At 35.3% G+C, this 42,029-nt stretch carries 38 protein-coding genes (1 of these 38 running past the window's edge); 18 read left to right on the top strand and 20 right to left on the bottom strand.

The window, feature by feature from the left end; translation table 11 throughout:
- The first annotated feature begins 380 nt into the window (after positions 1–380).
- Together BW983_RS17240 and BW983_RS17235 are read left to right on the top strand one after the other, a co-directional pair.
- Positions 381–1,499, top strand: coding sequence for a vWA domain-containing protein (locus BW983_RS17240; RefSeq protein ID WP_076553125.1), 1,119 nt, complete (start codon positions 381–383; stop codon positions 1,497–1,499).
- 59 nt (positions 1,500–1,558) lie between these two features.
- A complete protein-coding gene (locus tag BW983_RS17235) occupies positions 1,559–2,998 on the top strand; it encodes an AAA family ATPase (protein ID WP_076553124.1) in 1,440 nt (479 codons plus the stop codon).
- A gap of 82 nt (positions 2,999–3,080) precedes the next feature.
- Here BW983_RS17235 and BW983_RS17230 read toward each other — a convergent pair whose 3' ends face one another.
- Positions 3,081–4,709, bottom strand: coding sequence for an acyl-CoA carboxylase subunit beta (locus BW983_RS17230; RefSeq protein WP_065396699.1), 1,629 nt, complete (start codon positions 4,707–4,709; stop codon positions 3,081–3,083).
- A 273-nt stretch (positions 4,710–4,982) separates the two neighbouring features.
- A complete protein-coding gene (locus tag BW983_RS17225) occupies positions 4,983–5,504 on the bottom strand; it encodes a GNAT family N-acetyltransferase (RefSeq protein ID WP_076553123.1) in 522 nt (173 codons plus the stop codon).
- A gap of 193 nt (positions 5,505–5,697) precedes the next feature.
- On the opposite strand from BW983_RS17225, the gene BW983_RS17220 reads away from it, so the two are divergent.
- Genes BW983_RS17220 through BW983_RS17210 form a run of 3 tightly spaced genes read left to right on the top strand, consistent with a single transcriptional unit; the run spans position 5,698 to position 8,448 of the window.
- Positions 5,698–6,573, top strand: a complete 876-nt coding sequence (locus BW983_RS17220; RefSeq protein WP_076553122.1) for a DMT family transporter — start codon at positions 5,698–5,700, stop codon at positions 6,571–6,573.
- Positions 6,574–6,589: 16 nt separating this feature from the next.
- The gene (locus BW983_RS17215) at positions 6,590–7,672 is read left to right on the top strand and encodes a putative type IX sorting system protein PorV2 (protein ID WP_076553121.1); all 1,083 of its coding nucleotides are present in this window, start codon (positions 6,590–6,592) and stop codon (positions 7,670–7,672) included.
- 11 nt (positions 7,673–7,683) lie between these two features.
- Positions 7,684–8,448 carry a hypothetical protein gene (locus BW983_RS17210; RefSeq protein WP_076553120.1) on the top strand — a complete coding sequence of 255 codons (765 nt, stop codon included), beginning with the start codon at positions 7,684–7,686 and terminating at the stop codon, positions 8,446–8,448.
- Positions 8,449–8,872: 424 nt separating this feature from the next.
- Here the strand turns inward: BW983_RS17210 and uvrC are convergent, their stop codons facing one another.
- Together uvrC and BW983_RS17195 are read right to left on the bottom strand one after the other, a co-directional pair.
- Positions 8,873–10,669, bottom strand: a complete 1,797-nt coding sequence (gene uvrC / locus BW983_RS17200; protein WP_076553118.1) for an excinuclease ABC subunit UvrC — start codon at positions 10,667–10,669, stop codon at positions 8,873–8,875.
- 85 nt (positions 10,670–10,754) lie between these two features.
- A complete protein-coding gene (locus tag BW983_RS17195; protein WP_076553117.1) occupies positions 10,755–11,516 on the bottom strand; it encodes a hypothetical protein in 762 nt (253 codons plus the stop codon).
- 130 nt (positions 11,517–11,646) lie between these two features.
- Here BW983_RS17195 and hutH point away from each other — a divergent pair, with 130 nt between their 5' ends.
- The 3 genes from hutH to BW983_RS17180 all read left to right on the top strand — a co-directional run bounded on the left by hutH (position 11,647) and on the right by BW983_RS17180 (position 15,264).
- Positions 11,647–13,134: a histidine ammonia-lyase gene (hutH, locus tag BW983_RS17190; protein WP_076553116.1), complete on the top strand. Its 1,488-nt coding sequence runs from the start codon at positions 11,647–11,649 to the stop codon at positions 13,132–13,134.
- Between the two features lie 70 nt (positions 13,135–13,204).
- On the top strand, positions 13,205–13,654 hold the full coding sequence (locus tag BW983_RS17185; protein WP_076553115.1) for a GNAT family N-acetyltransferase: 450 nt from the start codon (positions 13,205–13,207) through the stop codon (positions 13,652–13,654).
- 134 nt (positions 13,655–13,788) lie between these two features.
- Positions 13,789–15,264 carry a S8 family peptidase gene (locus tag BW983_RS17180; protein WP_076553114.1) on the top strand — a complete coding sequence of 492 codons (1,476 nt, stop codon included), beginning with the start codon at positions 13,789–13,791 and terminating at the stop codon, positions 15,262–15,264.
- Positions 15,265–15,360: 96 nt separating this feature from the next.
- Here BW983_RS17180 and ygiD read toward each other — a convergent pair whose 3' ends face one another.
- Both ygiD and BW983_RS17170 read right to left on the bottom strand, forming a co-directional pair.
- Positions 15,361–16,188 carry a 4,5-DOPA-extradiol-dioxygenase gene (gene ygiD, locus BW983_RS17175; protein WP_076553113.1) on the bottom strand — a complete coding sequence of 276 codons (828 nt, stop codon included), beginning with the start codon at positions 16,186–16,188 and terminating at the stop codon, positions 15,361–15,363.
- Positions 16,189–16,267: 79 nt separating this feature from the next.
- Positions 16,268–16,780, bottom strand: coding sequence for a YceI family protein (locus tag BW983_RS17170; protein WP_076553112.1), 513 nt, complete (start codon positions 16,778–16,780; stop codon positions 16,268–16,270).
- A 298-nt stretch (positions 16,781–17,078) separates the two neighbouring features.
- On the opposite strand from BW983_RS17170, the gene BW983_RS17165 reads away from it, so the two are divergent.
- Positions 17,079–19,217 carry a S9 family peptidase gene (locus BW983_RS17165; RefSeq protein WP_076553111.1) on the top strand — a complete coding sequence of 713 codons (2,139 nt, stop codon included), beginning with the start codon at positions 17,079–17,081 and terminating at the stop codon, positions 19,215–19,217.
- 253 nt (positions 19,218–19,470) lie between these two features.
- A complete protein-coding gene (locus BW983_RS17160) occupies positions 19,471–20,496 on the top strand; it encodes an LLM class flavin-dependent oxidoreductase (protein WP_076553110.1) in 1,026 nt (341 codons plus the stop codon).
- A gap of 76 nt (positions 20,497–20,572) precedes the next feature.
- On the opposite strand, the gene BW983_RS17155 is transcribed toward BW983_RS17160, so the two are convergent.
- Genes BW983_RS17155 through BW983_RS24145 form a run of 3 tightly spaced genes read right to left on the bottom strand, consistent with a single transcriptional unit; the run spans position 20,573 to position 25,026 of the window.
- The gene (locus BW983_RS17155; protein WP_076553109.1) at positions 20,573–23,608 is read right to left on the bottom strand and encodes an AAA family ATPase; all 3,036 of its coding nucleotides are present in this window, start codon (positions 23,606–23,608) and stop codon (positions 20,573–20,575) included.
- Positions 23,609–23,611: 3 nt separating this feature from the next.
- Positions 23,612–24,817 carry a metallophosphoesterase family protein gene (locus tag BW983_RS17150; protein ID WP_076553108.1) on the bottom strand — a complete coding sequence of 402 codons (1,206 nt, stop codon included), beginning with the start codon at positions 24,815–24,817 and terminating at the stop codon, positions 23,612–23,614.
- Positions 24,818–24,867: 50 nt separating this feature from the next.
- The gene (locus BW983_RS24145; RefSeq protein WP_167370004.1) at positions 24,868–25,026 is read right to left on the bottom strand and encodes a hypothetical protein; all 159 of its coding nucleotides are present in this window, start codon (positions 25,024–25,026) and stop codon (positions 24,868–24,870) included.
- A gap of 118 nt (positions 25,027–25,144) precedes the next feature.
- On the opposite strand from BW983_RS24145, the gene BW983_RS17145 reads away from it, so the two are divergent.
- Positions 25,145–25,396 (top strand): VF530 family protein, encoded by a 252-nt coding sequence (locus BW983_RS17145; RefSeq protein ID WP_076553107.1) that lies wholly within the window; start codon positions 25,145–25,147, stop codon positions 25,394–25,396.
- A gap of 221 nt (positions 25,397–25,617) precedes the next feature.
- Entirely contained in the window at positions 25,618–26,118 is a 501-nt protein-coding gene (locus BW983_RS17140) for an FKBP-type peptidyl-prolyl cis-trans isomerase (RefSeq protein WP_076553106.1), read from the top strand.
- Between the two features lie 135 nt (positions 26,119–26,253).
- Here the strand turns inward: BW983_RS17140 and BW983_RS17135 are convergent, their stop codons facing one another.
- From BW983_RS17135 to BW983_RS17125, 3 genes are all read right to left on the bottom strand, one after another.
- The gene (locus BW983_RS17135) at positions 26,254–26,847 is read right to left on the bottom strand and encodes a hypothetical protein (protein WP_076553105.1); all 594 of its coding nucleotides are present in this window, start codon (positions 26,845–26,847) and stop codon (positions 26,254–26,256) included.
- Between the two features lie 12 nt (positions 26,848–26,859).
- Positions 26,860–27,237, bottom strand: coding sequence for a YchJ family protein (locus tag BW983_RS17130; RefSeq protein ID WP_076553104.1), 378 nt, complete (start codon positions 27,235–27,237; stop codon positions 26,860–26,862).
- 167 nt (positions 27,238–27,404) lie between these two features.
- Positions 27,405–29,546, bottom strand: a complete 2,142-nt coding sequence (locus tag BW983_RS17125) for a M3 family metallopeptidase (RefSeq protein ID WP_076553103.1) — start codon at positions 29,544–29,546, stop codon at positions 27,405–27,407.
- 231 nt (positions 29,547–29,777) lie between these two features.
- Here BW983_RS17125 and BW983_RS17120 point away from each other — a divergent pair, with 231 nt between their 5' ends.
- Positions 29,778–30,593 (top strand): GIN domain-containing protein, encoded by an 816-nt coding sequence (locus BW983_RS17120; protein WP_076553102.1) that lies wholly within the window; start codon positions 29,778–29,780, stop codon positions 30,591–30,593.
- 1 nt (position 30,594) lies between these two features.
- On the opposite strand, the gene BW983_RS17115 is transcribed toward BW983_RS17120, so the two are convergent.
- From BW983_RS17115 to BW983_RS17095, 5 genes are all read right to left on the bottom strand, one after another.
- The gene (locus tag BW983_RS17115; RefSeq protein WP_076553101.1) at positions 30,595–32,481 is read right to left on the bottom strand and encodes a monovalent cation:proton antiporter-2 (CPA2) family protein; all 1,887 of its coding nucleotides are present in this window, start codon (positions 32,479–32,481) and stop codon (positions 30,595–30,597) included.
- Positions 32,482–32,484: 3 nt separating this feature from the next.
- The gene (locus BW983_RS17110) at positions 32,485–33,006 is read right to left on the bottom strand and encodes an NAD(P)H-dependent oxidoreductase (protein WP_076553100.1); all 522 of its coding nucleotides are present in this window, start codon (positions 33,004–33,006) and stop codon (positions 32,485–32,487) included.
- Positions 33,007–33,204: 198 nt separating this feature from the next.
- Positions 33,205–34,026, bottom strand: coding sequence for a TPM domain-containing protein (locus BW983_RS17105; RefSeq protein ID WP_076553099.1), 822 nt, complete (start codon positions 34,024–34,026; stop codon positions 33,205–33,207).
- Positions 34,007–34,435 (bottom strand): TPM domain-containing protein, encoded by a 429-nt coding sequence (locus BW983_RS17100; protein WP_185114371.1) that lies wholly within the window; start codon positions 34,433–34,435, stop codon positions 34,007–34,009. Before BW983_RS17100 ends, BW983_RS17105 begins: the two co-directional genes overlap by 20 nt.
- A gap of 2 nt (positions 34,436–34,437) precedes the next feature.
- Positions 34,438–35,043: a LemA family protein gene (locus tag BW983_RS17095; RefSeq protein ID WP_065396676.1), complete on the bottom strand. Its 606-nt coding sequence runs from the start codon at positions 35,041–35,043 to the stop codon at positions 34,438–34,440.
- 74 nt (positions 35,044–35,117) lie between these two features.
- Here BW983_RS17095 and BW983_RS17090 point away from each other — a divergent pair, with 74 nt between their 5' ends.
- Positions 35,118–35,615, top strand: a complete 498-nt coding sequence (locus tag BW983_RS17090; RefSeq protein WP_076553098.1) for a dihydrofolate reductase — start codon at positions 35,118–35,120, stop codon at positions 35,613–35,615.
- Between the two features lie 149 nt (positions 35,616–35,764).
- Positions 35,765–36,334 (top strand): hypothetical protein, encoded by a 570-nt coding sequence (locus BW983_RS17085; protein WP_076553097.1) that lies wholly within the window; start codon positions 35,765–35,767, stop codon positions 36,332–36,334.
- Positions 36,335–36,401: 67 nt separating this feature from the next.
- Here BW983_RS17085 and BW983_RS17080 read toward each other — a convergent pair whose 3' ends face one another.
- From BW983_RS17080 to BW983_RS17070, 3 genes are all read right to left on the bottom strand, one after another.
- The gene (locus BW983_RS17080) at positions 36,402–37,034 is read right to left on the bottom strand and encodes a trimeric intracellular cation channel family protein (RefSeq protein ID WP_076553096.1); all 633 of its coding nucleotides are present in this window, start codon (positions 37,032–37,034) and stop codon (positions 36,402–36,404) included.
- Between the two features lie 153 nt (positions 37,035–37,187).
- Positions 37,188–37,652: a pantetheine-phosphate adenylyltransferase gene (coaD, locus tag BW983_RS17075; protein WP_047098871.1), complete on the bottom strand. Its 465-nt coding sequence runs from the start codon at positions 37,650–37,652 to the stop codon at positions 37,188–37,190.
- A 66-nt stretch (positions 37,653–37,718) separates the two neighbouring features.
- Positions 37,719–38,708: a D-alanine--D-alanine ligase gene (locus BW983_RS17070; protein ID WP_076553138.1), complete on the bottom strand. Its 990-nt coding sequence runs from the start codon at positions 38,706–38,708 to the stop codon at positions 37,719–37,721.
- 156 nt (positions 38,709–38,864) lie between these two features.
- Here BW983_RS17070 and BW983_RS17065 point away from each other — a divergent pair, with 156 nt between their 5' ends.
- The 3 genes from BW983_RS17065 to BW983_RS17055 form a co-directional block, all read left to right on the top strand.
- Positions 38,865–39,959, top strand: coding sequence for a PASTA domain-containing protein (locus BW983_RS17065; protein ID WP_076553095.1), 1,095 nt, complete (start codon positions 38,865–38,867; stop codon positions 39,957–39,959).
- Between the two features lie 72 nt (positions 39,960–40,031).
- Complete coding sequence (locus BW983_RS17060) at positions 40,032–41,105, top strand: RluA family pseudouridine synthase (RefSeq protein WP_185116873.1); 1,074 nt, start codon at positions 40,032–40,034, stop codon at positions 41,103–41,105.
- A gap of 51 nt (positions 41,106–41,156) precedes the next feature.
- A protein-coding gene (locus tag BW983_RS17055) for a PorP/SprF family type IX secretion system membrane protein (protein WP_076553094.1) crosses the window boundary here: on the top strand, positions 41,157–42,029 show its 5' portion. It continues 78 nt past the right edge of the window; the window shows 873 of its 951 coding nt (coding positions 1–873); it begins with the start codon at positions 41,157–41,159; its stop codon lies beyond the right edge, outside the window.

Genomic DNA, 42,029 nt, shown 5'->3' with positions numbered 1-42,029 from the left:
GCGCCGATGGTACTGCTAACGCGGGAGAGTAGGTCGCCGCCAGTTTTTATTTTATTTTTAAAAGTCTCATACAGTAATGTATGAGACTTTTTTTTTGCTCTATACCCAGAGCACTATATCCAAAACTATTCTTAAATACACAATTACCCAACAAAAACTCCCCCATACTCATTATTTTTTGGTTACTTCCTAGCCCTGTGCTCGTAACGGTTACCCCGCAGCATGCGCTGGAATGTTATGGCACGAGGAGTAGGAGTGGATAGCAGAAAATAGCTCCTGAAAATTATATTTTGAAATTAAAACAAGATTATTTCTATTTATAAAGACTGCAATAGATTAAATCTCTTAAAGCTTTTTTATTTATGTTGTAACTTTATTTTATGAAAGAGCATATTGTGAGAGGGTTCAGATTTGAAATTTACAAAGCACCGGAACTATCTGTATTTGATCGGTTGCTGGAGATTTTTACAGACTTGCTAACCCATACCTCAGGAGATTTTGATGAAGCGATTGATTGGCTTCGAATGCTGGATGAAGAATATCAGCTTACTACTCCGGAATACACTATTGACGACTTTATTGAGGATCTTAAAAAGAAAGGATATATCCGTGAAGAAATTGATCCTAATGGGGGAAATGGAATTCGCCTTAGCGCAAAAATGGAACAGAATATCCGTAAACAAGCACTTAATCAGATATTCGGAAAACTTGGAAAGAATGGTAACGGTAATCATAAAACCAATAAGAGCGGAACTGGAGATGATACGACAGGAGAATTTCGTAATTATAACTTTGGTGATCCGGTAGAAAAAATTTCTATTACGGAAAGTCTTAAAAATGCTCAAGTCAATAACGGAATTGGAGATTTTTATCTTACTGAAGATGATTTAATTGTAGAAGACAGCGTTCATCAATCACAAATGAGTACTGTTTTGATGATTGATATTAGCCATAGCATGATATTGTACGGTGAAGACCGCATCACTCCAGCTAAAAAAGTAGCAATGGCACTTGCAGAACTGATTACAACCCGTTATCCTAAAGATACTCTGGATATCATTGTTTTTGGAGATGATGCGTGGCCTGTTAAAATTCAGGAACTGCCTTATCTGCAGGTTGGACCTTATCATACCAATACGGTTGCCGGACTTCAATTGGCAATGGATATCTTACGAAGAAAGAGAAATACTAATAAACAGATTTTCATGATTACTGACGGAAAACCAAGTTGTGTTCGCCAGGCAGATGGGAGTTATTACATGAATTCTTACGGTTTAGATGAATATGTTGTTCAGAAATGTTATAATATGGCATCTCAGGCTAGGAGGCTGCATATTCCAATCACTACTTTTATGATTGCACAGGATCCTTATTTACAGCGTTTCGTAAGTGAATTTACAGAAGCTAATCAAGGCAAAGCTTTTTACACGGGGCTTAATGGATTAGGGCATATGATTTTTGAGGATTATGAGACCAATCGTAAAAAAAGAATCCGTTAAAGAATGATTATTCATTAAAAATATTTTTTCAAAAGTTGTAAAACCAGATTTTAAATAAAATGACTGAAAAGCCAAACATAAAAACACTGGGTTCATTAAGAACATCAGGATATACATCAAAAAATATAAAAGACGAGTTAAGAGATAATTTAAAAACTAAAATTCGTAATAAAGAATCTCTATTTAAAGGAATTTTCGGATACGAAAATACAGTGATTCCTCAATTAGAGCATGCTATTCTAAGCAGGCATAACATTAATTTATTAGGGCTGAGAGGTCAGGCAAAAACCAGGCTGGCAAGGATGATGACTTCTTTGCTGGATGAATGGATTCCTTTTATTGGAGGAAGCGAAATTAATGACGATCCATTTCATCCAATTTCGCGTTATGCTAAAGAGTTAATTGAAAAGGAAGGAGATAATACACCCATAGAATGGCTTCATCGTGATGAAAGATTTTTCGAAAAATTGGCTACTCCGGATGTAACTGTTGCTGACCTGATTGGCGATGTGGATCCTATTAAAGCAGCTAATCTTAAACTTTCTTATGCAGATGATCGTGTGATTCATTTTGGAATGATCCCTAGGGCAAACCGTTGTATTTTTGTAATAAATGAACTGCCCGATCTTCAGGCGAGAATTCAGGTTTCTTTATTTAATATTTTGCAGGAAGGAGATGTGCAGATTCGGGGATTTAAGGTGAGAATGCCTTTGGATATACAGTTTGTTTTCACTGCAAACCCTGAGGATTATACGAATAGAGGAAGTATTGTAACTCCACTGAAAGATCGTATAGGGTCACAGATTTTGACTCATTATCCTGAAAATATCAATGTTGCAAGAGAAATTACAAATTATGAATCAAGTTTAGATAGCCGCCAGAAAAATGGAGTATATGTTCCTTCTTTAGCAAAGGACCTTTTGGAACAGATTGGTTTTGAAGCTCGTGAAAGTGAATATGTAGATTCAAAAAGTGGCGTGAGTGCCCGTATGAGTATTACAGCTTTCGAAAACCTATTGAGTACAGCGGAGCGTAGATCTTTACTGACAGGTGACGAAGCAACTTCTGTAAGATTAAGCGATTTTGTAGGGGTGATTCCTGCAATCACGGGAAAAGTAGAACTTGTTTATGAAGGAGAACAGGAAGGAGCAGAGGCGGTTGCTCAGTTATTGATTGACAATGCAATCAGAACTTTATTCACCTCCTATTTCCCTAAAGTGGAAAAACTAGAAAAGAAGAGCATTGACGGACCGTTTAGCCAGATTACAGATTGGTTTTTGGAAGACGATGGATTTTTGGAAATTACAGACGAGTCCCCGGATGAATCATATGCGAAATCTCTTAATAAGATCTATCCTCTTGATCAAATTATTGAGAAATACCAACCAGATACTCAACCTGAAGATATTTTATTCTTAAAAGAGTTTATTCTTTGGGGATTGGCAGTGAATAAAAAGTTGAATAGAGAAAGATTCAGAACGGGAGTTTTCTTTTCTTAGATCTTTGAAACCTTCAAGTATATAAAACAAAAAGATGTGGAGAACAATTCCACATCTTTTTATATTTTTAATCAGACAATTATCAAACCTGAATAACCCCTAAATTAAATTTTTCAGTAATAGGAGAGTTATTTGCTGCTTCAATACCCATAGAGATCCATTTTCTGGTATCTGTAGGATTGATAATAGCATCTGTCCATAATCTAGCTGCTGCGTAAGTAGATTCTGTTTGCTTTTGGTATTTTTTAGAAATTGTATCAAGAATTTCGTTGTGTTCTTCTTCTGATATTTGTTTTCCTTGCTTTTTCAATGTTGATTCCTGAATCTGAGCTAGAACTTTTGCTGCTTGTGCTCCTCCCATCACGGCTAGATCTGCCCAAGGCCACGCAACAATAAGTCTTGGATCATAAGCTTTTCCACACATAGCATAGTTTCCTGCTCCATAAGAGTTTCCTGTAATAATTGTGAATTTAGGAACTACAGAATTAGAAACTGCATTTACCATTTTAGCACCATCTTTAATGATTCCTCCATGCTCTGATTTAGAACCTACCATAAATCCGGTAACGTCCTGTAAGAATATTAAAGGAATTTTTCTTTGGTTACAATTAGCAATGAATCTTGTCGCTTTATCTGCAGAATCAGAATAAATTACTCCTCCAAACTGCATTTCACCTTTACCGCTTTTAACCAATTTTCTTTGATTAGCAACGATTCCTACAGACCATCCATCCACTCTTGCTGTAGCACAAATGATGCTTTTACCGTAGTCTGGCTTATATTCTTCATATTCAGAGTTATCCACAATACATTTAATAATTTCGTAGGTATCGTATTGCTCAGCTCTTGAAACTGGCATAATTCCGAAAATATTATCAGGGTTTTCTTTTGGCGGGAAGCTTTCAATTCTGTCAAAGCCAGCTTTTTCTGTACTTCCAATAGATTTCATGATGTTTTTGATTCTATCAAGCGCATCTTTATCATCTTTTGCTTTATAATCCGTAACTCCTGAAATAGAGCAATGAGTAGTAGCTCCTCCTAAAGTTTCATTATCAATACTTTCTCCGATTGCTGCCTTTACCAGATAGCTTCCGGCAAGGAAAATAGAACCTGTTTTATCTACAATCATAGCTTCATCACTCATAATCGGAAGATAAGCACCACCAGCTACACAGCTTCCCATGACAGCCGAAATCTGAATAATTCCTGAAGCACTCATTTTAGCATTATTTCTGAATATTCTACCGAACATTTCTTTATCCGGGAAAATTTCATCCTGCATAGGTAAGTAAACCCCTGCAGAATCTACAAGATAAATGATTGGAAGTCTGTTTTCCATTGCAATCTCCTGAGCTCTCAGGTTTTTCTTTCCAGTGATAGGAAACCATGCTCCAGCCTTTACTGACGCATCATTTGCTACAACGATACATTGTCTTCCGGAAACATAGCCAATAACCACTACAACACCACCGCTAGGGCAGCCTCCATGTTCCTCGTACATTTCATAACCGGCGAAAGCACCTACTTCTATGGAATCTGAACCTTTATCAAGAAGATATTCTATTCTTTCTCTTGCAGTCATTTTTCCTTCGTCACGAAGCTTTTGAAGTCTCTTTTCGCCACCTCCTTTTTTGATCTCGGCAAGCAAGCGATTTATCTCTGATAATTTTAATCTGTTCTGATCTTCTCGTTTGTTGAATTCGATGTCCATAGAATTTTCAATTTTTTACGCTTAAAGATACTATTTTTATGAGGAATAAGAATCGGAAGTAAAACAGATGTTTAATTATTTGGTTATTAGTAAATTGTGAAATTTTTAACAAAAAAATATTTTTAAATAATTTATATTTTTTCTAACTTTACATCAGAGTAACAGAGGGTGAAATCCTCTGAAAAATACTCAATTCCTAGTTTATTTTTTTAATAGTTTATTATTTGAAGGCCCTGAAAGTTTAATCCATTTTCAGGGTTTTTTTATTATAGATTAATAATATTTTCTATACTCTACAATATTGAGATCATAAAGGCTATTTTTATTTTTTTTGTATCTTTTAGAAGGAACAAATCCTAGCTTTTCAGGAATTTTTCTGCTTGCTATATTTTCTTCATCTACAGGATATAAAATATATTTAAATGTAAAATGATCTTCCAGAAATCTGATAAGAGCTGCTACAATTTCAGTTCCTAATCCTTTTCCTTGTGAACTAATTTTTAGCCATAATCCTAGCTCAACTGATTCCTTTGTAATATTATGAATGCCACAACATCCTATAAATTCTTTATTTGAATCTAAAACGACCATCACCAGGTCTGTATTTTGTAATAAAGTTCTTTCTGAGTTTTCTACAAAGTCACTAATCTCTTTTTTATCACCTTCCGGATTAAAAGGCATATACCGTGTGACTTCCTTAGTAAAATGTTTTAAAATGTCATCTACATATGTAGAATCTACAGTTTTTAAGGTGAGATTTTCTGTTTTGATTATAATATCTGAATGTAATTCCATATTCTTAGAAGAAATAATTTTTTTTATTTACGTCAATATTTTTTAAAAGTGAATAAAACAGTTCCTATATTAGAAAGGGAAACGATTAAAACTTTATTTTTCATTTTTTTATTAATATAAATTTAGATTTTTTATAAGATTTATAAAAGCCTATTTGTAAATTTGCCTGTTAAAATTTCAAAGAGGTTAGGTTATGCATAAATTAGCGCTTTTCAGGTTGCATTTAATAGTATTTTTATGGGGATTCACTGCAATTTTAGGAAAACTGATTCATGCCAACGCGCAGATTCTGGTATTTTACAGGATGTTGTTTGCTGCTGTATTTCTTTTTGTGTTTATCAGAGTATATAAAAAGGAAAGTATAAAGGTTTCCAAAAAAATATTCTTTCAGCTTGCCGCAATTGGTTTTGCCATGGCGCTCCACTGGTACTGTTTCTTTTACTCTATTAAAGTTTCCAATGTTTCTATAGCATTAAGCTGTCTCTCGTTATCCACACTTTTCGCTTCAATTCTGGAACCTGTTATTTTTAAGAGAAAGATTGATGTTTCAGAAGTTGTGATGGGAGCGGTAATTGTTGCGTGTATTTTATTAATCTTTAAAACAGAATTTCAATATAAAGAGGGCATCATTTATGGAGTTCTCTGTGCTATTTTCGGAACTATATTTTCTGTTTTCAATGGTAAAATGTTTGGGAAAACAAGTTCTGGAAATATTATTTTTTATGAAATATTCTGTGGTTGGTTCATTTTAACGTTATTTTATTTGCTTTCAGGGCAAATTTTTCAAATGAATGAAATAAACTATAGAGATTTGGCGTTAATATGCTTGTTAGCCAGTGTTTTCACTGCTTTTCCGATGCTGGAATCTGTGAAATTAATGAAGTATATATCGCCTTTTACTCTAATTTTAACAGTTAATTTGGAACCTGTTTACGGAATTATACTAGCTTTTTTTATCTTTGGGGAATCAGAACATATGAGCCCTATATTTTATATTGCTTCAGCTGTTATGATACTGGCAATCATTGCAAATGGATTAATTAAAGCCAGGAAAACAAAAAAACTTTAACTAGCATCAATTTTATATGATGAAAAAATATTTTTTACTTGCATTTTCATTGCTTTTTGGGATATCTCAGTCTCAGATTATCAGGAAATATTCCAATGAATTCTTAAATATTGGAGCAGGTGCAAGAGGATTGGCAATGGGGGGAGCTGTCATTTCCAATCAGAATGATGTATATTCTCCTATGTGGAACCCGGCAGGATTAATGTCTATAGACAGAGACTGGCAGGGAGCTGCAATGCACGCAGAATATTTTGAGTCTATTGCTAAATATGATTATCTGGCATATGCAAAAGTAATGGAAGAAGGTGTTTTCGGAGTATCTGTAGTGAGACTAGGAGTAGATAATATTTTGAATACAACTCAGATGATCGATTCTGAAGGGAATATTGATTATGATAAGATCACAAAATTCTCTCAATCGGATTATGCTGCAATACTTTCCTATGCATTTCATCCAGGAGGAAATCCAAATCTGGATGTTGGGGTAAACGCGAAGATTGTTTACAGAAATGTAGGTAAATTTGCTAACGGTTATGGTTTTGGTTTTGATGTAGGAGCTATCTATAAAGGAGAAAACGGATGGAAATTCGGGGGAATGGTGAGAGATATTACGACTACGGTTAACTTTTGGAGCATCAATCAAAAAGAATTATCAACAGTAGTAAACGGGGAAGAATTTAACCCGGCACCGAAAGATAAAATGGAGCTTACTATGCCGAAATTAAATGTTGGAGCAAGTAAACTGTTTGAAATCAATAGCAGTGTTTATGTTTTACCAGAAGCTGGTATCAATGTAGATTTTGCCAAAACAGCATCATTGATCTCTACTGATTTTGCAAGTATCAGCCCATATGCAGGAGCAGAATTAGGCTACCAGAAAATGATTTTTGTGAGATTAGGGATCAATAGATTTCAGTCTATTACAGATATAGAGGATTTAAAAAGAAAAGTTTCTTTCCAGCCAAGTGCAGGTATTGGGATCAGATATAGAGGACTTACCCTGGATTATGCAATTACAAATTCCGGAATAGGAGGCTCTAATTTCTTCTCCAATTTCTTCTCGCTTAAATTGGATATGGGAGAATTCAGAAATGATTAAATTGAAAAAAAATGAAAAAGATATCAGTATTTACGTTGGCGATTTGTTCAGCGTTAGCCTTCGGACAAAAAGTTTCAGATTATAAATATATTTTAATCCCTGAGAAGTTTGAGACGTTCAAAAATAACAGCTATGGCTTGGGAGAATACCTGGAAAAAGGACTAAAGAGCAAAAGCTATGTGGTCTTACCAAAAAGTATAGATCAGTGGCCATCAGAAGCAAAAGACAATTCCTGTAATGTTCTTAATGCAAATATACTGAATGATAAAAGTTTGTTTACCAATAAAGTGATCTTGCAGTTCAAAGACTGTAATAATAAAGTTGTTTTAGAGTCTAAAGGACGTTCAGATATTAAAGAATTTGAAGAAGGTTTCCCTGATGCTTTAAAGCAGGCATTAATGAATGTAGGAGCTTCTAATCCAGTAGCAATGCTGCCTCCAGTTCAGACACAGGCTTCCAATGTAACAAAAAATTCTGCTCAGACTTCTGCTCCTGAAACAACGACTACATCTTCAGTTGTTCCAACAGCTGGAAATTATACCAATGGGAAAATTGCTGTTCAGAAAATACAGATTGACGAAAGTCAGTTTATTTTAGCACAAGCAGGAAGTTCAGTTCCATTTGCAGTTTTTAAAGCTACATCAAGAAAAGATGTATTTATGGTAAAATTAGCTGATGGTAATATGACAACCGGCTATTTTGAAAACGGAAATATTGTGATTGATATTCCACAGGCTGACGGTAAATTTACCAAAGATGTTTTTACAGGAAAATAGATTAATTTACCTTTAATGAAAATAAAAATAAGCTCTTGAAAAAGAGCTTATTCGTTTTTAATATGTTGATGTGTTTTTTCCTTTCGTTGAAGTGAACTTATAGCTTACTATTAAGTTTCTGGTTTTGAAAAAGAATAACACTAAATACCGATGGAAATAGTAATTCCGTAATATTATTTACAAAATGAGAGTTTTTTTCATGGTATTGTTGTTATTAATTAACAATACTAATTTATGAAAAAAATACAAATAATACTATTATTTGTAAAATATTTTAATAATATATTGTTTTTATTATTTAATAATTATGTTAAAGGTGGATTGTTGATATTTTTGTCTCTTATTGAGAAAATGGAATTAAGAATAAATATTCAACATAAAAGTTCATTTAATTGTGAAAAAATAAACGTGGTAGAGCTGCTAATTAGGCATTACCATTGAAATATTCCCAAATAACTTTCGCTTTACTTTTTCCTAAAATCTCTTCCAGCGTTTCCTGATTTGCCTCTTTGATTCGTTTAACAGATTTCAGTTTGGATAATAATAACTCGATAGTTTTTCCTCCGACACCCGGAATTTCTTCCAGCTCAGATTTTATTGTAGAATTTTTTCTTCTCGTTCTGTGATGTTTTACCCCAAAACGGTGAGCTTCATCACGTACTCTTTGAAGGATTTTTAACGTTTCAGATTTTTTATCAAGGTATAATGGAATAGGATCTTCAGGGAAGAAAATTTCTTCCAGTCTCTTTGCGATGCCTACAATAGTTATTTTGCCATAAAGCCCTAATAGTCTCAAACTTTTTACCGCAGAAGATAATTGACCTTTACCACCATCGATAAGAATCAATTGTGGAAGATTCTCTCCTTCATCCAGCATTCTTTTGTAACGGCGGTAGATCACTTCTTCCATCGTTGCAAAGTCATTGGGACCTTCTACTGTTTTAGGATGAAAAATTCTGTAGTCTGCTTTACTTGGCTTACCATCTTTAAAAACTACACATGCTGATACAGGATTGGTTCCCTGAATATTTGAGTTATCAAAACCTTCAATATGTCGTGGTTCCACAGGCATTCTGAGAAGCTTTTGCATTTCAGCCATGATTCGGTTGGTATTTCTTTCCGGATCAACAATCTGTACCTGTTTTAGTTTTTCCAGACGATATTCTCTCGCATTCTTTTCAGAAAGTTCTACAATTCTCTTTTTATCCCCGACTTTAGGAACGATAAGTTTTACATTCGGAATTTCGACAGTCAGATGAAAGGGCAGAAGAACCTCTTTTGAATCGGAGCTAAACTTCTGCCTGATTTCGATTAAAGCTTCCTCCATAATATCCTCATCCGTTTCTTCAAGAATCTTTTTGATTTCTGTAGTGAAACTCTGAATAATATTTCCATTTCTTATCTTAAAGAAGTTTACATAAGCAGCTGTTTCATCACTGATCATTCCAAATACATCTACATCATCGATATTTGGATTTACAACGGTGTTTTTAGCCTGATAATCTTCAAGAATATCCAGTCTTTCTTTGATGATCTGTGCTTCTTCAAACTTAAGATTCGAGGCAAATTTCATCATCTGATTTACCAGATAATCTTTAGCTTTCCGGAAATCTCCTTTAATGATCCCGCGGATAGCGTCTATTTTTTCATCATATTCTTCTTTGCTTTCAAGATCCTCACAAGGTCCTTCGCAATTTTTGATATGATATTCAAGACAGACTTTATATTTTCCTTCTGCAATTTTGCTGGGCGCAAGGTTCAGATTGCAGGTTCTTAGCTTATAAATATGCTTGATGGTGTCCAACAGAATTTTTGCCGGACGTACTTTTGCATACGGTCCATAATATTCGGAACCGTCTTTAATTTTATTTCTGGTGAGAAATATTCTTGGAAAATCTTCATTTTTAATACAGATCCAAGGATATGTTTTGTCATCTTTCAACATGACATTGTAGAACGGCTGATGTTCCTTGATCAGATTATTTTCCAGTAAAAGAGCATCATATTCACTATTTACAATGGTAGTTTCCAGACGCTGGATTTTACTCACCATGATCTTGATCCTGTATCCTGAAAGATTTTTATTGAAATAGGAGAGGACCCTTTTCTTTAAATTTTTAGCTTTTCCGACATATAATAACTGATCGCTCTTATCATAATAACGATAAACGCCGGGTTCTGATGGTAAAGTTTTAAGCTGTAATTCTAAAGAAGGATTCATATAACAAAATTAAGGAATCTTTCTATTTAAAAAGAAAAAACCTGCAGAATGCACTACAGGTTTTAAAATTTATGTTTGAATACTTTTATCCGTTACTCATTTCAGTATAAGCATTTACCAGAAAACTGAAATAATCCCACTCAACAGAATTTTTAGGATAGAGCTTCATGAATTCCTTATTATCTCCAAAAAGGAAGTCATAATTATCTTCAAAATCATCTTTATGAAGCCACATTACTTTATCTCCTTTCTTTACATAATAAGATTTGATAACCCCACCACCAAGCTGAGGACTTCCCATTACAGAAAAACCAGTTGTTTCTTTCGCTCTCGGATCATGATATACGGAAATAATATTGTCAAACTCAGGGTTGATAACCTGCATCAGGAATTCTTTATCATCCTTTTTATTTTTGAGAGAAACAGTTTGGTTCACAAAATATATTCTGTCATTATTGGTTCTTTTCGTCAGTTTTTTGGTACTATAGTTTCTGATGTTGCCCATATACCTTGAAACTTTCATTATTTTTTCCGCATTACTTGGGTAAACATACATTTCACTGATCTGATCAGCATTGAAACTTGCTGCTTTCTTCGTAATACTGTCTTTGATGGCTACTTCATAGATTTGTCCTTTCTTGGTTTCAATTTTGTTGCAGAATCCTTTGTGGGAAGTACCGTCTTTTAAAATAATAGTTGATGTTTTCTTGGGAGAAGGAGTATTAAAACCTTCATTAAAAAGGTAAGTCTCCATTTTTTTGATGTCTTCCTTTGAGTATTTTATTTTCTGTGCAAAGGAAGTTGTTCCTGCAACGCATAATGCAAGCAGTAGAGTTTTCAGTCTCATGTATTATAGTTTTTAATTTCGGAAGTAAAAATAACAAATTAATTCACTTCTTCATATAAAAAGATAGAACGGTGAAATTTAGTTTCTCCAATTATTGTTAAATGCGTAATTTTAAGAAAATTTTTTAGAAATGATATACGGAGTAGATGTTTTTACTTTCCATGATGTTCTGGAAATATGTAAAAAACCTAATAAAGCCAAGCTGAACAAAGCAGCAAAAGAACAAATTTTAAAATCTCAGAAAAACGTACAGCAAATTGTAGAATCCGATAGATGTGTATATGGAATCAATACAGGTTTCGGTCCGCTGTGTGATACTAAAATATCTGCTGATGAAACAGCACAGTTACAGTATAACCTTATTATCTCTCATGCGGTAGGAGTAGGAAAACCAATTGATAAGGAACTTTCCAAAATTATGATGATTGCGAAAGTTCATGCTTTATCAAAAGGGTTTTCAGGAGTTTCCCTGGAAGTTATTGAGAGAATGATTCTGATGCTTGAAAAAGACATTATTCCTGTAGTTCCTGAGCAGGGATCTGTAGGAGCATCGGGAGATTTAGCACCATTAGCTCACCTTGTATTACCTTTATTGGGATTAGGACAGGTTTGGGAAGGAGATCAGGTTTCTGAAACAATGGAAGTATTGGAGAAACACAATCTTGAGCCATTGGCATTAGGACCAAAAGAAGGATTGGGACTGATCAACGGAACACAGTTCATTTTAGCACATGCCATTAAAGGATTAGAAAAATTTGAATACCTTTTAGATCTTGCAGATATAACGGCTGCAATGAGTATTGAAGCGTACAGAGGCTCTGCAAGTCCGTTCAAAAAAGAACTTCATGAGATAAGACCATTTGAAGGAAGCAAAAAAGTAGCGGCAAGAATGCTTAAGTTCTTAAAAGGTTCTGAGAATATGCAGGCTCACGAAGATTGTGAAAGAGTACAGGACCCTTATTCTATGAGATGTGTACCACAAGTTCACGGTGCAAGCAGAAATGCTTTCGAACATCTTAAAAACATGGCAGAAACAGAATTGAACTCTGTTACCGATAACCCAATTGTATTAAGTGCTGAAGAATCTATTTCAGGAGGAAACTTCCACGGGCAATTAATGGCATTACCATTAGATTACGCAACATTAGCAGCTGCGGAATTAGGAAATATTTCAGACAGAAGAAGTTATTTATTACTGGAAGGAAAATATGGTCTTCCAAGATTATTAACGGAAAGCTCAGGGTTGAATTCAGGATTTATGATTCCTCAGTATACTTCTGCTGCATTGGTAACGGAAAACAAAACATTATGTTTCCCTGCATCAGCAGACTCTATTCCTACAAGTTTAGGACAGGAAGACCATGTTTCTATGGGAAGTATTTCAGGAAGAAAATTCAATCAGGTTCTTGGAAATTTGGTGAATATTTTATCTGTAGAACTCATGTTCGCTGCTCAGGGGCTAGAATTCAGAAGACCAGCCAAGTGTAATAAAGTGATTGAAGAAAACTTTACCATCCTTCGTTCTAAAGTAGCTAAGCTTGAAGATGACAGGCTGATCGGTAAAGACATGCTTGCTATTGCTGAGTTAATCAATGAAAGAAAGTTTGTTGTAAACTAATCAAAATAAAAATGAAAGGCTTCCGAAAGGGAGCTTTTTCTTTTATAAAATGATTTAATTCTTGTTAAAAATGAAAATAAAAAGACTTGATTCTACCCATATAGATTTTCAGACCCTTGTAAAACATCTCGATGCTACTCTTGCAGAACATAATGGAGATGCACATGATTTCTTTGATCAGTTCAATAAAATTGATTTAATTAAAAACTGTATCGTCGTTTACATCGATGAAATTCCGGCGGCATGTGGAGCATTCAAAGAATATTCAGAAGATACTGTTGAAATTAAAAGAATGTTTACCAACCCGGAATTCAGAAAAAGAGGATTGGGAACAACGATTGTCAGTGAATTAGAAAACTGGGCAGCTGAAACAGGTTATAAAAAAGCCATATTGGAAACGTCACGAGAACTGAAAAATGCTATTTCCGTATATGAAAAAAGTGGGTTTCACAGAATTCCTAATTATGGACAATATATTGACGTTGATGACAGCGTATGCTACGAAAAGATATTAAGATAAAGTATTGATCTGTTATAAGTAAAGGTTTGATTGCTAACAGGTAATTAATATTCATATAATGGTAAATTCATTTTTTTTACAATTATAATTCCCATTAAAGTGTTATATTGTGATTCCAATCAAAATTATAACATATGAAAAAAAGTGTACTTTTCCTGGCATTATTCCTTGCCCTGAATTCCTGTACCACAGAGGAACTTCAAAACGAAAATCCTAAACTTGAAATGGCTCAGACTGATCCGTTGACGGGAAAGCAGATTAACGAAAGAATCAATCAATCCATCAAAACAAACGGAACTTTCAACTGGAAAAATGAATCGGATCATTTTATCTGGAGTGCTGTTTTCCGTGGAAATAAAATGCTATCTATCGGATTTGGTTCCTCCAAAGATGATTTTGACAGAAGTAAATCTCCTGATAATAAAGAAATGGAGAATGAAATTTTATCTGTCATTAAAAAACATGAAGGTTTGGAGCCAGCAAGATTCCTGCTTACTTCAGATAAGTATCTTAATCAGATGGATGTTATTATCAATAATGAAGAGACACTTACAGCTCTTCGTCAAATGAAAACCATCAGATATGTAGAACCTGCAGATTATCATTATTTTGAAAATGAATCTCAGCTTAGTTCAAGATCTTCAAGTAGCGGATCTTCAGGATGTGGCTTTTCATCGGCAACATTAAGCGCAGTAGATTATACATCAACCACTCCAAGTGCAAAAATTCCCTGGGCATTTACAAAACATAATATTCCTGATGCATGGAGCTACAGTACAGGAGCCGGAGTAACCATCGGACTTATTGATACGGGAGTTTCATCTGAACAGACGTTACTTGGAAACAATTTTAATAACGGAGCTTCATCAGGAAGAACAATCACTAAGGTTGGAGCTTATAATTCTGACGGTGCCGCAGATCAATGCGGACACGGAACTAAAATGGCTTCAGTAATGGCGGCACCTAGAAATAATTCAGGATTTCCTGTAGGAGTTGCTTATAATGCAAATCTGATTGCTTACCGTGCAGCTACAAACGTTGTATTGGAAACATCAAGCGAACAAAACGGAGTAAAAACTGCATTTACAGAATTAGGTAATAATGCTAATGTAAAGATTATTTCAATGTCAATGGGACACATTTTCTCAGTAGGAAAAATTGAAGACGGAGTGAAATATGCTTATACAAGAGGAAAACTGATCTTCTGTGCAGGTGGAACTTCTACCAGTTTTACGAATTTTGTAGGAGTTATTTTCCCGGCATCAATGTCGGAAACGCAGGCTATTACAGGAGTTAAAGAAAATACTTCCAACCAGAAGTGTGATGTGTGCCACTCAGGAAGTCAGATAGATTTTACGTTTCAGATGGAAAGAGCGTCAGGAAGTACAGTTCCGGTATTGAGCTATTATAATAATCAGTCAGATTATGTAGGAGGCTCTTCAGTAGCTACAGCAGCTACAGCGGGAATTGCAGCTTTGGTATGGGCTAAAAATCCATCATGGACAAGAGAGCAGGTTCTTAATAAAATGAGACAATCAGCAACCTACTATCCAAATGTAAATTCAAACTATGGCTATGGAAATATCAATGTTTTAAAAGCTGTACAGTAAAATAGAATACAAAAAATAAGCAGGTTATCTCCGTTGAGGTGACCTGCTTTATTTGTTAATAACTATAAACTTTATTGTCAATCTTCTTTCATCATATTATCCGATTCTCACACTTGTCATACTCAAAGAACCACCAATAAGTTCATCATTGAATAAAGATAATTCTTCGGAATGGTCTTTCAGTCCCAAAGTATAAATAAGCGGAAGATAATGATCCGGAGTAGGAATCGCATATTGTAAAGATGTTCCCTGTTTCTGGTAATCAATAATATTCTGAAAATTACCATCCAAAAGCCAGTTATTGGTCTTTTCACGTGCTTCCACAGCCCAATCCCAGCCAGCTCCTACCGTATTAATATTTTTCCAGTCGATCATACGTAGATTATGAACAATATTTCCGCTGCCGATGATCAAAATTCCTTTTTCACGAAGTTTATTCAGTCTTTTAGCAAGATCATAATGATATTGTGGAGGTTTTGTATAATCAATGCTTAGCTGGATTACAGGAATATCAGCGTCAGGATACATATGCCTGATAACAGACCAGGCTCCGTGATCAAGTCCCCAGTTGTGATCTTCCTCTACATCAATTGGCAGTAAAAGTTCAGCGGTTTCTTTTGCCAGCTCAGGGCTTCCGGGAGCAGGATATTGTACATCAAACAGCTCTTTTGGGAAACCGTAAAAATCATGAATGGTTTTAGGCATTTCCATTGCCGTAACAAAAGTTCCCGGAGTATACCAATGTGCGGAAATACACAAAATGGCATTCGGTTTTGGTATTTCATTAGCTGCTTTACGGAATCCCTGTACAAATTGATTTTCTTCAATAGCGTTCATCGGAGAACCATGTCCAAGGAATAAAACCGGCATTCTTTGCGTATTGCCAAAACCTTCGCTTATGTTTTGCAGATCATTAAGATTCATAAGTATTGAATATTAATAAAAATAAAAGGTTCAAGGTTTTTAGTAAAATCCCTGAACCCTCTATAAAATATGTTATAAATTAAGCTTGTTTTACAAACTGTAATTCTCCAGCGATTTTTACATCATCACTTACCATTACACCTCCTGCTTCAAGAGCCGCATTCCAGTTAAGTCCGAAATCTTTTCTGCTGATTTTACCTTCAAAAGAGAATCCAGCCTTTGTATTTCCCCATGGGTCTACATTGATACCTCCGAAATCTACATCCAATGTTACAGGTTTAGTAATTCCGTTGATGGTAAGGTTTCCAACTACTTCATTATTTAATTTCTGAGATTCAAAAGTAATAGTTGGGTGTGCCTCAACATTGAAGAATTCAGCAGACTTCAGGTGGTTGTCTCTGTCTGTATTGTTTGTGAATACAGAATCCGTCTGGATAGTTGCTGTAGTTTTTGCATTTGCGAAGAATTCATCTTCAGATTCAATTTCAGCATTGAAAGTTCTGAAGCTTCCTTTTACGTTAGAAATCATCATGTGTTTTACTTTGAAAGTAATTTCACTATGCGTTGGGTCTAAGATCCATTTTGTTGCCATTGTATTTTGTATTTTTTGTTATTATTAATGATGCAAATTTAGATCAGGGAACATATGCAAGTCATTGATATAGGATAAGAAATTAATAAAGCCAACAATAATTGTTCTAAAATTTAATTTATTTGTCCTTATAAAAGAATTTTGTGTTCTTTTATTTCATTTTAGGTTAGAAAATTCTACCATTAAGTTAAGAAATAATTTCAATGTATTCATTAATTCCATTTTATGAATGTTTTATTTTAACGTTTCTTAACGGATGATTTTTATTTCTTATTTTTGAGGGATTCAATTTTATACAATGAAATTACATAAATTTTCTTTATTGATGCTTCTTGCGGGCAGTTCTGCTTTTGCCCAGACACAGAAGTTTACCATGGCGGAGGCTGTAAATGGAATGAGAACGAACCTTGCGGTGAAAAATATTTCACAATTTGCATGGTCTGCTGATGGAAAATCCTACATTCAGGCTGTAAAAGGCGGTTATTTGTCAACAGATTTAAAAACCAATAAACAAGATACTCTGATATCTCTGACACAACTAAACAGACAGTTTGCCAATGATAAACTGAAATCCGTACCACCTGTAAAGTTTACCGGAACATCCAATGGATATTTCAATACAGCAGGTAAAATGTTTTGGATCGAAAAATCTGGTAATGACTGGAAAGTAAAGAATTCCGTAGCTGTAGATCAGGATGCAGCGAATGTAAGAATGTTTGGAGACAGGCAGACTTTCGCATTTACGGCAAAGAATAATTTATTTGTAAATAAAAACGGAAAAACCATTGCGGTAACCAATGATGCTAATGAAAATATCATCAATGGACAGTCTGTTCACAGAAATGAGTTCGGAATTGATACCGGAATTTTCCCAGCTCCAAATTCTGAAAGTGTAGCTTTCTATAGAATGGATCAGACCATGGTAGCTGATTATCCTATTATTGATTGGTCAGTAACTCCAGCTGTTAATCATAACATCAAGTACCCAATGGCTGGGCAAGCTTCTCATCAGGTAACATTAGGAGTATTCAATATTAAAACTCAGGCAACTACTTTCCTGAAAATTGACGGTGAAAAAGATCAGTATCTGACAGCTGTTACATGGAGCCCGGATTCAAAATATATCTTTATAGCAGTATTGAACAGAGGACAGAATCATATGAAGATGAATCAGTATGATGCCGCGACGGGAACATTAGTGAAGACTTTATTTGAAGAAACAGACAGTAAATATGTAGAACCACAACATCCGCTTACTTTCTTCCCGAACTCTAATACTGATTTTATCTGGCAAAGTCAGAGAACAGGATATAATCACTTGTTTCATTATAATTTAGATAAAGGATTAGTTGCTCAGATTACAAAAGGAGATTGGCTGGTAACTGATATTCTTGGATTCAATGAGAAGAAAAAAGAAATTTTCTTTACTTCTACCAAAGAAACTCCTTTAGAAAAGCATTTATATAAAATCGATTGGACGAACTTTAAAATGCAGAGACTTGATACTGCTGAGGGAGTTCATACCGGAGTTTTGAGCAATGACGGAAACTATCTATACGATGTGTATAGTAATGCTAATTCGCCAAGAGTTGCCGACATCATCAATACATCTAATTTAAAATCCACAAACATTCTTACTTCTGAAAATACATTAAAGAATTATCAGAGACCGGAAATTAAAAATGTAGAATTAAAAGCTGATGACGGAACTCCATTATACGGGAAGATCATTCTGCCAACGAATTTTGATCCGAACAAAAAGTATCCGACTATTGTTTATTTATATAACGGACCGCACTTACAGTTGATCACAAATAGTTTCCCTGCTTCAGGAAACCTTTGGTACGAGTATATGACTCAGAATGGATATGTAATTTTCACTATGGATGGTAGAGGTTCTGCCAACCGTGGAATGAAGTTTGAGCAGGCTGTTTTCAGAAACCTTGGAACTACAGAAATGAATGACCAGATGAAAGGAGTAGAATATCTGAAATCTCTTCCCTATGTAGATGGAGAAAGAATGGGTATTCATGGATGGAGCTTTGGTGGATTCATGACGACAAGTTTCATGCTTCGTAAACCGGATGTATTCAAGGTTGGTGTAGCGGGAGGACCGGTAATCGACTGGAATATGTACGAAATCATGTATGGAGAAAGATATATGGATACACCACAGGAAAATCCACAAGGATATGCCGCAGCTAATCTTTTGGATAAAGTTCAGAATCTGAAAGGTAAGTTATTGATGATTCATGGTGCACAAGATGATGTAGTGGTATGGCAGCATTCCATTAAGTTCATCAAGTCAGCAGTTGACAACGGAGTTCAGTTGGATTACTTTGCTTATCCGGGACATCCGCATAATGTGATCGGAAAAGACAGAGTTCACCTGATGCAGAAAATCACAGATTACTTTGATTTATACTTGAAAAAATAATAACAAAATCCAGCCATTCCGGTTGGATTTTTTTGTTGGTGCATTGGTTGGAAATCGCAAGGACGTAAAGAAAATTTAATATGGTTTTGTTTTTAAGACGCAATTATTTTATCTCAGATAAGATCCTTACCGTCCTTACGATTTCCAACATCATTAAAAATTCAGCATTCGTTAAAGCAGATTTTCCTTCTTATCACACATCAATGCATCTGACATTTTATAGCTGTATTTTTGTATAACTAAAATCAACAATATGGAATTAGGAATAGGAATGTTCGGAGATTTGGCATTTGACCAATCAACCGGAAAATATAGAGATGCAGGAATCAAGATTCATGAAATATTGGAACAGGTAAAGTTCATGGATGAGGTTGGAATAGATGTTTTTGCAATGGGAGAACATCACCGTGCGGATTATGCTGTTTCTTCACCGGAAATGGTATTGGCAGCGGCAGCAAGCATTACAAAAAATATAAAACTGGCAAGTGGAGTTACGGTTTTAAGTTCATCAGAGCCAGTAAAAGTATATGAGGATTTCTCAACGTTGGATCTGATCTCGAATGGAAGAGCAGAAATATTCGTAGGACGTGGAAGTTTCATTGAATCATTTCCTTTGTATGGTTATTCTTTGAATGATTATGAGCAGCTTTTTGATGAAAAATTAGAATTACTATTAAAAATTAATTCTGAAGAAAACGTAAGCTGGTCAGGGAAACTTCGTGCACCGATGCAAAACCAAACCGTTTATCCGAGAGCTAAAAATGACGGAAAACTTTCGATCTGGAGAGCAGTAGGAGGAACACCACAATCGGTTTTAAGTGCGGCACAATTGGGAATGCCATTAGTAGTGGCAATTATCGGAGGAATGCCAATCCAGTTTAAAAACCTGATTGAATTCTACAAACAGGAATATCAGAAAGCTGGACATGATATGTCTAAAATGCAGATTGCTATTCACTCGCATACTTTTGTAAGTGATGATCAGAGTGTTGTAGACGGATATTTCCACAACTATAAATCTCAGATGGATAGGATAGGGTCATCCAGAGGTTGGGCTCCTTATACCCAAATGCAGTATGATGGAGGAAGAAGTAAAGATGGAGCTTTATTCATTGGAAGTCCTGCTGAAGTAGCAGATAAAATTGCTTATATGAAAGAAATCTTTGGAATTACCAGATTTATCGGACATATGGATATTGGTGATCCCGCTCATGATATCATGATGAAATCTATTGAATTATTTGGGAAAGAAGTAAAGCCATTGGTTCAAAACCTGTAATTACAGATAGTATTTAATCATAAAAGTCACAAAAATATTTAAATTTTTGTGACTTTTGTTGTTTACAAAAATATCATTAGATGATCTCAATCAAGCTTCCCCTTTCCTCATCCTTAATAATGTTAAGCGCTGTAGGAATTTTCTCTTTAAGTTCTTCCACGTGAGAAATAATTCCCACAATTCTATTCTCTTTCATCAAGTTGGTCAGTGTTTCGAATACAATATTAACAGACTCAGTGTCCTGTGTTCCGAAACCTTCATCAATAAAGAAAAAGTTTTTATCAGCCTGAGCATTTGCCTGAACACTTTCCGCTAATGCTAAAGCAAGACTTAAAGAAACCTGAAATGCCTGTCCTCCCGAAAGAGTCTTTACACTTCTGCTTCTGCCTTCGTTGAGGTAATCGATGATTTCAAAATCATTATTTTCATTGAGCTGTAGACTTAGCTGATTCCTTGTCATTCTATGAAATCGGGTATTGGCATGATCACAAAGCTGTCTCAGATAAATAGACGAAACATACTGTACAAAGCCGGCACCTTTGAAAAGATTCATCATCAGTTTCAGGTTTTCGGAACGCTTTTGAAGTTTTACCAGCTCTTTCAAAAGGTCTTCTTTTTTCTTATATTCCTTTTCTAATCGTTCTTTTTCAGCACTCATCGTAACTACAGAGTCATTGATTTGTTTCAATTCAGTCTGTGATTCAGCAAACTGTTTCTCAATGATAGAAAATTGATTGTCATCAAATGAAAGCCCTTTAAGCTTAATTTCAAGTCCCTCAATAACTTTTTTAAGCGTTTCAAAATCAATTGTAAACTGTTGGATCTTTGCCCTTGCTTCCTGAACATTTATTTCCTGAAGAAGAATATTTTCAACATCTTGAAAAACAGTAAAATTCTGTTCCTTTAAAGAAAAATTAATAGCTTCCAGATTCTCGGAAATTTCTTTTTCAATTACTAAAATCTGCTTTTCGGATTGAGAAACAATTGCCTTTTGTTCCGCTAATTTTGGTGCCAGATCTTTTTCCTGTTCAGATGCCTTTTGATATTGTTGCTCGGTTTCAGTATTAGATTGAGAAAGCTTTTGGTATAACTCTTCAATTTCAGTTACCGTTTTTTCTTTATAATCATCCCATTCAAGAATCTTCAGACTAGAACGACTGATATTGATCTGTTCCTGCTTCGTAGCTTCTTCCAGTTTAAAGGTCTCTAACGCATGTTTATATTTCTCAAGAACTTTATTTTCTTCTTCCAGAGTTTCGCGTTCCAGAGCAATATTTTTATCTGTTTCTTCAATTTTCTTTTCTACGGCAAAAGAATCCAAACGTTTCCTTTCAAAATCATCTTCGTGTTCGGGGTTGAATTGTTTCCAAGTGAATTGTTGAAGATGGTTTTCAATATCTTTTAGAATCTGATCTGAAACTTTCTGTTCGGCGACTAGTTGTTCACCAAATATTTTCTTTCGGTCAAGGATCTTTTCAATTTCAGTTTCCTGTTGTTGAAGCTTTTGAATTTCCTGTTCATTAGCCGTTATTTTCTCCTGAATTTCCTGTAATTCAACATTTACATCATGAAATTCTACAATATGTGGATGCTCCTGAGAACCACAAAGCGGGCAGGCTTCTCCATCATGAAGTTCGCTGGCAAAGCGGGAAAGTTCCTTTTGAATTTTTAAATGATCCAGTTTTTGAGAAAGTTCCTTTTTAGTGACTTCTAAACTTTCCTTTTTAGCCTTAAAGTCAGCCTTGAAATTTTCGTGGAGAGCAAAAGGTTTAAGTTCCTCGGAAATTAGCTCAATTTGCTTTTGATGTTTCTCAATTTTTTCAAGCTGATCCTTTTGTGATTTTTTGAAATTCTTCTGTTGAATAAACCAGTTGCCAACATTTGAAAGTAATGCTGCATCAAGTTTTTGTTCCTTTAAAACATCAATACTCTTCGAAAGTTCAGTGATCTTTTTTTGAATAGCTTCCTTTTGTATTTCTACTTCAGCAACTTTTTCAACCCCTTTTTGAGTCCTTTCGTTGAGAACTTTGATTTCGTCATAAAATGTAAGGATCTTTACAATAAGGTTCAGGTCGTTTTCCTGTATTCTGGATTGCTCCAATGCCTTGAATTTAGGTTCCAAAGTAACCAGTAGCTCTTTTACTTTACCGAAAGCAATTTCTGTTTCCTGTACAATTTTAATCTGATCATCCTTTTCCTTTCTTTTCTCAATAATACCTTTGGAAAGTTTGTTTTTTTCAGCGATCAGAGGATTAAAAATTCTGAAAGTACGTTCATACAATTCCGTTTGTGCTTCCAGAGCGTCCATTTTAGGCTTCTGTTCAGAAAGAAGACTAAAGTTTTCCCGGTTTTGTTTTAAACTTTCAAAATCAGTTTTTAGGTTTTTTAATTGTTGATAAGTCTGTGAAATCTGTTCAAACCTTTCATTCGATTGTATTAATTTTTTTTGTTCCTCAGCCAAAATATCTTTCTGAAGCTGAATTTTTTCTTCACTTACTTCTTCAAAACCTCTTAACTGCCCTTCAAGCTGATCAAGTTCAGACCTGTTCTTGGAATTAAGAGTTGAAACATTATTCTGAAGATCATACTGTTGAAGGTTGAAAATTTCCTTCATCATATTGGTTCTGTCAGCAGCTCCCAGTTCAAGAAACTCCTTAAACTGTCCCTGAGGAATAATGATGGTTCTCTTAAAATTGGAATAGCTTAAACCAATGATCATTTCTGCATTAGAATGATCAAGAGGAATCCATTTGCCCTCAATATTTTCATAGAATGTAACTGAATAAGGCTTTACATCTTCGAACTTTTTAGAATTCCTTCTGAAATCTCTGGTGGCACGGAAAAGTTTGTTTTCGTAGTTAATAAAATCAAACTCAATATAAGAGCTGTTTGATTTTAAGTTCATCATATTATATGCTCTTTTATCACGCATATTCAGACGTTCCGTTTCACCGTATAAAGCAAATGAAATCGCCTCAAGCACTGAGGATTTTCCAGAACCTACCGCACCAAAAATACCGAATAGTCCTGCATCCGTAAGATTTTTAAAATCAATGATCTGACGTTCCTGATAAGAATACAGACCTTCTATTGTCAATTGAACTGGAATCATGGCTTAGGGATTTAAAATTTCATTAAACAACTTCATCAACTCTTCATTGGCTTCCTGACCGCCATTTTTTGATTTAAAATAATCCTTGAACAAAGTTTCTATATTTTGATTTAAATTAATTTCATGACTCTGCTCTTCATTAAGCTCCCTGTTTTTTACTTTAGGAATCAGATGAACAATTCCAGTATGGGACTGATAGATCAGCCTTCGCTCATCAGCCGTTAAAAAGGTTTCGCTTTCTAATGTTAATTCAATAAAGGTATATGGATTTTCTTTTAACCACTGAACGGTTTCTTCAACGGATGAAAAAGTTTTTCTTACTAATGTTCTTCCACTTTTCAATGCTTTCTTTTCATAAGAAACTGCCTGTCCCGGTTCAGCATGGATGATAGAAACATATTTTGTCTGCCCGGCTTCACTAAAGCTATAGCATAAAGGAGAAGATGAATAAATTACAGGTTTTTCCTTTGTTCCGATATTCTGAAAACCATGTAGGTGACCTAAAGCAGTATACTGAATCTGTTCCGGAATGCTATCCGAGTAGATAAGATCAGCATTTCCGATTTTGATGGGTTTTTCACCTTCCGGTTCCTCCAAAATGGCACTTCCTTTTTTATTCATATACAAATGAGCTGTTAACAGGTTGATTCCTGCCTCATCACAGTATTGATCTGCAAGTTCTTTCCAGGTCTGAGAAAGTACTTTATTGATTTCTTCTTCCTTATTTTCTCCAAAATACTCCTTTAAACGTATCTCGTTCGCATAAGGTGTATGTAAAATTCTCACCGGAAAATCTACAGTATTAATTTTCATTTCTATGAAACCTTCTGCTGATTTTGAAATATTGAAATGCTCTGTACTGAAAGGAGTAATTTCAGCCTTTGGATGTCCTATTAAAATAATTCCGCACTCTCTTGCCAGCGGATCAGGCGCATTGATAAGGTTCGGAGAATCGTGATTTCCCGAAATAGCAATGATAGGTCGCTTGCCACTTTGTGATAAACGTTTCAATGTTTTATAAAAGAGTTCAACGGCTTCAACGGAAGGATTAAAATTATCAAAAAGGTCACCGGCAACGAGAACGAGATCTACCTGTTCTTCATCAGCGATGGCAATAATCTCCTCCATTACTGAGATTTGCTCTTCCAATCGGGAGAAGCGATCCAGTCTTTTTCCTAAATGCCAATCGGCGGTGTGTAGAATTTTCATAAAAAGTTTATCGATGTTATATAATTAAAGCGACCAGGCTTGATAATGAACTATTGTTCCGGGTTATTATCTGCTTCTTTTGCTTTGAAATCTTCTCGAATTTGTTTTAAACGTGCTTTTCTTTCTGCTTCTGCATTTTGCATTTTACGTTTTTTCTGATCAATTTTCTTTTTATTTTTTTTCCTGTTTTCGTCGTTATTCTTGCTCATGCTTTTTGTGACTAATAATTTTATGGGTAAAAAATAGCTTCTTCAAAAATACTAAAGATTAAGAGTTCAGACAATTTTAGTCGGTAAGTCTGATAAAATGTTTTAATTTTACTGCGTTATGGAAGAAAAATCAAAAGATCCTTTACACGGGAAAAGACTTGATGCTATTCTTGAAGAATTGGTAGAATACTACGAAGGATTTGAGAAATTGGGTGAGCAGATCAATATAAAATGCTTTACAGATAATCCAAGTATTAATTCGTCCTTGAAGTTTTTAAGAAAAACACCTTGGGCAAGAACGAAAGTGGAAAGTTTGTATCTCTTTGTACTAAGGCAGAAAAAACGCGATGAAACCAGAAATAAAAAATAAGAAGATTTGAAATTGGAAGAATGATGCTGAACGTTTTTTCTAGTTCACGAAATTAAAAGACATGAACCTGTTTTTGAATGAAAAAATAGGTGTAATTGTTTTTTATGCCTCTCATAGCTTCCTTCTTCGAGCTTCTGACTTTCCAACTTATCAAATAATTTCAAAAATAGTATATTTGTATTATTAATCGTGAATCAAACTCACGACAAAAAAAAGAAAATATGACAATTGAAAACAACCACGTTGTAGCTGTAAAGTATATACTTCATACAATCGAAGCAGATGGAAGTAAAGTTCTAGTAGAAGAAACAACAACAGAAAATCCACTTACATTTTTGTATGGTGTAGGAATGATGATTCCAAAATTTGAACAAAATATTCTTGGTTTAAAAGCAGGCGATAAAGCTGATTTTGTAATTCAACCAGAAGAAGCTTATGGTGAAAGACAACCAGATGCTATTGCTCAGTTACCGATTGAAATGTTCAAAGAATCAGGAACTCCTCCAGTTGGAGCTATTTTACCATTATCTGATAACCAAGGGAATAACTTCCAAGGTTTTGTTGTAGAAGTAACACCAGAAATTGTAATCGCTGATCTTAACCACCCAATGGCTGGTAAAGTTTTAGATTTCCAGGTTGAAGTTTTAAGTACACGTCCGGCAACAGAAGAAGAATTGTCTCACGGTCACGCTCACGGAATTGACGGAACTGAAGGACACTAAAAAATAATATAAATGCCCGAAATCTCGGACATTTTTGCAATTCTAATATTGTATAAAAAATAAACCACAGAACAACTCGTTTTCTGTGGTTTACTTTTTTATAAGTTATGGTAGTTTGAGTGTGTCATCGGGTAATTACTCAGCATCATACTCTGTCACGTCAATAAACGTTAAGAACCATTTTCCTTCAATCTTTGTCATCACAAATCTGAATCCGTTGATAGGTGCTTTTTCTTTACTATTTTCAGCAAGTGTTACAAAAACCACATTCTTTGGGCTCGAATTGATCTTAAAAATTTCCTGATCTTTTACGGAATACTGTGGTAAAAACTTATCAGCATAAGCATTCACTGCATTAGAATTAAACTGAACAGATAATCCTTCTTTTTTCCACTTTTGGTTTTTTGCATCATATTCAAAAGTAGTGTCAAACTGTATAGGAAATTGATTTCTGATATTCCATGTCTTTTCAATATAGCCTAAAGATCTATTTAAATCAACCTCTTCATTTAAAACAAACCCAAGATCACCACCACTTTTATAAAGGATACCAATGCCATAGGTTGGGTTCATATATTTATTCATGAGGTCTCCATTTTTGGTTTGGAAACCTTTTAAAATATCAGTTACAGCTATGGAAATCTCCTTTTTATCCTCAGCAGTCTGAGCATTGAAAACACTGAAACTGCAAAACAAAAATAACAGTGTATAAATAAAATTCTTCTTCATATTATTAATTTATTAATCTAAAAATTCGCCTGAAACATAATACCAACGCTCATGCATTTTCTGAAAAACGGAAAATTCATGGTGGATCTGGGGATGTCCGTCTTCATCAGTATAATAAGCTTTAAATTCTACATGATTTAAGGCTGGAGTCTGAATGATTTCAAGTTTTGTCCATTTATTAATCTCACCCCATTCCTGAAGGTCTTGTTTATTGTGATACTTTCGTTTTCCAGGAAGAGTAGTTTCCATCAGATATTCTCCATTCGGAATGGCAAACGCTGAAAATCTTGAGCGCATTAAAGCTTCAGCGGTAGGAGCGTGTTTTTCTCCAGTATGATAAGGCTTACAGCATTCTTCGTAGGATTTTCCTGAACAACAGGGACAATTCATGTTTTTTATTTAAAATTTTAAGCCACAAAAATAGAATAAATTTCAATAGAAATGGGCTTTGGAATATTCTAAAATAATATAATCAGGTCATTGGCTTTAACCAACATTTATTTCTCAGATTTCAATCAAAAAAAGAAGCATTCTTAAAAAAGAATGCTTCCATTATATTATTTTATAAATCCTCTGTTTCTCAATAAAGGTTTGATATCCGGATCGTGTCCTGTGAAATCTCTGAATGCCTGGTTTAGATCTACAGAATTTCCTACAGAAAGAATATATTTTCTGAAACGGTCACCATTTTCTCTGGTTAATCCACCATTGTTTTTAATCCATTCCCATGCATCGTTATCCAATGTTTCAGACCATAGATAAGCATAATATCCTGCTGAATATCCACCTCCCCAGATGTGAGCAAAATAAGGGGTATGATATCTAGGCGGAACAGTAGCCAAAGTGAATCCGTGGTTTGTTAAAGATTGTTTTTCGAAATCTAAAACAGGAATAAACTGTCCTTCTTTACCTACAGTATGCCAGTCCATATCTACAGCTGCTGCAGAAACCAATTCAGAGGTCATATAACCTTGGTTGAAAGTAGCCGCTTTTTTGATCTTTTCTACTAAAGTTTGTGGAATAGGCTGTTTTGTTTCATAATGAACAGCATAGTTTTTCAAAACTACAGGATCTAATGCCCAGTGCTCATTGATCTGTGAAGGGAATTCTACAAAGTCTCTAGGTACGTTAGTTCCTGATAAAGAAGGATATTTCTGGCTTGCAAACATTCCGTGGATAGAGTGCCCAAATTCATGGAAGATTGTTGAAACATCATCAAAACTGATTAACGAAGGTTTTCCAGGAGCTGGTTTCTGATAATTGTAGCAGTTGACAATCACAGGTTTTGTTCCCATTAAATAAGATTGTTCCACAAAGTTGCTCATCCAAGCTCCTCCATTTTTAGAATCTCTTGTATAGAAATCTAGGTAATAGATCGCGATAGATTTTCCGTCATGATCAAAAACTTCATACGTAACTACATCAGGATGATAAACAGGAAGGTCAGTTCTCTTTTTGAATGTTAAACCATAGAATTTTTCAGCAGCGAAGAATACCCCTTTTTCTAAAACAGTTGTAATCTCAAAATAAGGCTTTATTTCACTCTCATCAAGATCATACTTAGCTTTTCTTACCTGCTCAGCATAGAAATTCCAGTCCCAAGGCTCTACCTTGAAACCTCCTTTTTGCTGATCAATAAGATCCTGAATGTCTTTAGCTTCACGTTTTGCTGTTTCCACTGCTGGAGTAGCAATCTGATTCATTAGTTTAATAGCTGCTTCAGGAGTTTTTGCCATTTGATCCTGAAGTTTCCATTCTGCAAAATTCTTTTTACCTAAAGTCTGAGCTTTTTTCAGTCTAAGCTTAGCCAGTTTCTCTATAGTTTCTCTAGTATCATTAGCATCACCTTTTTCAGCTCTTGTCCATGAAGCTTTGAATAGTTTCTCTCTGGTTGCTCTGTTTTTAAGGTTTTGTAAAAGAGGTTGTTGTGTTGTGTTTTGTAGGGCAAGAAGATATTTTCCTGGTTGTCCTGCCGTTTTTGCATCAGCTGCAGCCGCTGCTATTTCATCAGCAGAAAGTCCGTCTAGTTCCTTTGCATCAGAAAAGAATACACCACCTTGCTTTCTAGCTTCCAATAGTTTGTTGGCATATTGAGTAGAAAGAGAAGCAAGCTCCTGATTGATCTGCTTTAATTTTTCTTTGTCTGCTGCAGAAAGATTAGCTCCAGCGATTTCAAAGTTTTGTTTATAATATTGTACCAGTCTTTTGCTTTCAGAATCTAACCCGTCTTCTTTGATTGATTTGATTCTTTTATAAAGATTTTCATTCAGGAATATCTTATCAGAATGTGCTGCAAAAATAGGAGCATACTCTTCATCTAAAGCCTGTAAAGTAGGGTTTGTATTTGCACTTGTAAGATTAGAAAAAACAATTTGTGTTCTTCTCAGAACTTCACCGCTTTTTTCCAATGCAACAATCGTATTCTCAAAAGTAGGACTTGCCGGATTATTGGCAATTTTCTCAACTTCAGCGGCATGCTGCTTTAAACCAAATTCAAAAGCAGGTTTGAAATGTTCGTTTTTAATTTTATCAAACTCCGGCGCTTCATATTGAAGTTTACTCTTCTTCATGAAAGGATTTGATGATAAAGATGGATCAGGAGCCGGAAGTTCCTGTTGAGTATCGGTCTGTTTCATTGTAGTACAAGATTGATTGAACGCCAAGGCAGAAATTAATAATACCGATGAAATATTCTTCATAAATATAATTGTTATTAAAGTATAAAGATATTAAAAACTTACTTCACTAGAGATATTTCACTGTATGTATTTAAAAAGTAGTGGAAAGAATGTCCAGATAAAAGACTTAAACCTTGCGTTTTCATTAGATTACATAGAAATAGGGTATTTTCTGATACTAATGTAATATTTTTCATAATTTAGTTGTTATTAAATTATATATCCAAAAAATAATCTATAAAAGAAATAAACATGAAAAAAAGAACTCTTTTTATTTTTTCAGCCTTAGTGTTATTAGCCTCATGTAATGAAAAGCATGAGAAAAATAACAAAGAAAAAAATGGCTGGGTAGAGAAGGTCATCAATAAGGAAGCAGGACCGATTCAGCAGAAAGAATTTAATGGTGATTTTGATGAAATCCAGGTTTCCCAGGCTATTGAGGCTGAAATTATCAAATCTGACGTTGAAAAAGTTGTAATCTCTGCCCCTCAAAATATTATTGATGAAATACTTGTGGAAAATAGTGGCGGAAAACTTCATATTCATTATAAATCAGGTATCAGAGTAATGAATATTAATAAGGTGACAGCAAAAATCTATACAAAAGACTTTACAAAACTAGTTGCTGAATCTGCGGCAAGCATTAAAGTAAAAGATAAATTTACTCAGGAAAAGACAAGCATTGAAGTATCAAGCGCCGGAAGTATTTCGGGAGATCTGGAAGCAAATGATTTTAATATCAACGCAGACAGCAGTAGTAACTTTAGTGGAAAAATCTGGGCAGTAAATCTTGATATTGATTCTTCATCGGGCTCAAGCATTGATATCTCCGGAAAAGCAAAGCATGCAGACATCAGCTCTTCTTCCGGCAGTAGTATTTCAGCGAAAGAAGTTATCGTAGACAATGTAGAAGCAGAAGCATCCAGTGGAGCAAGCATTCAGATCAGTGCAGTAACTTCCGTTAAAGCAGAAGCCTCTTCAGGGGGAAGTGTAGATGTTTCCAAAAAAGGAGATCTTAAAAACATCACTAAGGATGAAAGCAGTGGTGGAAGTATAAATATCCAATAAATCAATCCTGGGATTCTTCTTCATCTTCACTGTCTGTAGCGGAAGAAGTATCCCAATTTTTATTATCAAAATTCAGATTGTCATAAGCCAATAATTCCTCTTCCCGCTGGAGGATTTCTTTTGTGCTGAATAAAGCAATATCTTGATCTTCCGTCATCTTTGCAAGCTTTCTGACAGAGGCTTTATCAATAGCCATAAATCTTTGCCCGAGACGTCTTGCTGCATATTTTCTCATGCCAGTTTCGTGAAGTACATCCACAGCCATATCTACAGCAGTTCCTAATGTTTCCCGATAAATGTGATTAATCCCGTTGTTCAGGTATTCATAAGCGTCAATTCTGTTTTTTGCCCTTACAAATATTTTTACTTTAGGATAGTGTTCACGCACAAGTTCAGCGATAAACATATTGTCATCAGAATCATCAAGGCATAGCACTAAAATTTCAGCCTCTTCAATTCCGGCAGCTCTTAGAATAGGAATTCTTGTAGCATCACCATAATATACTTTAAAGCCATAGCTTCTCAAAAGCTTTACACGGTCAGAATCTCTGTCCAGAACCGTTGCTGAGATTTTATTTGCCTTTAAAAGACGCCCAACTGTACTTCCAAAATGTCCAAAACCTACAATGATGATTTTCTTCTGGCTCACATCACTGTCCAGAATATTGAAATCATGTTCTTCTTCAGGGATTTCTTTGATAAATTTAGGGGTAATAAATTTATCATTTACAATAAGAAGAATAGGAGTGATGCACATGGTAATTGCTGTAACAGCCATCAACTGAGCATTGAGTTCGGGACCTAGAAGATAAAGATCCGAGGCATAATTAATTAATACAAAAGCAAATTCCCCCACCTGAGATAAGGCAAAAGCATAGAAAAGACTTTGCGGAGTATCTATTCTGAAAAACTTCCCAATAGAATATAAAACAATAAATTTTACAAGCAGTACGGCAAGCACGGTACTGAATATAAATAGTGGGTCTTTCTGAATAATATTAAAATTGATCGTAGAACCTACGCTCACGAAGAAAACAGCAAGCAAAAGTCCTTTAAAAGGATTGATTTGTGCTTCAAGTTCGTGCCTGAATTCACTGTTGGCAAGCATTACACCAGCTAAGAAAGCTCCCAATGCAGGAGACAGTCCAATGACCACCATCAGTTCGGATACACCGATAACCAGAAATAGGGAAGAGGCCGTCAGTAGTTCTGCCATCCCAGATTTTGAAACATACCTTAAAAAAGGAACAAATACATATCTTCCCAATAATATCAATAATGCTACTCCGAAAATTACCGTTCCTGCCTGAAGCCATTCCGGAAGTTTCTGAATCAGAATCTGAATTTCATTATCATGATGTTTCGCTTTGTAATTAGCAACTATGGGAAGTATTGCCAAAATAGGAATCACTGAAATATCCTGAAATAGCAATGTGGAAAATGAAGCTTCTCCAGCTGTTGTTTTAAAATTATTCTTTTCCTGTAAAGTTTGTAATACGATAGCCGTAGAAGAAAGTGCAAAACACATTGCCACTGCAATCGCTTTATCTACTCTCCAGCCTACACCAATAAATACCAGAAAAAGAAGTAAAATGGTAAGCAGCATTTGTGTAAGCCCCAAACCCATTATTTTCTTCCGCATTTCCCAGAACTTTCTAGGCTCCAGCTCCAGACCTACAATGAATAAAAGCATAATCACTCCAAATTCACTGGCGTGCATAATGTCATTCACATTATTCCCGGTAAGCCTGAGAACATAAGGACCAATGATGATTCCTCCTAAAATATAACCGATTACAGAACTCAACCCCAATTTTCTGGCTAATGGAACCATAATAATGGCTACACCGAGAAAAAGTAACGTGTTCATCGCTAAGCTAGACTCCATATGTTATTGATTGAGTAGTTCTGTAAACTCTTTTTTATGTAAAATAATTTCTTTTTTAGACAATTTATTAGCTTCGTAAACGATCTTGATGTGCTTGATATCTGCTTTGAAAACTTTCAATGATACAATCAGCCCGCTGATCAGTTCATCCACGGAATATTGATAGGTTCCTTCTTTGCTGAAAGATCTTTCCTTGCCGCCGGTGGTTATCAGAATATAAACTTCTTTATTTTCCAATGGATTATATTTCCCAGATTGTAGCCAGTCACGGTCAAAAACTTCATCGATCCATAATCTTAATAAAGGTGGCATTCCAAACCATATTAAGGGGAACTGGAAGATAAACCGGTCATAATTGGCTAAGCGTTTCCTTTCTCTGAAGGCGGCGATATGAAAATCAGGATATTCTTCATAAAGATCACGTAAGGTATAATGCTGGTGGCGAACGTAGAAATTAATGAGCTCTACGTTCGAATTGGAGTGCTCCAGGTAAGGGTGTGCAAATACTACGAGTGTCTTCTTCATAATCCTGTTTTCAGTAAATATACTGAAAAAATATTGAATAAAAGGTAGGTTTTATGTTGATTTATTAATTTTTTAATATGTGAAAGTCAATTTAATGTTAATTAAAATCAAAGAAATGATGTTATTTTAGGTTTTTAAATAAAAAATCAGGTCATTGAGACCTGATCTGTTTTATATATGATATAAATTCTTGTAAGATTACCATCCTCCGGAAGCACCCCCGCCACCGAAGCTTCCTCCGCCGCCAAAGCCGCCGAATCCACCTCCGCCGCCACCGGAACTTCCACCACCAAAGCCGCCACCGCCAAATCCACCAGGGAATGGGAAGAAACCGCCAGGGTAATTTCTGCGTCCTCTTCGAGTAATGATTACGTCATCGTCATCATCATAATTTCCGCCTCCGCCACGTCCGCCTCCACGGTTACCGAACAGAATAGCAATGATGATAAAGATAACAAAGGCGATAATAAGAACTTTAAGGGCACTGCCATCACCTGAAGGGGATGTTGTAGGAGCAGGTTTGAATTTGCCCTGAACCGCTTCCATAATGGCTGAGGTACCACGATTAATCCCTTCATACCATAGTCCTTTTTTGAAATTAGGAGTAACAATGTAGTCCAGAATCTGCCCTGCTACGGATGCTGTAAGATATTGTTCTACGGCTCGTCCTTGCTGAATAGACATCGTTCTGTCTTCTGTTGCGATCAGGAATACAACTCCGTTATCGACACCTTTTTTCCCGATTTTCCATTTTTCACCAAACATTGTTGCCAGAAAATTGACATCTTCGCCTTTGGTAGACTTGATGATTACCACTTCTATTTCCGTAGAAGTAGAATCTGCAAACTTGATCAGTTTATTGTTCAGTTCATCTTTTTCCTGCTGAGAGAGAAGTCCCGCTTCATCAAATACAGGATATAGAATTGCCGGTTTTTCAGGAACAGTGTATTGTGCTGATACAAAAGTGTAAAAGCAAATCAGTAAAAATGAAAATACTATTTTAAGAGAACGTAATTTCATTCGGAAGTTGGTTTGGGTTTTCTCCTTCTACAGGAAAATATTTTTTAAGCTCTATGCCGGTTTCCAGAATAGCACTTTTTAAAGCACTGTAATAATTTCCTTTGGCAAATTCACCAGTGATATAATCATGCAGATGATCCCAATAAGACTGATTTACTTTTGCATGAATGCCTACATCTCCAATGATAGTAAGATATTTCTGTTCAAAATTGACATGAAAAAGCACGGCATTTCTATCAGTAGTTTTATCCATACACAGTTCTTTGAAAACTTCGAATGCGGTCTTTGCATCACGGTTTTCCGTATTAGAATCAATATGCACTCTAATTTCACCTGTAGAATGGTCTTCTGCTGACTGAATCGCTTCCACAAGGGAAGCGATCTGTTGATTTGTAAGGAAATTACCCATTATTATTTGAATACTTCAGGTGCTTTCTGAGCTCCTGCATCAGCTTTGAAATAAGGTTTTTCTTTGAAGTTCGTGAAATTCGCCAGAATGTTATTCGGGAAAGTCTTGATAGAAGTGTTGTAATCCTTAGCTGCATCGTTGTAATAAACAGTTTCAGTTCTGATGCTGTTTTCAATAGCAGTATATTCTCTTTGGAAGTTGATATATTGCTGATCAGCTTTTAAATTAGGATAAGACTCTACCACAGCCATCAATCGGCTTAATGCTCCAGATAATTCTCCTTGTGCAGCCTGGAACTTAGCAATATCAGCTTCAGTCATATTGGTAGGATCGATATTAATAGAAGTTGCCTTAGAACGTGCTTCCACTACTTGCGTTAACGTTTCCTGCTCAAATTTTGAATACGATTTTACTGTTCTTTCCAGGTTAGGAATAAGATTCGCTCTTTTCTGATATACAGTCTCTACGTTAGACCATTTTGCGTTCACGGTCTGTTCTTTGTCTACAAAGCTATTATATCCGCTTCTTCCCCAAAAGAATAAGACTGCAACAATAATAAGGAGGGCTATACCAATAGTTCCGGCGCCCAGACATCCTTTATTTTTCATAGTTTATTTTTTTAATTTTTTGTGCTAATCAAATATACAAATTATGTGCTAATTTTGTAGAAAATTATATTTGAATGACAACAATAGTGGTGGCAATGGGAGAGAAAAATGAAATTGGTTTTGAAAACCAGTTGCTTTGGCATCTTCCGAAAGATTTAAAACATTTTAAGGACCTTACTTCAGGGCATCCGATCATTATGGGAAGAAAGACTTACGAGAGTATCGGAAAGCCACTTCCTAACCGTACCAATATTGTTGTTTCAAGAAAAAAAGATTGGTTTGAGGAAGGAATTCTTATTGTGGGAAGCCTTAAAGAAGCTTTAAAGTTTGCCAAAAAAATAGATGAGGAAGTTTTCGTTATCGGAGGTGGGAATATCTATGAGCAAACAATGGATCTTGTGGATAAATTAGAGGTTACTCTTGTGAAAGCTGATCTTGAAGCGGATACATTCTTTCCAAAAATCGATGAGAAAATCTGGAAAAAAACGAACGAAGTCTGTCATGAAAAAGACGAAAAGAATGGCTATGATTTCTGTTTCCAGACGTTTGAAAGAATCAAAAAAGAATCATAAGGAACAGACGTCAATTTCTGCTTTACAATGTGAATTGTGAATAGCTGTCATATATAATAATTGATAAGTATAGCGAATTGACCATTCACCATTGACTTTTTGAACTTTAACCTTTAAATTTATTATCTTTGCACTTCTAAAATTTAATAATGAATAAGAACATTAAAATTGCAGTAGCAGCACTTCTTATCCTTCTGGGACTTTACATGATGATTTTCACAAGAAATCTTGGATGGGGGATTGTTATTTTTCTTCTTGCCGCGTTTCCAATCTTACTTTATTTCAAAAATGAGTATATTCTTTTGGCATTCTGGCAATTGAGAAAACAGAACATGGAAAAAGCTGCAGAATGGTTAACAAAAATCACAGACTATAAAGGACAACTTCATAAAACTCAATACGGATATTTCCACTATTTATTAGGATTAACTCAAGCTCAGGATCACCCGACAAAAGTAGAACCTCTAATGAAAAAAGCTTTGGAATACGGATTGAATATGAAGCATGACAGAGCGATGGCAACTTTAAATCTTGCAGCGGCAGCTATTTCGAAAGGAAGAAAGCAGGACGGACAAAGATTGTTGGAAGAAGCGAAAAGATTAGACACCGCGGGTATGATGACTGATCAGATCAAAATGATGAAAGATCAGCTAAAAATGCCAACGATGCAAAAGCACATGCACAATCCTAATATGAGAAATAGAGGGAAATTCTTTTAATAAGAAACTACACATAAAACAAAAAGCACCTAATTCAGGTGCTTTTTTTATGCTTAAATAATTTTAATTACATTTCTGAAGTCTGGTCATAGCCATAAAATTTAGGCATCTGCCAATGGTATTTTACTGCAAGTGTCCTGATCGCAACAATCAACAAAATAGTAAAGATCTGTACAAAGGTGTAGGAAAGAGGAGAGTACTTGGTCATTAATAAAAATGCTGCACCTCCTACAATACATGCCGTGGCATAGATTTCCTTTCTGAAGATTAATGGAATCCTATTCAATAATATATCTCTGATAATTCCTCCGAAGCAACCGGTAATTGTTCCCAATCCGATACAAATCAATGGGTGAATTCCAACATTTAATCCTTTCTGGATTCCGATAATGGTAAATAATCCGAGTCCAAAGCTGTCGAAGATAAATAAAGTAACCTTAAAATTCTTTTCAAGTGATTTGAATACCATGGAAAAAACACTGGTAATAATGATCAGAGCACACATCAGGAGATCATGCATCCAAAACACTGGAATATCTAATAAAAGATCCCTTACAGTTCCTCCTCCCACGGAAGTCACAAAGGCTATAATAAGTACGCCAAAGGGATCAAGCCGTTTCTGCATCGCTGCAAAACTTCCTGACATGGAAAACGCAATGGTTCCCAGTACTTCTATGGCAAAATTGAACTGTTCGTGCATATACTACTATAAGTAATGAATAATGAGCAATGAGTAATAAAAATTATGCCATTTCTAGTTGGTTATAGTCTTTATTAAGGTTTACATTCTTGCTTTAAATGTAAAATTTTTTCCTGATTTATCGAATTAAAATTTACTTATTGCTCATTATATTTATCTTTCAACTCTCACTGAGTCTGGGACCATTAATTCGTATTCTCCGCCGTGGGTAATGATTTCCCTTACGATGCTGCTGCTGATAAAGGATTTTCCGGATGAGGTTAATAAAAATACGGTTTCCAGTTTTTTATGAGCAAGGGTTCTGTTGGTATGAGCGATTGCTTTTTCGAATTCAAAATCAGCAGGGTTTCTAAGACCTCTGATGATGTATTGAGCGTTCTTTTCAAAACAATAGTCTACGGTAAGTCCTTCAAATGAATCTACTTCTACATTGGGGAATTCTGCTACAGAGTTTTGAATGAATTCCATTCTTTTTTCAAGAGGAAACATATATTTCTTTTGGGAATTCTGCCCGATAGCAATGATTAATTTATCAAAAAGCGGAGCCGCTCTTTCTATAATATCATAATGTCCTAAAGTGATTGGATCAAATGACCCTGGGAAAACAGCAATTTTCATGTTGTATGAGTTATAATTTACGCTATCAATTATTTCTTAATTTTTTTAATTTCTAGCTTCTACTATCTATTTTCTTTTATTTAATGCTTTTTCAACTTCATTTCCACAAAGATCCATGATGGAAATTCCGTAATGTTTTGCCTGTTGGGGAAGAATACTTGCAGGAGAGAATCCAGGATTGGTATTCATTTCAAGCATATAAGGAATGCCGTCCATCAGGATATATTCGCTTCTTGAAAACCCACTCATTCCAAGTGAATTATAAGCTCTTTTTGCAATTTCTTCCACTCTTTTTGTGGTTTCTTCATCTATTCTAGCCGGGGTAATTTCTTCTGAAGCTCCTTCATATTTCGCTTCATAATCGAAAAATTCATTCGTAGGAACAATTTCAGTGATTCCCAGAACAATTGTTTCTCCTTTAAAATCAATAACTCCTACAGAAACTTCCATTCCATTTAAGAAACTTTCGATCAGAATCTCACTGTCTTCTTTGAAAGCAACTTCTGTAGCAGTAATCAGTTCAGATTTCTCTTTCACTTTTGAAATTCCTAAAGAAGATCCGGATTGATTTGGTTTTACAAATACCGGAAGCCCAAGTTCTTCTACAATGGTATCAACATCAATATTTTCACCTTGTCTTAAATAAATACTTTTTGCGGAAGGAATTCCATATTTTGAAAGGACAGCAAGAGTGTCTTTTTTATTAAATGTAAGAGCGCTTTGGTAAAAATCACATCCAGTATATTGTTGACCTATAGCATCCCAATAAGCCTGAAGAATTCCGTTTTCACCAGGAGTTCCGTGGATAATATTAAAGCAGACATCAAATTTTAAAGTATTTCCATTATCTAAGGTAACAGAAAAATCCCCTCTGTTGATTTCGTATTTCTTATCATTTTCTCCTAAAAAATACCATTCATCTTTAAGGACTACTACTTTATATACGTCATACAGATTTCTGTCTAAGGAATCATAGATTAATTGTCCGCTTTTTAAGGATACAACATATTCATCAGAATAGCCCCCCATTACTACGGCAACACTTTTTTTGTTCATAACCATATAGTATCAATTAAGGCAAATTTAAACATTTTATGTATTGCAATATGGGAAATCGGGAAATTTTCAAATCAAAAATGAATTGTGTTAAATAAAAAGCGCATTCTAAAATTATTAGCTATATTTGCCGTTGTAATTAAAGTATTTTTAAGTATGCTTAAATCACTTTTCAATTGGAAAGTTTTACTGAATGTAGTTGTGGCTGTCGGTGTTTTCGTGGGTCTTGTATGGCTTACGTTTCGCTGGTTGGAGTACCATACTAATCACGGTCAGGAGATTCCTGTTCCCAATGTAGTTAATAAATCTGTGCATGATGCTGTTAAAATTTTAGATGATACAGGTTTGGAATATGAAGTAGACAGCGCTAATTATGATCCGAAATACAGACCATTTCAGGTTTTACAAATCTATCCAGCACCGGGTTCCCGTGTAAAGGATGGAAGAACGGTACGTCTTAAAGTGAACCCTAGAACATGGGCTCAGATTGCTGTTCCGGATGTAATTAATAAATATTCAGGTCTTGCTTTCCAGAGATTGGATCAGGTAGGTCTTAAAATTGGAGACACTATTTATGAGCCTAGTATTCAAAAGGATGCCCTTTTAAGAATTTTATATAAAGGAAATGCTGTAAATCCAGGGGCTCGCCTTCCTAGATTCTCCGTTATTGATGTAGTGGTGGGATCAGGACCGATGAGAAATATCTCTATTCCTAATGTGGTGGGACTTTCTGTAAAAGAAGCCAGAGCTGTCATTACGAAGAGTATGTTTGAAGTAGGATTGGTAGAACATGAAGATGGAGGTAAGGATGAATCTGATATTATTTACTATCAGGATCCGGCTCCGGGAGATGTTCGTGACCAAGGAATGCAGATTGACCTTTGGGCTAGTAAGAGAACTCCAGCAGAGCTTAGAGCAAAAGTAGAACAGCTGAATTCTATTTATCGTATGAAGGTAGATACTTCTTTACCACCTGTACGATATGAAGAAGTTCATAACGAACCTGTTTATGAAGCACCTGTGGTTCCTCCACCTGCTCCTAAAAGAGAAACTCCAAAAGTAGAAGCACCAAAAACTGAAACTCCTAAGCCTCAGTCAACAACTCCTAAACCTTCAAGTTCAGGAACAGAGAAGGCTAAAACTTCTACTAATAATTCTGCTAATGCAGGAAGTGCAGCTAAACCTGCTGCTTCAACCACTACACAACAGCCTGTTCAAAAACCAAAGGCTAAGAAAGTAGTCGTAGAATAAGAACATATTAATATAATAAATACTGGCTTCAACTGCAAATGTTGAAGCCTTTTGTGTAAAGAAATAAATACAATGTCAGAAGATAACGAAGATTTTTTAGACGAAGAATTATTGGATTCCAATAGTATTGATAATATCGATATTGATGAGGAAAATAAAGGTTTATATGAACATCTTAATATCACTGTAGATCCTGGGCAGGAGTCATTAAGAATTGATAAATTTCTTTTAATACATCGCCAGAATTCTTCAAGGAATAAAATTTCTCAGACCTGCAGGGCTGGAAACGTTATAGTGAATGGTACTGCCGTAAAGCAGAATTACCGAGTGAAACCCGGAGATAATATCTCTATATTGTTAACCCGTCCGCCAAGGGAAAATGTGATTATTCCACAGGATATCCCTGTAAATATCGTTTATGAAGATGATGATCTGGTAGTAGTAGATAAAGAACCGGGAATGGTAGTACATCCGGGACACGGAAATTGGGATGGTACATTGGTAAATGCATTGGCATATCATTTTGAAAAGAACGGACAAAAGTCAGATCTTGACAGGGTAGGACTTGTTCACAGGATTGATAAAGATACTTCCGGTCTTCTGGTGATTGCTAAAAATGAATATGCATTAAGTTTTCTTGCAAAGCAGTTCTTTAACCGCACGACTAAAAGACTGTACTGGGCTTTTGTCTGGGGGAATCCTAAGGATGAAGAAGGAACAATCAGAGGACATATTGGAAGGCACCCTAAAAACAGAATGCAGATGTCTGTTTACGAAGACGGAAGCCAGGGAAAACATGCTGTTACGCATTATAAGGTGTTAGAAAGATTCAAATATATGACCTGGGTGGAATGTAAGCTTGAAACCGGTAGAACTCACCAGATCAGGGCGCATTTCAAACATATAGGGCATACATTGTTCAATGATGAGAGGTATGAAGGGCATACCCCTTTAAGAGGAGTGAATCTTCCCAAATACAAACAATTTATTAAAAATGTCTTTGAAATTTTGCCAAGACACGCTTTGCATGCACATACCCTTGGATTTATACACCCAACAACAAAAAAGGAATTATATTTTGAAAGCCCAATGCCCAAAGATATGGCGGATGCTGTAAAAAAATGGAGAAATTATTTGGAAAACTAAAAATATATTGAGAATTTTTTTATATTTGTTGAATTGAAATCAAGATTTGTTATGAGAAAACTATATGCTATCGTATGTTTAGCTCTTTTGTCAAATGCATACAAAGCACAAGAATCACTACCATATTATCAACAGTATCTTTTGGATGGTGATTTCCTGTTCAACCCAGCTCAGTACGGTAAAACAGACTACGTACAGCTCAATGCCATTTATCAAAAGCAATTTTCAAAATTCAGCGAATCCCCGAACGTACAATCAGTGGGAATCAATGCTAACATATTCGATAGAGTAGGTGCCGGTCTTACAGTATTCAGAGACAGTAACGGAGCAGAGTCTTCTGGCGGTGTTACAGCAGGTGCTTCATACTTTATTCCACTAAGTAGTGAGGGAGACAGAAAAGATCAATTCTCTTTCGGTACCAGTGTAAGTTTTTACAACAGAAATTTTGATTACTCAAAAATCAATACTGAAGAACAGAATGACCCTCTATTAGTAGGAAAAGAAAGTAATATTTTCATGGCTTATGCAAACTTCGGTTTGGCTGCTACTTACAGAAATCTATTTGGTGGAGTTTCGGTAAATGATATTGCTCTAGGTAATGATAAACCTATCGTAAACGGATATGAGCCTTCTCCGATTAAGTTCTTCTTAAACTTAGGATATAACTGGCATATTGCTGATAACATCATGTTGACTCCAGCTGCGATGATCAACCTGAATACAAACTCAACAAGAGTAATGGATTATAACCTAATGGCTACATTCTCTAATGATATTAACGCATTCTCATTTGGGGTAAGCTACAGAGCCGCTCAGAATAGATTCGACAGCCAGCAATTGGAAATCGCTCCGATTGTTAAAGTAAGATTCAACAAGTTCATGATTGGAGCTACTTACAACCTTGGATTATCTGATATTCAGAAA

The sequence above is a fragment of the Chryseobacterium ureilyticum genome (assembly GCF_900156735.1).
GTDB classification, from domain to species: domain Bacteria; phylum Bacteroidota; class Bacteroidia; order Flavobacteriales; family Weeksellaceae; genus Chryseobacterium; species Chryseobacterium ureilyticum.
The sequence above is the reverse complement of the archived record's forward strand: the minus strand, read 5'-3'. Positions and strand labels throughout refer to the sequence as shown.

What these genes read in the sequence shown, in the direction of transcription:
- BW983_RS17085 (WP_076553097.1), top strand. Translation starts at nt 35,765, where the DNA reads ATGAATAAGAACATTAAAATTGCAGTAGCAGCACTTCTTATCCTTCTG.
- BW983_RS17080 (WP_076553096.1), bottom strand. Translation starts at nt 37,034, where the DNA reads ATGCACGAACAGTTCAATTTTGCCATAGAAGTACTGGGAACCATTGCG.
- BW983_RS17140 (WP_076553106.1), top strand. Translation starts at nt 25,618, where the DNA reads ATGACAATTGAAAACAACCACGTTGTAGCTGTAAAGTATATACTTCAT.
- BW983_RS17165 (WP_076553111.1), top strand. Translation starts at nt 17,079, where the DNA reads ATGAAATTACATAAATTTTCTTTATTGATGCTTCTTGCGGGCAGTTCT.
- BW983_RS17180 (WP_076553114.1), top strand. Translation starts at nt 13,789, where the DNA reads ATGAAAAAAAGTGTACTTTTCCTGGCATTATTCCTTGCCCTGAATTCC.
- BW983_RS17110 (WP_076553100.1), bottom strand. Translation starts at nt 33,006, where the DNA reads ATGAAGAAGACACTCGTAGTATTTGCACACCCTTACCTGGAGCACTCC.
- BW983_RS17240 (WP_076553125.1), top strand. Translation starts at nt 381, where the DNA reads ATGAAAGAGCATATTGTGAGAGGGTTCAGATTTGAAATTTACAAAGCA.
- BW983_RS17120 (WP_076553102.1), top strand. Translation starts at nt 29,778, where the DNA reads ATGAAAAAAAGAACTCTTTTTATTTTTTCAGCCTTAGTGTTATTAGCC.
- BW983_RS17105 (WP_076553099.1), bottom strand. Translation starts at nt 34,026, where the DNA reads ATGAAATTACGTTCTCTTAAAATAGTATTTTCATTTTTACTGATTTGC.
- BW983_RS17060 (WP_185116873.1), top strand. Translation starts at nt 40,032, where the DNA reads ATGTCAGAAGATAACGAAGATTTTTTAGACGAAGAATTATTGGATTCC.
- BW983_RS17195 (WP_076553117.1), bottom strand. Translation starts at nt 11,516, where the DNA reads ATGAGACTGAAAACTCTACTGCTTGCATTATGCGTTGCAGGAACAACT.
- BW983_RS17150 (WP_076553108.1), bottom strand. Translation starts at nt 24,817, where the DNA reads ATGAAAATTCTACACACCGCCGATTGGCATTTAGGAAAAAGACTGGAT.
- BW983_RS17225 (WP_076553123.1), bottom strand. Translation starts at nt 5,504, where the DNA reads ATGGAATTACATTCAGATATTATAATCAAAACAGAAAATCTCACCTTA.
- BW983_RS17090 (WP_076553098.1), top strand. Translation starts at nt 35,118, where the DNA reads ATGACAACAATAGTGGTGGCAATGGGAGAGAAAAATGAAATTGGTTTT.
- BW983_RS17215 (WP_076553121.1), top strand. Translation starts at nt 6,590, where the DNA reads ATGATGAAAAAATATTTTTTACTTGCATTTTCATTGCTTTTTGGGATA.
- BW983_RS17125 (WP_076553103.1), bottom strand. Translation starts at nt 29,546, where the DNA reads ATGAAGAATATTTCATCGGTATTATTAATTTCTGCCTTGGCGTTCAAT.
- coaD (WP_047098871.1), bottom strand. Translation starts at nt 37,652, where the DNA reads ATGAAAATTGCTGTTTTCCCAGGGTCATTTGATCCAATCACTTTAGGA.
- BW983_RS17130 (WP_076553104.1), bottom strand. Translation starts at nt 27,237, where the DNA reads ATGAATTGTCCCTGTTGTTCAGGAAAATCCTACGAAGAATGCTGTAAG.
- BW983_RS17065 (WP_076553095.1), top strand. Translation starts at nt 38,865, where the DNA reads ATGCTTAAATCACTTTTCAATTGGAAAGTTTTACTGAATGTAGTTGTG.
- BW983_RS17235 (WP_076553124.1), top strand. Translation starts at nt 1,559, where the DNA reads ATGACTGAAAAGCCAAACATAAAAACACTGGGTTCATTAAGAACATCA.
- BW983_RS17100 (WP_185114371.1), bottom strand. Translation starts at nt 34,435, where the DNA reads ATGGGTAATTTCCTTACAAATCAACAGATCGCTTCCCTTGTGGAAGCG.
- BW983_RS17160 (WP_076553110.1), top strand. Translation starts at nt 19,471, where the DNA reads ATGGAATTAGGAATAGGAATGTTCGGAGATTTGGCATTTGACCAATCA.
- BW983_RS17210 (WP_076553120.1), top strand. Translation starts at nt 7,684, where the DNA reads ATGAAAAAGATATCAGTATTTACGTTGGCGATTTGTTCAGCGTTAGCC.
- hutH (WP_076553116.1), top strand. Translation starts at nt 11,647, where the DNA reads ATGATATACGGAGTAGATGTTTTTACTTTCCATGATGTTCTGGAAATA.
- BW983_RS17135 (WP_076553105.1), bottom strand. Translation starts at nt 26,847, where the DNA reads ATGAAGAAGAATTTTATTTATACACTGTTATTTTTGTTTTGCAGTTTC.
- BW983_RS17115 (WP_076553101.1), bottom strand. Translation starts at nt 32,481, where the DNA reads ATGGAGTCTAGCTTAGCGATGAACACGTTACTTTTTCTCGGTGTAGCC.
- BW983_RS17230 (WP_065396699.1), bottom strand. Translation starts at nt 4,709, where the DNA reads ATGGACATCGAATTCAACAAACGAGAAGATCAGAACAGATTAAAATTA.
- BW983_RS17155 (WP_076553109.1), bottom strand. Translation starts at nt 23,608, where the DNA reads ATGATTCCAGTTCAATTGACAATAGAAGGTCTGTATTCTTATCAGGAA.
- BW983_RS17070 (WP_076553138.1), bottom strand. Translation starts at nt 38,708, where the DNA reads ATGAACAAAAAAAGTGTTGCCGTAGTAATGGGGGGCTATTCTGATGAA.
- BW983_RS17145 (WP_076553107.1), top strand. Translation starts at nt 25,145, where the DNA reads ATGGAAGAAAAATCAAAAGATCCTTTACACGGGAAAAGACTTGATGCT.
- BW983_RS17185 (WP_076553115.1), top strand. Translation starts at nt 13,205, where the DNA reads ATGAAAATAAAAAGACTTGATTCTACCCATATAGATTTTCAGACCCTT.
- BW983_RS17170 (WP_076553112.1), bottom strand. Translation starts at nt 16,780, where the DNA reads ATGGCAACAAAATGGATCTTAGACCCAACGCATAGTGAAATTACTTTC.
- BW983_RS24145 (WP_167370004.1), bottom strand. Translation starts at nt 25,026, where the DNA reads ATGAGCAAGAATAACGACGAAAACAGGAAAAAAAATAAAAAGAAAATT.
- BW983_RS17220 (WP_076553122.1), top strand. Translation starts at nt 5,698, where the DNA reads ATGCATAAATTAGCGCTTTTCAGGTTGCATTTAATAGTATTTTTATGG.
- uvrC (WP_076553118.1), bottom strand. Translation starts at nt 10,669, where the DNA reads ATGAATCCTTCTTTAGAATTACAGCTTAAAACTTTACCATCAGAACCC.
- BW983_RS17095 (WP_065396676.1), bottom strand. Translation starts at nt 35,043, where the DNA reads ATGAAAAATAAAGGATGTCTGGGCGCCGGAACTATTGGTATAGCCCTC.
- ygiD (WP_076553113.1), bottom strand. Translation starts at nt 16,188, where the DNA reads ATGAATCTTAATGATCTGCAAAACATAAGCGAAGGTTTTGGCAATACG.